The sequence below is a fragment of the Cupriavidus basilensis genome (genome assembly GCF_000876015.1).
GTDB lineage: Bacteria > Pseudomonadota > Gammaproteobacteria > Burkholderiales > Burkholderiaceae > Cupriavidus > Cupriavidus basilensis_B.
Map to the genome: position 1 here is coordinate 224731 of NZ_BBQM01000019.1, position 56303 is coordinate 281033.

Annotated in this window: 51 protein-coding genes (1 of these 51 running past the window's edge); 24 read left to right on the forward strand and 27 right to left on the reverse strand. The window is 71.7% G+C overall.

Annotation, left to right across the window (positions count from 1 at the left end):
• Positions 1-493 carry the final stretch of a L,D-transpeptidase family protein gene (locus tag KF708C_RS21315; RefSeq protein WP_082079665.1) on the forward strand. 1154 nt of this gene lie to the left of the window's left edge, so the window shows 493 of its 1647 coding nt (coding positions 1155-1647); its start codon lies beyond the left edge, outside the window; the stop codon is at positions 491-493.
• Positions 494-512: 19 nt separating this feature from the next.
• Positions 513-1088: a YcbK family protein gene (locus KF708C_RS21320; protein WP_231586549.1), complete on the forward strand. Its 576-nt coding sequence runs from the start codon at positions 513-515 to the stop codon at positions 1086-1088.
• 45 nt (positions 1089-1133) lie between these two features.
• On the opposite strand, the gene KF708C_RS21325 is transcribed toward KF708C_RS21320, so the two are convergent.
• The gene (locus tag KF708C_RS21325) at positions 1134-2159 is read right to left on the reverse strand and encodes an AraC family transcriptional regulator (RefSeq protein WP_059413164.1); all 1026 of its coding nucleotides are present in this window, start codon (positions 2157-2159) and stop codon (positions 1134-1136) included.
• A 233-nt stretch (positions 2160-2392) separates the two neighbouring features.
• Here KF708C_RS21325 and KF708C_RS21330 point away from each other — a divergent pair, with 233 nt between their 5' ends.
• Together KF708C_RS21330 and KF708C_RS21335 are read left to right on the forward strand one after the other, a co-directional pair.
• Positions 2393-3517 (forward strand): NAD(P)-dependent alcohol dehydrogenase, encoded by a 1125-nt coding sequence (locus tag KF708C_RS21330; protein WP_059413165.1) that lies wholly within the window; start codon positions 2393-2395, stop codon positions 3515-3517.
• Positions 3518-3570: 53 nt separating this feature from the next.
• On the forward strand, positions 3571-5049 hold the full coding sequence (locus tag KF708C_RS21335) for an aldehyde dehydrogenase family protein (protein WP_059413166.1): 1479 nt from the start codon (positions 3571-3573) through the stop codon (positions 5047-5049).
• A 95-nt stretch (positions 5050-5144) separates the two neighbouring features.
• On the opposite strand, the gene KF708C_RS21340 is transcribed toward KF708C_RS21335, so the two are convergent.
• The 11 genes from KF708C_RS21340 to KF708C_RS21390 form a co-directional block, all read right to left on the reverse strand.
• Positions 5145-5729, reverse strand: coding sequence for a ProQ/FinO family protein (locus tag KF708C_RS21340; protein ID WP_063923042.1), 585 nt, complete (start codon positions 5727-5729; stop codon positions 5145-5147).
• A 500-nt stretch (positions 5730-6229) separates the two neighbouring features.
• A complete protein-coding gene (groL, locus tag KF708C_RS21345; RefSeq protein ID WP_059413168.1) occupies positions 6230-7861 on the reverse strand; it encodes a chaperonin GroEL in 1632 nt (543 codons plus the stop codon).
• Positions 7862-7914: 53 nt separating this feature from the next.
• On the reverse strand, positions 7915-8205 hold the full coding sequence (gene groES, locus KF708C_RS21350; RefSeq protein WP_059413169.1) for a co-chaperone GroES: 291 nt from the start codon (positions 8203-8205) through the stop codon (positions 7915-7917).
• Positions 8206-8425: 220 nt separating this feature from the next.
• Positions 8426-9391 (reverse strand): ABC transporter ATP-binding protein, encoded by a 966-nt coding sequence (locus tag KF708C_RS21355; protein ID WP_059413170.1) that lies wholly within the window; start codon positions 9389-9391, stop codon positions 8426-8428.
• Positions 9388-10479 (reverse strand): ABC transporter ATP-binding protein, encoded by a 1092-nt coding sequence (locus KF708C_RS21360; protein ID WP_063923043.1) that lies wholly within the window; start codon positions 10477-10479, stop codon positions 9388-9390. Before KF708C_RS21360 ends, KF708C_RS21355 begins: the two co-directional genes overlap by 4 nt.
• Complete coding sequence (locus KF708C_RS21365) at positions 10476-11411, reverse strand: ABC transporter permease (protein WP_231586550.1); 936 nt, start codon at positions 11409-11411, stop codon at positions 10476-10478. The genes KF708C_RS21360 and KF708C_RS21365 overlap by 4 nt, the downstream gene beginning before the upstream one ends.
• On the reverse strand, positions 11404-12321 hold the full coding sequence (locus KF708C_RS21370) for an ABC transporter permease (protein WP_059413172.1): 918 nt from the start codon (positions 12319-12321) through the stop codon (positions 11404-11406). The genes KF708C_RS21365 and KF708C_RS21370 overlap by 8 nt, the downstream gene beginning before the upstream one ends.
• A gap of 13 nt (positions 12322-12334) precedes the next feature.
• Positions 12335-13897: an ABC transporter substrate-binding protein gene (locus KF708C_RS21375; RefSeq protein WP_059413173.1), complete on the reverse strand. Its 1563-nt coding sequence runs from the start codon at positions 13895-13897 to the stop codon at positions 12335-12337.
• An 8-nt stretch (positions 13898-13905) separates the two neighbouring features.
• Complete coding sequence (locus KF708C_RS21380; RefSeq protein WP_231586551.1) at positions 13906-15444, reverse strand: ABC transporter substrate-binding protein; 1539 nt, start codon at positions 15442-15444, stop codon at positions 13906-13908.
• Between the two features lie 35 nt (positions 15445-15479).
• The gene (locus KF708C_RS21385; RefSeq protein WP_059413175.1) at positions 15480-17015 is read right to left on the reverse strand and encodes an FAD-dependent oxidoreductase; all 1536 of its coding nucleotides are present in this window, start codon (positions 17013-17015) and stop codon (positions 15480-15482) included.
• Entirely contained in the window at positions 17012-18235 is a 1224-nt protein-coding gene (locus KF708C_RS21390) for an acyl-CoA dehydrogenase family protein (RefSeq protein ID WP_059413176.1), read from the reverse strand. The genes KF708C_RS21385 and KF708C_RS21390 overlap by 4 nt, the downstream gene beginning before the upstream one ends.
• 406 nt (positions 18236-18641) lie before the next feature.
• Here KF708C_RS21390 and KF708C_RS21395 point away from each other — a divergent pair, with 406 nt between their 5' ends.
• From KF708C_RS21395 to fumC, 4 genes are all read left to right on the forward strand, one after another.
• Entirely contained in the window at positions 18642-20072 is a 1431-nt protein-coding gene (locus tag KF708C_RS21395; RefSeq protein ID WP_059413177.1) for an LLM class flavin-dependent oxidoreductase, read from the forward strand.
• On the forward strand, positions 20069-21505 hold the full coding sequence (locus KF708C_RS21400) for an LLM class flavin-dependent oxidoreductase (RefSeq protein WP_231586552.1): 1437 nt from the start codon (positions 20069-20071) through the stop codon (positions 21503-21505). Before KF708C_RS21395 ends, KF708C_RS21400 begins: the two co-directional genes overlap by 4 nt.
• Before the next feature lie 64 nt (positions 21506-21569).
• Entirely contained in the window at positions 21570-22835 is a 1266-nt protein-coding gene (locus KF708C_RS21405; protein WP_082079668.1) for an acyl-CoA dehydrogenase family protein, read from the forward strand.
• Positions 22836-23178: 343 nt separating this feature from the next.
• Positions 23179-24579: a class II fumarate hydratase gene (gene fumC, locus KF708C_RS21410; RefSeq protein ID WP_059413178.1), complete on the forward strand. Its 1401-nt coding sequence runs from the start codon at positions 23179-23181 to the stop codon at positions 24577-24579.
• A gap of 51 nt (positions 24580-24630) precedes the next feature.
• Here the strand turns inward: fumC and KF708C_RS21415 are convergent, their stop codons facing one another.
• Both KF708C_RS21415 and KF708C_RS21420 read right to left on the reverse strand, forming a co-directional pair.
• The gene (locus KF708C_RS21415; RefSeq protein WP_059413179.1) at positions 24631-25113 is read right to left on the reverse strand and encodes a MarR family winged helix-turn-helix transcriptional regulator; all 483 of its coding nucleotides are present in this window, start codon (positions 25111-25113) and stop codon (positions 24631-24633) included.
• A 29-nt stretch (positions 25114-25142) separates the two neighbouring features.
• The gene (locus KF708C_RS21420; protein ID WP_059413180.1) at positions 25143-26576 is read right to left on the reverse strand and encodes an MFS transporter; all 1434 of its coding nucleotides are present in this window, start codon (positions 26574-26576) and stop codon (positions 25143-25145) included.
• Positions 26577-26799: 223 nt separating this feature from the next.
• On the opposite strand from KF708C_RS21420, the gene KF708C_RS21425 reads away from it, so the two are divergent.
• Genes KF708C_RS21425 through KF708C_RS21445 form a run of 5 tightly spaced genes read left to right on the forward strand, consistent with a single transcriptional unit; the run spans position 26800 to position 31188 of the window.
• Positions 26800-27630 carry a sulfurtransferase gene (locus tag KF708C_RS21425; RefSeq protein ID WP_059413181.1) on the forward strand — a complete coding sequence of 277 codons (831 nt, stop codon included), beginning with the start codon at positions 26800-26802 and terminating at the stop codon, positions 27628-27630.
• Positions 27631-27681: 51 nt separating this feature from the next.
• Entirely contained in the window at positions 27682-28596 is a 915-nt protein-coding gene (locus tag KF708C_RS21430) for a TauD/TfdA dioxygenase family protein (protein WP_059413182.1), read from the forward strand.
• Positions 28597-28646: 50 nt separating this feature from the next.
• Entirely contained in the window at positions 28647-29603 is a 957-nt protein-coding gene (locus KF708C_RS21435) for an ABC transporter substrate-binding protein (protein ID WP_059413183.1), read from the forward strand.
• Entirely contained in the window at positions 29603-30439 is an 837-nt protein-coding gene (locus KF708C_RS21440; RefSeq protein ID WP_059413184.1) for an ABC transporter permease, read from the forward strand. Before KF708C_RS21435 ends, KF708C_RS21440 begins: the two co-directional genes overlap by 1 nt.
• Positions 30436-31188, forward strand: a complete 753-nt coding sequence (locus tag KF708C_RS21445; protein WP_059413185.1) for an ABC transporter ATP-binding protein — start codon at positions 30436-30438, stop codon at positions 31186-31188. The genes KF708C_RS21440 and KF708C_RS21445 overlap by 4 nt, the downstream gene beginning before the upstream one ends.
• Positions 31189-31252: 64 nt before the next feature.
• Here KF708C_RS21445 and KF708C_RS21450 read toward each other — a convergent pair whose 3' ends face one another.
• On the reverse strand, positions 31253-31630 hold the full coding sequence (locus tag KF708C_RS21450) for a TraR/DksA family transcriptional regulator (RefSeq protein WP_059413186.1): 378 nt from the start codon (positions 31628-31630) through the stop codon (positions 31253-31255).
• Positions 31631-31836: 206 nt separating this feature from the next.
• On the opposite strand from KF708C_RS21450, the gene ftsH reads away from it, so the two are divergent.
• On the forward strand, positions 31837-33759 hold the full coding sequence (gene ftsH / locus KF708C_RS21455) for an ATP-dependent zinc metalloprotease FtsH (RefSeq protein WP_059413187.1): 1923 nt from the start codon (positions 31837-31839) through the stop codon (positions 33757-33759).
• Between the two features lie 76 nt (positions 33760-33835).
• Here the strand turns inward: ftsH and KF708C_RS35815 are convergent, their stop codons facing one another.
• The 4 genes from KF708C_RS35815 to KF708C_RS21470 all read right to left on the reverse strand — a co-directional run bounded on the left by KF708C_RS35815 (position 33836) and on the right by KF708C_RS21470 (position 38715).
• On the reverse strand, positions 33836-34075 hold the full coding sequence (locus KF708C_RS35815) for a hypothetical protein (RefSeq protein ID WP_156173899.1): 240 nt from the start codon (positions 34073-34075) through the stop codon (positions 33836-33838).
• A 61-nt stretch (positions 34076-34136) separates the two neighbouring features.
• Entirely contained in the window at positions 34137-36506 is a 2370-nt protein-coding gene (locus KF708C_RS21460; RefSeq protein WP_082079670.1) for an exo-beta-N-acetylmuramidase NamZ domain-containing protein, read from the reverse strand.
• Positions 36503-37834 (reverse strand): putative glycoside hydrolase, encoded by a 1332-nt coding sequence (locus KF708C_RS21465; RefSeq protein WP_059413188.1) that lies wholly within the window; start codon positions 37832-37834, stop codon positions 36503-36505. The genes KF708C_RS21460 and KF708C_RS21465 overlap by 4 nt, the downstream gene beginning before the upstream one ends.
• The gene (locus tag KF708C_RS21470) at positions 37831-38715 is read right to left on the reverse strand and encodes a polysaccharide deacetylase family protein (protein WP_059413189.1); all 885 of its coding nucleotides are present in this window, start codon (positions 38713-38715) and stop codon (positions 37831-37833) included. Before KF708C_RS21470 ends, KF708C_RS21465 begins: the two co-directional genes overlap by 4 nt.
• Positions 38716-38984: 269 nt before the next feature.
• On the opposite strand from KF708C_RS21470, the gene KF708C_RS21475 reads away from it, so the two are divergent.
• The 8 genes from KF708C_RS21475 to KF708C_RS21510 all read left to right on the forward strand — a co-directional run bounded on the left by KF708C_RS21475 (position 38985) and on the right by KF708C_RS21510 (position 46164).
• Entirely contained in the window at positions 38985-39500 is a 516-nt protein-coding gene (locus KF708C_RS21475) for a hypothetical protein (RefSeq protein WP_059413190.1), read from the forward strand.
• 159 nt (positions 39501-39659) lie between these two features.
• On the forward strand, positions 39660-40115 hold the full coding sequence (locus KF708C_RS21480) for a universal stress protein (protein ID WP_059413191.1): 456 nt from the start codon (positions 39660-39662) through the stop codon (positions 40113-40115).
• A 483-nt stretch (positions 40116-40598) separates the two neighbouring features.
• Positions 40599-41078, forward strand: a complete 480-nt coding sequence (locus tag KF708C_RS21485; protein WP_059413192.1) for a VOC family protein — start codon at positions 40599-40601, stop codon at positions 41076-41078.
• A complete protein-coding gene (locus KF708C_RS21490; RefSeq protein WP_059413193.1) occupies positions 41075-42295 on the forward strand; it encodes an FAD binding domain-containing protein in 1221 nt (406 codons plus the stop codon). The genes KF708C_RS21485 and KF708C_RS21490 overlap by 4 nt, the downstream gene beginning before the upstream one ends.
• A gap of 36 nt (positions 42296-42331) precedes the next feature.
• Complete coding sequence (locus KF708C_RS21495) at positions 42332-42691, forward strand: DUF485 domain-containing protein (RefSeq protein WP_059413194.1); 360 nt, start codon at positions 42332-42334, stop codon at positions 42689-42691.
• A gap of 5 nt (positions 42692-42696) precedes the next feature.
• Complete coding sequence (gene actP / locus KF708C_RS21500) at positions 42697-44325, forward strand: cation/acetate symporter ActP (protein WP_370552849.1); 1629 nt, start codon at positions 42697-42699, stop codon at positions 44323-44325.
• 133 nt (positions 44326-44458) lie between these two features.
• Positions 44459-45127 carry a TetR/AcrR family transcriptional regulator gene (locus KF708C_RS21505; RefSeq protein WP_082079671.1) on the forward strand — a complete coding sequence of 223 codons (669 nt, stop codon included), beginning with the start codon at positions 44459-44461 and terminating at the stop codon, positions 45125-45127.
• A gap of 383 nt (positions 45128-45510) precedes the next feature.
• The gene (locus tag KF708C_RS21510) at positions 45511-46164 is read left to right on the forward strand and encodes a hypothetical protein (RefSeq protein ID WP_156173900.1); all 654 of its coding nucleotides are present in this window, start codon (positions 45511-45513) and stop codon (positions 46162-46164) included.
• Positions 46165-46170: 6 nt separating this feature from the next.
• On the opposite strand, the gene KF708C_RS21515 is transcribed toward KF708C_RS21510, so the two are convergent.
• From KF708C_RS21515 to KF708C_RS21550, 8 genes are all read right to left on the reverse strand, one after another.
• Positions 46171-46614 carry a YbjN domain-containing protein gene (locus KF708C_RS21515; protein ID WP_059413197.1) on the reverse strand — a complete coding sequence of 148 codons (444 nt, stop codon included), beginning with the start codon at positions 46612-46614 and terminating at the stop codon, positions 46171-46173.
• A gap of 13 nt (positions 46615-46627) precedes the next feature.
• Entirely contained in the window at positions 46628-47368 is a 741-nt protein-coding gene (locus KF708C_RS21520) for a DNA repair protein (RefSeq protein WP_156173901.1), read from the reverse strand.
• 8 nt (positions 47369-47376) lie between these two features.
• Entirely contained in the window at positions 47377-49170 is a 1794-nt protein-coding gene (locus tag KF708C_RS21525; RefSeq protein WP_059413199.1) for a putative porin, read from the reverse strand.
• 52 nt (positions 49171-49222) lie between these two features.
• Positions 49223-49918 (reverse strand): TonB family protein, encoded by a 696-nt coding sequence (locus KF708C_RS21530; RefSeq protein WP_059413200.1) that lies wholly within the window; start codon positions 49916-49918, stop codon positions 49223-49225.
• A gap of 8 nt (positions 49919-49926) precedes the next feature.
• Positions 49927-50334 carry an ExbD/TolR family protein gene (locus KF708C_RS21535; RefSeq protein ID WP_059413201.1) on the reverse strand — a complete coding sequence of 136 codons (408 nt, stop codon included), beginning with the start codon at positions 50332-50334 and terminating at the stop codon, positions 49927-49929.
• A gap of 12 nt (positions 50335-50346) precedes the next feature.
• Complete coding sequence (locus KF708C_RS21540) at positions 50347-52260, reverse strand: DUF2341 domain-containing protein (protein WP_059413202.1); 1914 nt, start codon at positions 52258-52260, stop codon at positions 50347-50349.
• A gap of 32 nt (positions 52261-52292) precedes the next feature.
• Positions 52293-53888: a ShlB/FhaC/HecB family hemolysin secretion/activation protein gene (locus KF708C_RS21545; protein WP_231586553.1), complete on the reverse strand. Its 1596-nt coding sequence runs from the start codon at positions 53886-53888 to the stop codon at positions 52293-52295.
• A 149-nt stretch (positions 53889-54037) separates the two neighbouring features.
• Positions 54038-54949 (reverse strand): peptidylprolyl isomerase, encoded by a 912-nt coding sequence (locus tag KF708C_RS21550; protein WP_059413204.1) that lies wholly within the window; start codon positions 54947-54949, stop codon positions 54038-54040.
• A gap of 102 nt (positions 54950-55051) precedes the next feature.
• On the opposite strand from KF708C_RS21550, the gene KF708C_RS21555 reads away from it, so the two are divergent.
• Positions 55052-55444: a hypothetical protein gene (locus KF708C_RS21555; RefSeq protein ID WP_156173903.1), complete on the forward strand. Its 393-nt coding sequence runs from the start codon at positions 55052-55054 to the stop codon at positions 55442-55444.
• A 454-nt stretch (positions 55445-55898) separates the two neighbouring features.
• Entirely contained in the window at positions 55899-56132 is a 234-nt protein-coding gene (locus tag KF708C_RS21560) for a type II toxin-antitoxin system prevent-host-death family antitoxin (protein WP_059413206.1), read from the forward strand.
• Positions 56133-56303 lie beyond the last annotated feature (171 nt).

Consider the following 56303-nt stretch of genomic DNA (forward strand, 5'->3'; position numbering starts at 1 on the left):
GGTCTCGGCGGTGCTGTCGGCGGCGAACCTCGACGCCGCGCAGCGCGGGCAGATGCGCATACGGCAGCGCCCCGGGCCGCTCAACGCGCTCGGCGACATCAAGTTCATCTTCCCCAACAACGACAACATCTACCTGCACCACACGCCGGCGCCGCAACTGTTCACGCGCGACCGCCGCGACTTCAGCCACGGCTGCATCCGCGTGGAAGACCCGGTGGCGCTGGCCGGCTTCGTCCTGCGCGACATGCCCGGCTGGAACGAGGCGCGCATCCGCCAGGCGATGGACAAGGGCCAGTCGAGCACGCTGCGGCTGCAGGAACCGCTGCCCGTGGTGCTCGCCTACGGCACCGCCATCGTCAAGGCCGACGGGCGTGTATATTTCTTCAACGACATCTACGGGCTCGACGGCCTGCTGGACCGGGCCCTGCGGCAACATTCGGCCAGCCGGCGCGCGGGCAGCGCTGCCGGCGCGCCCGCCCAGGCCGCGCCCTGACGCCAGGAGGAAACACCCGATGCCCAAGCCGATGCCCAAGCCCTTCCCCCGCCGCGCCTTCCTGTCGCGCTCGGCGCAACTGGCGCTGGCCGGCGCCGCGCTGCCGCTGGCGGCGCGCCCCGCCTTCGCCTCGCTGGCGGCCTTGCCGGACGCGCGCAGCCTGTCGTTCGACCACACCCACACCGGCGAGCGCATCGCGCTGGTGTTCGCCGTGGGCGACCAGTTCGTGCCCGAGTCGCTGGCCGCGCTCAACCACTTCCTGCGCGACCACTACAGCGGACAGGCCGGCGTCATCGACCCGCAGCTGTTCACGCTGCTCTACCGCCTGCGCCGCACGCTCGACAGCGACAGCCCGTTCCAGGTGATCTCCGGCTACCGCAGCCCGGCCACCAACGCGCGGCTGCGCAAGACGCGCGGCGGCGGCGTGGCCAGCCACAGCCTGCACATGGACGGCAAGGCCATCGACATCCGCCTGGCCGGCGTGCCGCTGGCCGACCTGCGCGACGCGGCGCTGTCCCTGCGCGGCGGCGGCGTGGGCTTCTATCCGCACGAGCAGTTCGTGCACGCCGACACCGGGCGCGTGCGCGACTGGTAGCGGCCCGGAGGATAGGCATTCCGGGCGGGATAACGGCGGGCGGCCTCAGCCGCGCCGCCGCAGCGTCTCGGACGGCTTCTCGCCGAACGCCTTGCGGTAGTCCACGGCGAACTGTCCCAGGTGCGCAAAGCCCCAGCGCAGCGCGGCCCCGGTCACGGTCTCGCCGCCATCCGCGTCGAGCAGGACGCGCCTGACGCGCTGCAATCGCACCGCCTTCAGGAACTGCATCACGCCGATGCCGCGCCAGTCGTGGAAGACCCGCTGCAAGGTGCGCACGCTGCACTGCGCCGCGCCGGCCACCGCCAGCAAGGTCAGCGGCTGGTCCGCGTGCGCCTCGATGAACGCGACCGCGCGGCGCAGGCAGGCCGGGCTGACGCCGCCCGCGGGCGATGCTTCCGTGCCGCGCAGCGCGTCCTGCTCGAACAGCAGGTCCAGGATCAGCAGCTCCTCCGCCCGCGGCAGCAGCATGGCCCGCAGCGGCGGCGGCGCGTCCGGGTGCAGCGCCTGCTTGAGCCCCTGCAGCAGCGCCAGCCAGCGCGCCACCTGCGCGCGCCGCACCAGCGCCTGCGGGCGCAGGGCGAACCGCGCGCCGCCGCGGCCGGACAGCGCCCGGCCGACCGCGGCCACGCGCCCGATGTCGATGCGCGCGACCAGCTGCACGTTGTCCGCGCTGTACCGGTAGCGCGAAGCGACCCCGGGCGGCACCACCACCACGCCCGCCGCGCCACTGTGGCGAAACCCGCCGGCCTCGATGTCCGCGTGCCCCGCGACGGTGGCCAGGACCAGCGCGAAATCGGGGAACACCTCCGGCTCGATCGCGATCTCCCGGCCATAGGCAAAGCGCGACAGGCCGACCTGCGCGCCCGGCAGGTTGTGCATGCTGGCGGGATGCCGGCTGGCGCCGCCGGCGCGGTAGCGGTACGGGCAGTAGACCCGCCCGATCTCGTCGCGCGCCAGGCCGAGATCGCCGGACTCGAACAGCCTGGCCGACTCGGGCATCTCGGCGGCATGCCAGTCCGGCGCGGAGGCCGCCGCGTCGAAGGCGGTGCCGGGTACGGTAGCGGGTTCCATCCGATGTCTTCCTCCTCGATCGCGCGCCATGCCCGCGGGATAACCCTCGGGCAAGGGTGCCGCGCCACAGTAACGGCGCTGCGCCGATAGCCGTGGCGCCGGATCGATAGCGCCGCGGCCCGCCCCGCGCCGATGATCTGCCCACGCGGTGCGCCGCGGCCGCGCCGGCCAGCCGGCCAGCCAGAGCCGGGGCCAATGGCCGCAGTATCGCACCGCCGCCACCAGGAGACATCATGAGCACCCCCGCTTTCTACGAAGCCACCGCCGCCGTCACCCGCGCCCGAGGCGCCCCCTTCGTGCTGGAACCGGTCCGCCTGCGCGCGCCGCGCGGCAACGAAGTGCTGGTGCGCATCGTCGCCACCGGCATGTGCCACACCGACATGATCGTGCGCGACCAGTTCTACCCGGTGCCGCTGCCGGCCGTGCTCGGCCACGAAGGCGCGGGCGTGGTCGCCGCCGTGGGGCCGCGGGTCGAGCGCCTCGCCATCGGCGACCACGTGGTGCTGACCTATGGCGCCTGCGGGCACTGCCCGTCCTGCGGCGGCGGCCACGCGGCCTATTGCGATGCGTTCTACGCGCGCAACTTCGGCGGCGCCGGCCCGCACGGCGACTGCGCCATCGAAGACGCGCACGGCCAGCCCGTCCACGACCACTTCTTCGCCCAGTCGTCGTTCGCCACCTACGCCCTGAGCCGCGAAGGCAGCGCCATCAAGGTGCCGCGGGAAGCGCCGCTGGAACTGCTGGGGCCGCTCGGCTGCGGCATCCAGACCGGCGCCGGCGCCGTCATCAACGCGCTCGCGGTGCGCCCCGGCAGCAGCTTCGCCGCGCTCGGCGCCGGCGCGGTCGGGCTCTCGGCCGTGCTCGCGGCGCGCGCCGCGGGCGCCGCCACCATCGTCGCCGTCGACGTGGTGCCCGCCCGGCTGGCGCTGGCCCGCGCGCTGGGCGCCACCCACACCGTCGACAGCCGCGCGGGCGACCTCGCCGAGGCCGTGCGGCAGGCCACCGGCGGCGGCGCCGACTACGCGCTGGAATCCACCGGCCGCCCGGAAGTGCTGCGCCAGGGCGTGGCCGCGCTGGGCCGCCTCGGCACGCTCGGCGTGGTGGGCGCCTCGCCGCTGGGCACCGCGGCGGACTTCGACGTCAACGACCTGCTGATCGCCGGCAAGCGCATCCAGGGCATCTGCGAAGGCGACAGCGTGCCGCAGCGGTTCATTCCCGACCTCGTGAGGCTCTACCTGCAGGGCCGCTTCCCGTTCGACAAGCTGGTGAAGTTCTACCCGTTCGAGCAGATCAACCAGGCCGCCGCGGACAGCGAGAAGGGCCTGACGCTGAAGCCGGTCCTGCGCATCGGCCGCTGACCCCTCCCCGTCCCGACCGGACTCAGACCGAAATCAGATTGCACTCCGACACCATGAACACCTATCACGCCCACATCGGCGGCCGCCCGTTCGCGGCCGAGGCCGGCGCCATCATGACCACCTTCGCCGCCACCAATGCCGCCACCGGCGCGCACCTGGCCGACATCGCGCGCTGCGGCGCCGCCGAGATCGACGCCGCCGTCGCGGCCGCGCGGCGCGCGCTGCCGGCCTGGAAGGCCACCACCTACGAAACGCGCTCGGCGCTGCTCAACCGCCTGGCCGACGCGCTCGAGGCGCAGGCACCGCGCCTGGCGCGCATCGACGCGCAGGACATCGGCCGCCGCCTCGCCGAGACGCTGATCGACTACCAGATCGCCGTGGCCCAGTACCGCTATTTCGCCGGCGCCATCCTCACCCACGAAGGCCACGGCCGGCCGATCCCCGACGGCTACCTGATCGCCAAGCGCGAGCCCATCGGCGTGGTCGGCCAGATCATTCCGTGGAACGTGCCCGCCATCATGGTGGCGCTCAAGGTGGCGCCGGCGCTCGCCGCCGGCAACACCATCGTGCTCAAGCCGGACGAGAACGCCTCGCTCTCCACGCTGGAATTCGCCGCGATCGCCGCGCGCATCTTCCCGCCCGGCGTGGTCAACGTGGTTCCCGGCTTCGGCGAGGAAGCCGGCGCCGCGCTGACGCGCCACCCCGGCGTCGCCAAGCTGGCCTTCACCGGCAGCGCCGAGGTCGGGCGCATCATCGGCCATGCCGGCGCCGAGCGGCTGGTGCCGGTCTCGCTGGAACTCGGCGGCAAGAGCCCGAACATCGTGTTCCCCGACATCGAGGACATCGGCGCGGTGGTCGACAACGCGCTGTTCGCCGCCATGTACTGCAACGGGCAGTCCTGCCTGGCCGGCACGCGGCTGTTCGTTCACGACGACATCTACCGGCCCTTCACCGAAGCGCTGGCCGGCGCGGCCGCGCGCATCCGGGTCGGCGACCCGCTGGCGGCGGACACGCGGCTAAGCTGCCTGGTCTCGGAACGGCAGGGAGCGCGGGTGCTGGACTACATCGGCCTGGGCAAGGCCGAAGGCGCGCGGCTGCTGGCCGGCGGCGAACGCGTGCGGGTGCCCGGGTGCGAGGCCGGCTGCTTCGTCCGGCCGACCATATTCGAGGCGCGCAACGACATGCGCATCGCCCAGGAAGAGATTTTCGGGCCGGTCCTCAGCGTGATCCGCTGGCGCGACCACGACGCGATGCTGCGCGAAGCCAACGACGTGCGCTACGGACTGGCTGCCGGCATCTACACCGCCGGCCTCGAGAACGCCATGCGCACCGCCGACGCGCTCGAAGCCGGCTCGGTGTGGATCAACCACTATTTCAACCTCAACAGCGGCTCGCCCTTCGGCGGCGTGAAGGAAAGCGGGATCGGCCGCGAGCATTGCCACGAGACGCTGAACCTGTACTCGCACGTCAAGTCGATCACCGTGCAGAACAGGGTGTCGGCGCCGCAGTTCGTGCCGCCGGGGCAGGTGTGAGTCGGGCGCGATGCGTCAGGCGTGAGCCGCGCATGAACAGCGCATGAGCCGCGCGGGCCCGCAAAGGCCCGCGCGGCTGCGCGCCCGCGCCGCGCTCAGGCGCCGTCGGCGGGCGGCGGCGTGTCCGCCGCCGCGTTGTCGTTCTGCGCGGGCGCCGGCGCGACCGCGGCGGCGGCGACTTCCTTGCCGCCATCCTTGCCGCTGTCCTTGCCACCGCCCTTGCGGCCGCCGCGCCCGGGCGCGCGCCGCGCCCCCTGGCGCCGCGCCCGCGCGGCCTGGTCCGCGCTCACGCTGCCGACCGGGTTGCCCTGCAGGTCGACACGCGCCGCGCCCTCCACCAGGCACGCCCAATAGCGGCTGCCCTGGCACCACGCGGCAATCGCCTGCTGCAACTGCTCGCGGGTCAGGCCCAGCGTGTCGAGCTGCAGCGCGGCATCGTCGAGAATGCCCTGCTTGAGCGGCAGCTTGGGCGCGGGATTCTTGGGAAACGCCCGCGGGAAGTGCCTTTGCAGGCGCCAGATCGATTCGACCACCGGGTCGACCGGCTCCTTCTTCTCCGGCCGCCGGGGCGAGGCCTTCCGCTTGTCCGCCTTGTCCGCCCTGGCCTCTTTGCCCTGCCGGGCCTCTTTAGCCTGCGCCGCCAGTTGCTGCTTCAACGCGGCAAGTTGTTCAAAACCCATAGTGCATCCGCTTCAAGAAAGTTATTCGTGCCGGGTGGCAACCATCCCGCCAGCCATCTCCCCGGCGCTGGCCCGGAAGATGGCGGAAAGACCCGCCATCCAGGCCATCGGGGCCGGACCGGGGCAGCGGCAACCCCACAGTCTAGCAATCCTGGCGGCTGCCGGCTTGAATCATGTTGCTTCGGGGATGGGTGAAGGGTAGTCGGGCGGCGCGGAACATGCCAATTGCCGATGCCCTCCGGCGCCGGTTCGGGCCGGCATTTGCGCGAGGATTCGAGCGAAGGAGAAGGTTTGCTCCCCTCTCCCGCAGCGTGTGAGAGGGGCCGGGGGAAAGGGCCAGCGCCCGCGCGCGGCACAGGCGGTCACTGTCGCTTCGTGGCGGCGCCGCCCCTCTCCCCCTGCCTCGCTCCCGCACGCGGGAGCGAGGCGACAACACGCATCAGGCTGATTTCCGCCGGCAGGCCACGTCACCCGCCACGGCCATCAACCGGCCGTCAGGCTCAGAAATCCAGCCCACCCGGCGCGCCGCCCGGCAGCGCGGGCGCGGCGTCGGCCTTGGGCAGTTCGATCACCGCCGCGTCCGTGGTCAGGATCAGGCCGGCCACCGAGGCGGCGTTCTGCAGCGCGGTGCGCGTGACCTTGGTCGGGTCGACCACGCCGCCTTCCACGAGGTCGCCGTATTCGCCGGTGGCCGCGTTGTAGCCGAAGTTGCCCGAGCCCTCCTCCACGCGCGCCACGATCACGCTGGCTTCCTCGCCGGCGTTGGTGACGATCTGGCGCAGCGGCTCTTCCAGCGCGCGCAGCACGATCTTGATGCCGGCCTGCTGGTCCGGGTTGGCGCCGGTCACGCCCTTGACGGCCTGGCGCGCGCGGATCAGCGCCACGCCGCCGCCGGCCACGATGCCTTCTTCCACCGCGGCGCGGGTGGCGTGCAGCGCGTCTTCGACGCGCGCCTTCTTTTCCTTGACCTCGACCTCGGTGGCGCCGCCGACCTTGAGCACGGCCACGCCGCCGGCCAGCTTGGCCACGCGCTCCTGCAGCTTCTCGCGGTCGTAGTCGGAGGTGGCCTCGTCGATCTGGGTGCGGATGCGCTTGACGCGCGCCTGGATCTGCGCGGCGTCGCCGGCGCCGTCGATGATGGTGGTGTTTTCCTTGCCGATCTCCACGCGCGCGGCCTGGCCCAGTTCTTCCAGCGTGGCCTTCTCCAGCGACAGGCCGACTTCCTCTGCCACCACCTGGCCGCGGGTGAGGATGGCGATGTCCTCCAGCAGCGCCTTGCGGCGGTCGCCGAAGCCCGGCGCCTTGACGGCGGCGGCCTTCAGGATGCCGCGGATGTTGTTGACCACCAGCGTGGCCAGCGCCTCGCCGTCGACGTCCTCGGCAATGATCAGCAGCGGGCGGCCGGACTTGGCCACCTGCTCCAGCACCGGCAGCAGGTCGCGGATGCTGGAGATCTTCTTGTCCACCAGCAGCAGGAACGGCTGCTCCAGCACCACCACCTGCTTGTCGGGGTTGTTGATGAAGTACGGCGACAGGTAGCCGCGGTCGAACTGCATGCCTTCCACCACTTCGAGCTCGTCGCCGAGCGACTTGCCGTCTTCCACGGTGATCACGCCTTCCTTGCCGACGCGGTCGATGGCCTCGGCGATGCGCTCGCCGATGGCGCTCTCGCCGTTGGCCGAGATGGTGCCCACCTGCGCGATCTCGCGGCTGGTGGTGGTCGGCTTGCTGATGCGGCGCAGCTCCTCGATGGCCACCGCCACGGCCTTGTCGATGCCGCGCTTCAGGTCCTGCGGATTCAGGCCCGCCGCCACGTACTTGACGCCCTCGCGCACGATGGCCTGGGCCAGCACGGTGGCGGTGGTGGTGCCGTCGCCGGCGTTGTCGCTGGTGCGCGAGGCCACTTCCTTGACCAGTTGCGCGCCGACGTTCTGCAGCTTGTCCTGCAGCTCGATCTCCTTGGCCACGGACACGCCGTCCTTGGTCACGGTGGGGCTGCCGAAGCTGCGCTCCAGCACCACGTTGCGGCCCTTGGGACCGAGCGTGACCTTGACTGCGTTGGCGAGGATGTTGACGCCTTCCACCACCTTCGCGCGCGCCACGTCGCTGAACACTACGTCTTTCGCTGCCATTGCTGTTGTTCCTGTGTCGTTGTCTGTTGGTCGGATTACGGTGCGGCGGCGCGTCAGCGCTCGACCACGGCGACGATGTCTTCCTCGCGCAGCACCAGCAGTTCCTCGCCGTCCACCTTGACGCCCTGCCCGGCGTACTTGCCGAACAGCACGCGGTCGCCCACGCGCAGGTCGGGCGCGATGCGCTCGCCGGCCTCGTTGCGGCGGCCCGGGCCGACCGCGATCACTTCGCCCTGGTCGGGCTTCTCGGCGGCGCTGTCGGGAATCACGATGCCGGACGCGGTGCGGGTTTCGTTGTCGGACCGCTTGACGAGAACGCGGTCATGCAGGGGACGAAGGCTCATGCTGGCTCCTGGATGGGAAAGGGATTCGGGCCGGGGCGGCGCTGCGCCGTCGATGCGATTCAGCGCGTTTCAGCGCGCGTCAGCACGGTCGATCAGCACTCGGCACCGGCGAGTGCCAAGTATAGAAACGCGCCCCCGCGCCCTCCAACTGCTTGTTTCGCATTTCCTTATCAGGGGCGCCAAGGAGGCACCAAGGGAGCGCAAGGAAGCGCGCCCGCGCTCAGAGATCGAAATGGCAGGCCACGCGGTGCGCGGCGCCGGCCGGCCGCAGCGCCGGCTGCTGCTCGCGGCAGCGCGGCGCGGCATGCGGGCAGCGCGCCTGGAAACGGCAGCCTTGCGGCAGCGCGATCGGCGACGGGATCTCCGCCATCGCGTCGCCCTGCGTGCCGCTTTCCACGCGGCTTTCGCTGGACGCCATCAGCGCCCGCGTATAGGGATGCCGGGGATGGCGGATGATGTCGTCGCGGCTGCCCAGCTCCACGAACTCGCCCAGGTACAGCACGCCGATCCGGCTGCTCATGTAGGCCACCACGGCGAGGTCGTGCGAGATCAGCACATAGGTCAGCCCCTGCTGCTGCTGGATGTCCTTGAGCAGGTTGAGGATCTGCGCCTGGATGGAGACGTCGAGCGCCGACACCGGCTCGTCCAGCACCAGCGCGCGCGGCGCCAGGCCCAGCGCCCGCGCGATCGCCACGCGCTGGCGCTGGCCGCCGCTGAGCTCGTTGGGAAAGCGCTGCGCCAGCGTCGGCGCCAGGCCGACGGACTGCAGCAGCGCGGCCACGCGCGCGGCCAGCGCCGGCCCCTTCGCCAGGCCGTGGATGCGCATGGGCTCGGACACGATGTCGCCGATCCGCATCAGCGGGTTGAGCGATGCATAGGGGTCCTGCAGCACCGGCTGCACCAGCCGGTGGAAGGCCTTGCGCTCGCGCGCCGTGCGCGTGGACAGCGGCTTGCCGTCCACGTGCAGCCGGCCGCCGCTGGGCGGCTCGGCCGCCAGCAGCAGGCGCGCCAGCGTGCTCTTGCCCGAGCCGGACTCGCCCACCAGCCCGAAGGTGCTGCCGGCGGCCACCTCGAAATCGACGCCGGCCACGGCATGCAGGGTCTTGCCCTTGCCGAACAGGCCCTTGCGTACCTGGTACTGCTTGCGCAGGTCTTCCGCGCGGATGAATGCGGTGGCTGCGCTCATGCGACCTTCTGCCTGGCGGGAGGAACGGAAACGGGCTGCGCCACGGCGTCGGCGCCCGCGCGGGCGGACTCCACGCGCTGCGCGGTGTGCCAGCAGGCCACGCGGCGCCGGCCGCCGCCGTCGCCACCGTCATCATCGTCGCCACCCCACTCGAACCAGTTCGGGTAGGCGGCGTGGCAGCGCGCCGCGGCCTCGGGGCAGCGCGCCGCGAAGCGGCAGCCGGGGGCCCAGTCGCGCGGCAGCGGCGGCGTGCCCGGGATGGTCCGCAGCGGCGCGTCGCAGTCGGACAGCGACGGGATCGCGCGCAGCAGGCCTTCGGTGTACGGATGCACGGGATGCGCGAACACCTCGGCGATGGGACCCTGCTCGACGATGCGGCCCGCGTACATGATGGCCACGTCGTCGCAGAACTGCGCGGCCAGCTGCAGGTCGTGCGTGATGAACACGATGGTCATGTCGCGCGTGGCCTGCAGCTCCTTGAGCAGGCCCAGGATCTGCATCTGCACGGTCACGTCGAGCGCCGTGGTGGGCTCGTCGCAGATCAGCAGGTCCGGCGAGCAGGCGATGTTGATGGCGATGGACACGCGCTGGCGCATGCCGCCGCTGAACTGGAACGGATAGCTGTCGAGCCGCTCGGCGGCGGCGGGAATCCGCACCGCCTCCAGCGCCTGGATGCTCAGGCGGCGCAGCTCGCGGCGGTCGGTGACGCCGTGGTGCCAGCGGAACACCTCGCCGACCTGCTCGCCGATGGTCAGCAGCGGGTTGAGCGAGGTCATGGCGTCCTGCAGCACCATGCCGATCTGCCGGCCGCGCACCTTGCGCAATTCGCGCGCGGGCAGGCGCAGCAGGTCGCGGCCCTTGAACAGCACCTCGCCGCCGACCACCTTGCCGTTGGCCGGCAGCAGGCCGAGCATGGAGGCGCAGGTCATGCTCTTGCCCGAGCCGGACTCGCCCACCAGCGCCAGCACCCTGCCCTTGCGCACCGCCAGGCTGACCTGGTCGACCGCGGTGATGGTGCCGTTGCGGGTAATCAGTTGCGTGGCCAGGCCACGCGCTTCGAGCAGGATGTCCATGCGTTCCCCGTTCACCAGGTCTGCGGAATGACGGGGTTGAGCTTGCCGCGCAGCGCATCCCCCAGCAGATTGACGGCCAGCACGGTGACGATCAGCACCGCGCCCGGCATCACGCAGACCCACCACGCGGTGCTCAGCTGGCCGCGGCCTTCGGCGATCATCGAGCCCCACGAGGCCGCGGGCGGCTGCACGCCCAGCCCCAGGAAGCTCATGGTGGCCTCGAGAATGATCACGCTGCCGATGTCCAGCGTGGCCAGCACCACGAAGATGCCGGCGATGCCGGGCACGATGTGCCGCAGCATCACCCACGCCGGGCCGGCGCCGGCCAGCCGCACCAGCAGCACGTACTCGCGCGACTTCAGCGACAGCACCTCGCCGCGCGTGATGCGGGCGAAGCGCGCCCAGTTGGCCAGCGTCAGCACCACCACCAGGTTGCTCATGTTGACGCCGATCACGCCGGCCAGCACCAGCGCCAGGATCACCGCCGGGAACGCCAGCTGCATGTCGGTCAGACGCATGATGAAGGCATCGGCCACGCCGCCCAGGTAGCCGGCGACCACGCCGAGCAGCGTGCCGAGCACGCCCGCCAGCGTGACCACGATCAGCGCGATCGCCAGCGACACGCGCGCACCGTGGATCACGCGCGAGAGGATGTCGCGGCCGAGCTGGTCGGTGCCCATCCAGTGCGCCAGCGACGGCGGCTGGAAGGTGTCGGCAAGCGCGATGGCCACCGGGTCGAACGGCGACAGCCACTCGGCCAGCACGGCGCAGGCGCACACCGCCAGCACCACGGCGAGCGCGGCCCAGCGCTGCGCGCGCGCCAGCCGCCGGCGGGAGCGCGCCTGCGTGGCGGCGGGCAGCGCGGGCTCGGCCGGTATTTCGCGGACGGTTTTTCCGGCGGTCTGGCCAATGACAGGCCGCATGGCGGCGCGGACGGTATCAGGCATAGCGGATGCGGGGATCGATCACGGCGTAGAGCAGGTCCACCGCGAGGTTGACCGCGGCGAACACCAGCGCGGCCACCGTCACGGCAGCCTGCACGACCGTGTAGTCGAGATTGTTGATGGAATCGAGCAGCAGTTGCCCCACGCCGGGCCAGGCGAACACCACCTCCACGGAGACGGCGCCGCCGAGCAGCACGCCGAACTGCAGCGAGACGAAGGTGATCACCGGCAGGATGGCGTTGCGCAGCGCGTGGCGCAGCACGATCACGTGCTCGGGCACGCCCTTGATGCGGGCGAACTTCACGTACTCCGAATGCAGCACCGTGGTCATGCTCGACAGCGTCAGCCGCGCCACGCCGGCCGCCGCGTACCAGCCCAGCGCCAGCATCGGCAGGACCAAGTGCGAGACGGTGCCGTAGCCGCCGGTCGGGAACCAGCCGAACTGCAGCGAGAACACCTTGACGAACACCAGGCTGAAGAAGAACGGCGGCGCCGCCTGCCCGAGCACGGTGAAGATGCGCGCGCACTGGTCCGCCACGCCGTCCGGCCACAGCGCCGACGCCACCCCCAGCGGCAGGCCGATCAGCACCGCCACGGCCAGCGCCGCCACCGCCAGCAGCAGCGTGGGCAGCAGCGCCTGCGCCACCACGCCCAGCGCCGGGCGCGAGAAGCGGTACGAGGTGCCGAAATCGCCGTGCGCCAGGTCCGCCACGAAGCTGGCGAACTGCACCGGCAGCGGGAGGTCCAGCCCCATCTGCTCGCGCAGCACCTGGCGGTCGGCCTCGGTGGCTTCCGGCGGCAGCATCAGGTGGGTCGGGTCGCCGATGGCGCGCACCACCGTGAAGATCACGGCGATGACCAGGAAGACCGTCAGCGCCGACTGGCCGATGCGCCTGAGAAGGTAGTTCAGCATCGCAGCTCCCGGCCTATTTCCAGGCCACCTCGCGGAAGTTCAGGCTCCAGCCCGCGACCTGCGGCTTCCAGCCGAGCTGCGGGTCCTGCACGTAGAGCACCTTGGGCTCGGCCAGCAGCACGGCCTGCCCGTCGTCGCGCGCGATCTGCAGCACCTGCCGGAAGATCGCGTCGCGCCGGGCGCGCTCGGACTCGCCGTCCACCTGCGCCACCAGCTTCTCCACTTCCGGGTTGGTGTAGTCCGACCACGTGCCGTCCTTGATGGCGGCGCCGCCGATCACGTGGATCGGGTCGTAGATGGCGTTGCCGAAGCCCATCACCACCAGCGGCCCGCTCTGGTGCGTGTTGTTGAGCCGGTTGTAGGCGATCGAGTCGATCACCTTGATCTGCGTGCGCACGCCGACCTGGCCCCAGTAGGCGGCCAGCGTCTCGCAGATCGCGCGCGGCTGGTTGCTCGGGCAGGTCAGGCTGGTGTCGAAGCCCTTGGCGTAGCCGGCCTGCGCCAGCAGCTGGCGGGCGCGGGCGGCGTCGAACTCGAACGGCTTGAGCGCCGGGTTGCTGCCATACGGGTAGCTCGACGGAATCAGCGCGTTGAGCTCGGCCGCCTGCCCGCGCAGCACGCTGGCGATCAGGGCCTTCTTGTCGACAGCGTAGTTCAGCGCCAGCCGCACCTCGCGCTTCGACAGCGGCGAGGCCGGGTCGCTGGCGTAGATGCGGATGTGCAGCGGGCTGCCGCCGTCCACCACCTCGGCCGCCAGGCCCTTGTTGGCCGCGAGGCGCTCCAGGTCGGTGGGCGCGACCTCGGTGGCCAGGTCGATCTCGCCGGCCAGCAGCGCGCTGGCGCGGCTGCTGGGCTCGGGGATGACCTTGTAGACCAGCCGCGCCACGCCGGGCTTCTTGCCCCAGAAGCCGTCGAAGCGCTCGAACACCAGCTCGCGCCCGACCTGGTTCTGCACGATCTTCCACGGCCCGGTGCCCACCGGCGCCTGGCCGAAGGCCTCGGCGTTCGGCAGGCCCTGCACGTACTTGCGCGGCACCACGTAGAGATAGCCGGCCAGCTTGTTGAGGAAGGCGCCGTCCTTTTTCTTGAGCCGGAACACCACGGTGTGCGCGTCCTTGACCGTGGTGGATTCCACCACCGGCGCGAAGAACGGCCGGCGCGTGCTCTTGCTCTCGGGCTGCAGCACGCGGTCCATCGAGAACTTCACGTCGTCGGCGGTAAACGCGTCGCCGTTGTGGAACTTCACGCCGGTGCGCAGGCGGAAGGTCCACACCAGGCCGTCGGCGCTGATCTCGTAGCCGGTGGCCAGGCGCGGCTCCAGGTTGCCCTGGCGGTCGAAGCCGTACAGCGAATCGAAGGCGTTCCACGCGTACTTGGCCGACTCGATGCTGGGCGGGATCAGCGGGTCGAGGTTGGCCGGCAGCGCCGTGATGGCCACCACCACGGTCTGCCGGTCGACGGCGGGCTTGCCGTTGATGGCTGATGCGGGCGTGGCGAAGCCCCACGCCAGCGCGGCGGCCACGCTGGCGGCCAGGGCCGCCTTGCGGCGGCGGATGTTGCGAGTGTCTTGGGTCATGGCGGATTTCATTTCCACGTCACCTGCCGGAAGTTGAAGCTCCAGCCGGCGACCTGCGGCGACCACTGCAAGGCAGAGTCGGCCACGTAGTTGAGTTGCGGCTCGGCGATCAGCACGGCCTGGCCGTCGTCGCGCGCGAGCTTGAGCAGGCGGTTGAAGATCTCGGTGCGGCGCGCCGGATCGTTGACGCCCTCCACCTCGTCGACCAGCGCCTGCACGGCCGGGTTGTCGTAGTCGGCCCAGGTGCCGTCCCTGGCGATCGAGCCGCCCACCACGTGGATGGGGTCGTAGATGGCATTGCCGAAGTGCGACAGGAACAGCGGGCCGCTCTGGTGCGTGTTGTTGAGGCGGTTGGACGCGGTGGACTCGATCAGCCGGATCTGCGCCTTCACGCCGACCTGCGCCCAGTAGGCGGCGATGGCCTCGCAGAAGGCCCGCTCGAAGGTCGGCGTGGTGCACATCAGGCTGGTGGAAAAGCCCTGCGGATAACCCGCCTCGGCCAGCAACCTGCGCGCCAGCGCCGGGTCGTAGGCGAACGGCTTGAGGCCCTTGTTGGGATCGGTCGGGTAGCTGTCCGGGATGTGCGAGCGCAGCGGCGCGGCGCGCCCGCGGAACACGTTCTTGATCAGCGCGTCCTTGTCGATGGCGTAGTTCAGCGCCAGCCGCACCTGCGGCTTGGACAGCGGCGTCTTCGGATCGTTGGCGTACACGCGCACGAACACCGGGCTGCCGCCCGGCACGGACAGGCTGCGCAGGCCCGGGTTGGCCTGCAGGCGCTCCACCTCGGTCGGCGCGATGTCGGTGGCGAGGTCGATCTCGCCGGCCAGCAGCGCGTTGACGCGGCTGCTGGCCTCGGGCACGAAGCGGTAGACGATGCGGTTGACCTTGGGCGCCTCGCCCCAGAACTGCGCGAAGCGCTGCAGCTCCAGCGACTGGCCGATCTGGTATGACACCACGCGGTACGGGCCGGTGCCGACCGGCTGCCGCGCGAACGCCTCGGGCGAGCCCAGGCCGCGCGTGTAGGCCTCGGGCACCACGTACAGGTAGCCGGCCACCTTGTTGAGAAAGGCGCCGTCCTTCCGGCGCAGGCGGATCACCACGGTGCCGTCGTCGGGCGCCTGCACGCTCTCCACCGCGTTGACGAAGAACGGCCGGCGCGTGCTCTTGGTGGCCGGGTCGAGGATGCGCTCCAGCGAATACTTCACGTCGCGCGCGCTCAGGCTGTCGCCGTTGTGGAACCTGACGCCCTTGCGGATGGTGAAGGTAAACACCAGTCCGTCCTCGCTGATCTTGTACGCGGTGGCCAGGCGCGGCTCCAGGTTGCCCTTGACGTCGAAGCCGTAGGGCGTGTCGAACACGTTCCAGGCGTACTTGGCCGAGTCCACGCTGGGCGCGACCTGCGGGTCCAGGTTGCCGGGGCCGGAGGCGAGCGCCACCACCAGCGTCTGCCGGTCGACGGCGGGCTTGCCGCCCACCGCGTGGGCCGGGCCGGCCGACAGCATCAGGCAGGCGGCGGCCGCGCCGGTCATTCGCAAAACAGCCTTCATGAAACAGGTCCCTCTCTCTGGGTTGGATGATGGATTCACGCCGCCGCGCGCCGCGCGCCGCGCGACACCGCGTGCCGCGCGGCGGCGCGGCCGCCGACGAGACATTCGGCAAGATTGCCGCCGGCCATGTAGAGATGGCCGAAGGCGCTGCCCAGCTCGCCGGCCGCGTACAGGCCCTCGATGGCGCGGCCGCGCACGTCCAGCACGCGCTGGCAGGCGTCGTGCACGGGGCCGCCCTGGGTGTTGATCACCAGCGGCCACACCGGCGCCGCGTAGAACGGCGCGCGCGCCAGCGCCCGCATGGTGGCCGGCGGGCGGCCGAACGCCGCGTCGTGGCCGTCCGCGCAGGCCGCGTTCCACGCCTGCACTGTGTCCGCCAGCGCCGGCGCGGGCACGCCGGTCAGCGCCGCGAGCGCGGCCAGCGAGCCGGCCTCGCGGAAGATGCCCAGCGCCAGCTCGCGGCGGTTGTCCGCGCTCCATGCGAACGACTGCTGCGTGTCATGCGCGACGAAGCGGCCGAGCGGATACATGCCGAAACCGTCCGCGTCGAGCACCATCCACGCCGGCAGGCGCGTGTTGCCGCCGTGGTTGCCGTCGAGATGGGAGAAATGGCGCACCCCGGTGTCGCCGGGATAGGGCTCGTATTCGTTGGCGAAGCGCCGGCCGCGCTGATCCACCAGGATCCACGGCATCACCGGCAGGTGCGCGGTCGGCAGGCCCGGCGTCCACATCGGGAAGTTCTTGACGTAGAGGCCGTAGGGAAACCCGGGGTCGGGGTGGCGAAAGCCATACGGCCCGTGGAAATGCCACATGTGCCAGAGGTCCGCGCCCAGCTCCTGCGCCATGCGGATGCCGTCGCCGGTATTGCCGAGGAAGCTGCCGTTGAGCACCGTGGCCGGCTCCAGCCAGTCGCTCTGCATGCGCGCGTTGGCCTCGAAGCCGCCGCAGGCCAGGATCACGCCCTGGCGCGCCTGCACCGGCAGGCTGCCGTGCGCGTCCTCCAGCTCCGCGCCGCATACCGCGCCGGCGGCGTCGCGCACGAGCCGCGCCACGCGCGTGGCGGTCAGCACCGACACCGGGCGGCGCTCCACGTGCGCCTGCAGCAGCCCGAAGAAGCGCGCCCCGGCGGGCGAGACCTCGCGCACGCGTGGCGGCACCGGATGGCGGAACGCCAGCCCGGCGGGCAGCGCCTGCACTTCGGCGTAGCCGAGCGCCTCGAAGCCCTCGAACGGATAGTTGCCGGGCGCCGGGCGCACCGCCAGCTCGGCGCCGATGTCGCGGGCCAGCGCCGCCAGCCACGCGGGAAAGTCGCGCATGCCGTCGGCCAGCACGCGCAGCACGTCGTCGGGCGTGCGCCCGCCGCAGGTGCGGCGCAGGTAGGCCAGCGCCGCGTCCGCGTCGAAGGCCATGCGCGCGCCGCCCGCCGACACCACCGACAGGCCGCCCGGCGACGGCATCTTCTCCACCAGCAGCACCGCCGCGCCGGCATCCGCGGCCTCGATGGCCGCCGCCGCGCCGGCCGCGCCATAACCGACCACCAGCACGTCGCACGCCAGGCCGCGCGTGCTCATCGCTGGCGCGTGGAGTCGAACGCCTGGCCCAGCGCGGCGGCGCCGATGGTCTGGTGCGTGCGGTCGTGGCCCACGTGCAGGATGTGGGTCTTGAGGTCGCGGATCAGCCGGCCCAGCGGATGGTCGTCGAACAGCGCGGTGGAGCCGGTCAGGCGCCCCAGCGTGTCGGCCGCCAGCACGGCGGCCTGCGCGCAGGTCGACTTGGCCGCCATCGAGAGCAGCTCGGCCTGCGGCACGTCCGGCTGCCGCCACGCGGCGATGGCATGGTCCAGCGCCGCGGCGGCGGCCTGCAGCGCCGCCGTCACCTCGCCCACGTGGGCCTGCACGAACGGATCGGCCACGCGCTCCGGGAACTGCCGCAGCCACGCCAGCGACCAGTGCAGGATGCCTTCGCCCATGCCCAGGTAATTGGCGGTGAAGCCGAGGTGGAAGCGGCCCTGCCAGCGCCCGCGCAGGTACTCGCCGGGCTGGCCCAGCACGTGGCTGGCCGGCACCTCGACCTGATCGAGCCGGATCTGCGGGCTGGCCGCCACGCGCATGCCGCTGGGCGCGTACCAGTTGTCGTCCTGCGCGACGCCAGGCATGCCGGGCTCGACGATCACCATCTGGTGGTTGGCCGCCATGCCCTCGACGCCGTCGAGCGAGGTGAAGACGATGCCGTAGCCGCGCGCCACGCCGTTGGTGGCGTACTGCTTGCGGCCATGCACGCGCAGCCCGCCCGCGTGCGGCGTGGCGGTGGTCTGGAAGCGCGCGGCGCCGGGCGCCAGGCCCGGCTCGCTGCCGATGAACGAGAACAGCGACAGCCCGTGCCGCAGCGGCGCGAGAAAGCGCGCGTGCTGCTCGGGCGTGCCGGCCTCGAGCACGGTCCACACCGCATGGTTGTGCACCTGCAGGCAATGCGCGGTGCCGGGCGACACGCGCGCCACCGTGCGGATCGCCTGCAGGTAGGTGGCGGCCTCGCCGGTGCCCAGGCGGCTGTCGGCGCCGCCGAGCGACTCGGGCAGGGTCAGGCGCAGCCAGCCGCCGTCATGCAGCTCGCGCAGGTTTTCCAGCGGCAGCGCGGCGGCTTCGTGCAGCGCGCGTTCGCGCGGCGCGAAGCGCGTCTGCGCCAGCTGCCGCAGCGCCGCCAGGTCCGGCTGCCGCGCATCGGCGACGACGGGCGCGGACACATCGGGCAGGCCGGCGGCGCGGGCGGGATCGGTTTCCAGAACGGCGGACATGGAGGGCGTCTTCTTCGATGCGGTTGCCGGGCGACAGGCTTGGCGCCCCGGGCAGGCTGGCAGGCCGCCGCCGCCGCGCCGCCGCTGCCGCGGACGGCGGCGCAACGGACCAAACGAGCGAAGCGGGGGGCGCGCCGCTGGCCTGTGTGCGGCCATGCGGCTCAGTCATGGACAGGCATTGTGCGAATTCCCGCCACGCGCGACAAAGACCGATTTCTCATATGCATGGAAATGCGCGCGGATAACCAAATGCGGAAATCGCGCTTCGGCCACGACCGCGGATTGATTAACCTGTCGGCTCCCGGCGCGCGCTGCCGTGGCCACCTCCGCGGCGGACGGCGTCGCCGCGTCCGTCCATGCCGCCCGCCGCGGCGGCCCTTCCATGCCTCGCCCATCCCGTTGCGCCATGAGCAAAGAAATCCGACTCAACGCCTTCGCGCTGGCCGCGCCGTCCCACCTGTCGATGGGCTTGTGGCGGCATCCGCGCGACCGCTCGCTGGCGTACAACACGCTGTCCTACTGGACCGACCTGGCCCGCATCGCCGAGGACGGCAAGTTCGACGCGGTGTTCCTCGCCGACGGCATCAGCCTGTACGACGTGTACAAGGGCAGCGCGGACACCGCCATCCGCCGCGCGGTGCAGTTCCCGCGGCTCGACCCGATCCTGCTGGTCTCGGCGATGGCGCACGTCACCACGCACCTGGGCTTCGGCATCACCAGCAGCGTCAGCTACGAGCCGCCCTACCTGTTCGCGCGCCGCATGAGCACGCTGGACCATGTCACCGGCGGCCGCGTGGGCTGGAACATCGTCACCAGCTTCGGCGACAGCGGCACCAGGGCCCTCAACGGGCAGGCCGCGCGCGCCCACGACGACCGCTACGACGTGGCCGACGAATACATGTCGCTGGTCTACCAGTACTGGGAAGGCAGCTGGGAGGACGGCGCGGTGCTGCGCGACCGCGAGCAGGGCATCTTCGCCGACCCGGCGCGCATCCACCAGGTGCGGCACGAGGGCGAGTTCTTCCGCAGCGAGGGCATCCACATCTGCGAGCCCTCGCCGCAGCGCACGCCGCTGCTGTTCCAGGCCGGCACCTCCACGCGCGGCAAGGCCTTCGCGGCCGCGCACGCCGAATGCGTGTTCATCAGCGCGCCCAGCAAGAAGGTGGTCAAGGACGCGGTGGACGACCTGCGCCGGCGCGCCGTGCAGGCCGGGCGCCACGCCAGCGACATCAAGGTGTTCCTGTCGCTGACCGCCATCCCCGCGGCCACCGACGAGCTGGCCCGCGCCAGATACCAGGACTACCTGCAATACGCCTGCCCCGAGGGCGCGGCGGCGCTGTTCTCGCGCTGGGCCGGCATCGACCTGTCGCGCTACGGCCTGGACGACCCCATCGAGTACATCGACTCCAACCACATGCAGTCGGTGGTGAACAACTACACGCGCGCCGACCCGGAGCGCGTCTGGACCTTCCGCGAGATCCTCGCGCGCGTGGCCATCGGCGGCGGCAGCGCGAGCCTGCTGGTGGGCGCGCCCGCCACCATCGCCGACCGCATGCAGGAGTGGGTCGACGACACCGGCGTGGACGGCTTCAACCTCGGCTACGCCGTCGCCCACGAAAGCTTCCGCGACTTCGTCGACCTGGTGGTGCCCGAGCTGCAGCGCCGCGGCGTCTACAAGCGCGACTACGCCCCCGGCACGCTGCGCGAGAAGCTCTACGGCCAGGGCCAGGCGCGCCTGCCCGACAGCCACCCGGCCAGCCGCCACCGCCACGGCGCGGCCGCCTCTCCAACCACCGCCGGCGCCGCCGCGCCCGCACCGCACGTCACCGCACCGTGAGCAAAGAAATCCGCATCAACGCCTTCGTCACCTTCGCCCCGAGCCACCTGTCGCCGGGCCTGTGGAAGCATCCGCGCGACCAGTCGCTGCAATACCACACCCTCGCCTACTGGACCGAGCTGGCCCGCATCGCCGAGCGCGGCCTCTACGACGCGCTGTTCTGGGCCGACGGCATCAGCACCTACAACGTCTACGGCGGCTCCCACGATCCCGCCATCCGCGGCGCGCTGCAGTTCCCGCGCCTCGATCCGCTGCTGCTGGTGTCGGCGCTGGCGCAAGTCACCACGCACCTGGGCTTCGCCGTCACCAGCAGCACCACCTACGAGCCGCCGTACCAGTTCGCGCGGCGCATGTCCACGCTGGACCACCTGACCAACGGCCGCGTGGGCTGGAACATCGTCACCAGCTTCGGCAACACCGGCACCCGCGCCGTGGGCCTGGGCGACGCGCGCGCGCACGACGAGCGCTACGACGTCGCCGACGAATACATGGCCCTGCTGTACAAGCTCTGGGAAGGCAGCTGGGAAGACGGCGCCGCGGTGCGCGACCGCGAGCGGCAGGTCTTCGCCGATCCGGCCCGGGTGCACGAGATCCGCCACGACGGCCGGTATTTCCACATCGAGGGCGTGCACTACAGCGAGCCCTCGCCGCAGCGCACGCCGCTGCTCTACCAGGCCGGCACCTCGGGCCGCGGCAAGGACTTCGCCGCCGCGCACGCCGAGTGCGTGTTCATCAGCGCGCCGTCGCGCAAGGTGATCCGCGACACCGTGCAGGACACGCGCCGCCGCGTGGCCGAACAGGGCCGCGACCCGGCCTCGGTGCTGTTCTTCATGCTGCTCACGGTCATCGTCGGGCGCACCGAGGAGGAAGCGCGCGCCAAGCTGGCCGACATCGAGCAGCACGTCAGCCTCGAAGGCGCGCTCGCGCTGTTCTCGCGCTGGACCGGCATCGACCTGGCCGGGCGCGACATCGACGCGCCGTTCACCTACGAGAGGAGCGAAGGCATGCAGTCCACCGTCGAGGGCTTCACCATCGCCGACCCCGACCGCGTCTGGACCATCGGCGAGCTCGCGCGCCACAACGCCATCGGCGGCAAGGGGCCGGTGCTGGTGGGCTCGCCCGCGCAGGTGGCCGACGCGATGCAGGCCTGGATGGAAGACACCGGCGTGGACGGCTTCAACCTCAGCTACACCATCATGCCCGACTCGCACCGCGACTTCGTCGACCTCGTGGTGCCCGAGCTGCAGCGCCGCGGCGTCTACAAGACCGCCTACCAGCCCGGCACCCTGCGCGAGAAGCTCTACGGCCCGGGCCACGCCCGGCTGGGCAGCGATCATGCCGCCGCGCGCTACCGCGTGCCGGAGGCCGGCACCGCTGCCGTCACCACGGCCGGCACAAGCGCCAGCACAACCGCCAGCACCGCCGCCGCCTGACGCACCGATTCCGCCTCGCGCAAGGCCGCCGCGCGCCGGGCACCACACCTCACGTATCTCCGCCATGACCCATACCGACTTCCCGTCCGCGCCCGCCGCCGGCGCCCTGCCTTCCGCCACCGCCGCCCATCCCGCCCCGCCGGGCCAGGCCCTGCCGCCGGCCGGCGACGTGGCCACGCTGTTGCGGCGCGCCCAGGCGCTGCTGCCCGAGATCGGCCACGAAGCCGCGCGGCGCGAGCAGCAGCGCGAGCTGCCCTATGCGCTGGCCCGCCGCATCGCCGACGCGGGCCTGCTGACCTTCCGCATTCCCAAGGCCTACGGCGGCCCCGGCGGCAGCATGCGCGACACCATCCGCTTCCTGATCGACCTCGCCGCCGTCGACTCCAACATCACCCAGGCCCTGCGCCCCAACTTCGGCCTGATCGAGGCGCTGCTGGCCGGGCAGGACAACGAGGCCGAGCGGCAACTGTGGTTCGGCCGGCTGCTGGCCGGCCAGATCGTCGGCAATGGCGGCGTGGAGCGCGGCGGCAAGCACGGCGAGATCCGCGCCACCATCGTGCGCCGCGACGGCCACTACGTGGTCAACGGCACCAAGTTCTACAGCACCGGCGCGCTCTACGCCGACTGGGTCAGCTCCATCGCCCTGAACGAGGACGGCAAGGAAACCCACTTCGTGGTGCCGCGCGGGCGCGCCGGCATGGAGCTGGTGGACGACTTCGACGCCATCGGCCAGCGCCTCACCGCCAGCGGCACCACCCGCTTCACCGACCTGCGCGTCGAGCCGGAGGAGCTGCGCACCAGCTACTTCCCGCGCGACCGCCGCAACCCCGTGACGCCGCTGTTCCAGCTGTTCCTGGCCGCCGCCGAGGCCGGCATCGCCCGCAACGCGCTCAACGACGCGGTCTGGTTCGCCCGCCACAAGGCGCGCCCGATCAAGCACAGCTCGGCCGAGCGCTCGGTGGACGACCCCTACATCCAGGAAACCATCGGCCAGATCGCGGCGCTGGCCTTCGCCGCCGAGGCCGCCACCCTGCGCGCCGCCGACGCCATCGACGCGGCCTGGGCCGACCGGCTCGGCGACGCCGCGCTGACCGAGGCCTCCATCGCCGTGGCGCAGGCGCAGTACTTCGCCGTCGACGCCGCGCTCAAGAGCGGGGAACTCGCCTTCGACGCGGGCGGCGCGTCGTCCTGCGACCGCCAGTACAACCTCGACCGGCACTGGCGCAACGCCCGCACCGTGGCCAACCACAACCCGCGCCAGTGGAAGGCGGCGGCGGTGGGCGCGTGGCTGCTCAAGGACCAGCCGCCGCCGACCACCGGCCTGTTCTGATTCGGTGTGCCGAAGCGCCGGGCGGCGCCGCGGCGAAGCCGCCCGCAAGCCACTCCGGCGCCGGAGTGCGGTGCCGGGGCACCTTGCCCGCGCCGCCGGCCCGCCGCGGGCGGACGGCCGCGGCGGCGCATCGTCCATCCGCCGGCCCGGCTCCCGCCGGAGTGGCCCCCGCGCCGCAGGCGTTCCTCCCGGCCTGCCCCCCGCTTACCCCTTTCGCCGGTCAGGCTACGCGTGCCGCCGGCGGCAACCTGCGCTATTGTTCCGGGCAGCGCAGACCGCGAGACGAAATCCCTCGTCCAGAACATGGGGCGCGCTGGATTAACCTTTTTGGGGAGCAACTCAGATGTCCGAATTCCGTTCCGAAACCGACTCGATGGGCGCCATCGACGTCCCCGCAGACCGGTACTGGGGCGCGCAGACGCAGCGTTCCATCATCAATTTCCCGATCGGGGTGAGTCGGTTCCGCTGGCAACGGCCGGTCATCCGCGCGCTGGGCATCCTCAAGCGGGCCGCCGCCGAGGCCAATGCCGAACTGGGCGAGCTGCCCAAGGACCTCGCCGCGCTGATCGTGCAGGCCGCCGACGAGGTCATCGCCGGCAAGCTGGACAGCCATTTCCCGCTGGTGGTGTTCCAGACCGGCTCGGGCACGCAGTCCAACATGAACGCCAACGAGGTGATCTCGAACCGCGCCATCGAGATCGCCGGCGGCGAGATCGGCAGCAAGAAGCCGGTGCACGCCAACGACCACGTCAACCGCGGCCAGAGCTCCAACGACACCTTCCCCACCGCCATGCACATCGCCGTGGTGGAGCAGATCTACACCAAGCTGCTGCCGGCGGTGGAAGCCCTGCGCGACACGCTCGCGGCCAAGGCCACGGCCTACAAGGACATCGTCAAGACCGGCCGCACCCACCTCCAGGACGCCACCCCGATCACGCTCGGCCAGGAGATCAGCGCCTGGGTCGCGCAGATCGACTTCGGCCTGAACGCGGTCAAGGCCGCGCTGCCGGGCCTGCTGGAACTGGCCATCGGCGGCACCGCCGTGGGCACCGGGTTGAACGCGCACCCGCGCTTCGGCGCGCGCGCGGCGGCCTACATCGCCACGCTGACCGGCCATCCGTTCGTCGACGCGCCCAACAAGTTCTTCGCGCTGTCCGCGCACGACGCGCTGGTGCAGGCCTCGGCCGCGCTGCGCACGCTCTCCGGCGGGCTGATGAAGATGGCCAACGACGTGCGCTGGCTGGCCTCGGGCCCGCGCTGCGGCATCGGCGAGCTCAACATCCCCGAGAACGAGCCGGGCTCGTCGATCATGCCCGGCAAGGTCAACCCGACCCAGTGCGAAGCCATGACGATGGTGTGCGCGCAGGTGTTCGGCAACGACGCCACGGTCGCCTTCGCCGGCAGCCAGGGCAACTTCCAGCTCAACGTGTACAAGCCGGTGATGGTGCACAACGTGCTGGAGAGCATCGAGCTGATCGCCGACGCCAGCGTGGCCTTCAACGACCACTGCGCGGTCGGCATCGAGCCGAACCTGCCGAAGATCGCCGAGAACCTCGACAAGAACCTGATGCTGGTGACGGCGCTGAACCGCCATATCGGCTACGACAAGGCCGCGGCCATCGCCAAGAAGGCGCACAAGGAAGGGCTCACGCTCAAGGCCGCGGCGCTGGCGCTGGGCTACCTGAGCGAGGAAGACTACGCGCGCTGGATCGTGCCGATCGAGATGACGCATCCGAGCGCCTGACACGCCTGCCGCCACGCCTGGCCGGTCCGGCGCACCGGGCCGGCCGCGCCGCTAGGCGCCGGCCGGCGCGAACGGCGTGCGCGCGCGCGGCTCCAGCGACGTCACCACGCGCTGCAGCAGCGCGATGAACTGGCGCCGCTCGGCCGCGTCGAACGGCGCCATCAGCGCGTCGTAGGCGGCGTCGGCCATTTCCATCGAGCGCGACAGCGCCTTGCGGCCCTTGGCCGAGAGCGCGAGCTGGCGCTGGCGGCGGTCGTCGGCCGAGGTCTCGCGCGTGACCCAGCCGCGCTCCTCCAGGCTCTGCGCCACCTGCGAGACACTGACCTTGTTCACGCCGAGCGCGCGCGCCACGTCGTTCTGGCTGGCGCGCTCGATGTTGTGGAGCGCGATCAGCACGGCGTATTGCGACGGTGTCAGCTCCAGCGCGGCGAAGCTGTCCTCGAAGATGGCGACGGAGATCTGGTGCGCGCGCCGCAGCAGGAAGCCGGGACGGGAATAGAGTTGGGACAGGCGCTCGACCTCGGTGGTGGACATAGGGATGCGAAAGTGGGTGGAATGGGGTGTCACGCGGCCTGGTGGCCGCTGAGCTCCTCGCCGGCGCGCCGGGGCAGCGCCCGGTAGCGCGGCAGCGCGGCGCAGGCGAACAGCGCCACCGCCACGAACGCGAGCGAGAAGTCGGCGCCGGCGGGCTCGGCGCGGCCGCCGAGCCGGGCCGACCACTGCACGGCCAGCGCCGACAGCGAAATACCCAGCATGATAGCGAGTTGCCAGCCCATCGTGTTCAGCGTGGTCGCCGCGGCCACCTTCGCCGGCGGCAGGTCGGCATAGGCGAGCGCGGTCAGCGCGTTGAACTGCACGGCGCGGAAGAAGCCCGCCAGCGACACCACCGCGCCGATTCCCAGCAGGTTCCAGCGCGGCAACGCGAACAGCGCGCAGGCCGCCAGCGCGAGCGCGCACATCAGCCCGTTCCACAGCAGCACGCGGCGAAAGCCCCAGCGCCGCAGCATGGCCGTGGTGCGGGTCTTGGTGAAGAACGCGACCACGCCGCTGGCCAGCAGCACCACCCCGCTGTGCAGCGCGCTGAAGCCGAGCCCGATCTGCAGCATCAGCGGCAGCAGGAACGGCAGCGCGCCATACCCCACGCGCACCAGCGCGCCGGCCCAGAAGCCGGTCGAGAAGGTGCCGACCGAAAGCAGGCGGAAGTCCAGCATGGGCCGCGCCAGCCGGCGGAACTGGCGCGCGTGCAGCCAGGCCAGCAGCGCCAGCAGCGCCGCCAGCGCGGCCAGCAGCGGCGCGTCGAACGCATGGCGCGCGCGCTCCAGCATGACCACCGCGAGCGTCAGCACGGCGGCGGCCAGCAGCCATTCGCGCGGGTGGAACACGGCGTCGGTGCGCTCGCGCAGTTGCGGCATCGCGCGCCGCGAGGCCAGCAGGCCCAGCAGCCCGACCGGCACGTTGATCAGGAACACCCAGTGCCACGACAGCCATGCGCACAACAGGCCGCCGAGCGGCGGCCCCAGCATCGGGCCGAGCATGGCCGGCGTGATCATCCACGCCAGTGCCTCCACCAGTTGCGCCTTGCCGACCAGGTGCACGATGGCGGTGCGCCCGACCGGCACCATCATCGCCGCGGCGCTGCCCTGCAGCGCGCGCGCCAGCGTCAGCGCCGGCAGGCTCGGCGCCAGCGCGCACGCGGCCGAGCTGGCCGCGAACAGCGCCACGGCGGCCTGGAACACGGTGCGCGTGCCGTGGCGCGCGGCCAGCAGCCCGCTGAGCGGGATGAAGATCAGCGAGCACAGCAGGTAGACCGTCATGGTCAGGTTGAGGCTGAGCGGATCGACGCCGAACGCGCGCGCGATGTCGGGAATCGCCGGGCTGACGATGGTGGCGTCGAGCTGCTCCATGAAGAAGGCCATGCCGACCAGGATGGACAGCGGGCGGAAGTCGGCCTGCGCGGCTTTGGCGGCTGTGGCGGTCGAAGCGTGCTGGGATGGCATGAGCGGGGAAACGGAAACCGGGGAGGAAAAGGCAACGGGCCGGACCAGGCCGGACCCCGATTCTCGGCGCTGCGCGGGCGCAATGGAAATGCGATTAGTAAATATGCTAACTATTAATCGGTCGTTGGTTGGCCGGCGCGCTGCCTATACGATGCGATCCATTCCTTGCAGCCGGCGCGCTCGCGCGCCGGCCCATCACCACAGAAGACACGGAGCGACACCGATGGCGGTATTCGAACTCGTCAGCGCCGACTGGCTGGCACAACACGCAGGCGCCGCGGGCGTGGCCGTCATCGACAGCCGCCCGCAGGCCGACTACTGGGAAGGGCACATCCCGCACGCGCGCCATCTCGATGGCGCGCTGCTGTCGCTGCCGCGCACCGACGCGCCCGCGCTGGCGCGCTTCCACACGCTGCTGGGCTGGACGCTGTCCGCGCTGGGCATCGCGGCGGACACGCACGTGGTGGTGGCCGGCGCGCAGAACGAGGTCAATGCCGCGCGCGTGGCCTGGGCGCTGGCCTATGCCGGCGTGGCGCGCATCGCGCTGCTCGACGGCGGGCTGAAGGCGTGGGGCGGCGCGCTCGACCGTGCCGCGCCGGCGGTGCGGGCCACGCGCTTCGTGCCGCAGCCGCGGGCCGCCTATCTCGCCACCGCCGAGGAAGTGCTGGCGGCCACGCAAGGCGGCGCGCGCGTGATCGACGCGCGCGAGCACGACGAATACGCGGGCCTGCGCAGCAACGCCCGCCGCAACGGCCGCGTGCCGGGCGCGCGCTTCTGGGACACGCGCCAGGAACTCGGCGCCGACGGCCGCTTCGCGCCGCGCGCGCAGCTTGCCGCGGCGCTGGCGCAGGTCGCCGCGCCCGGCGAGCGCGCCATCGTCTACTGCGGCGGCGGCGGGCGCGCCGCGCGCGCCTTCGTGGCACTGCAGCTTGCCGGCCACGCGGACGCGGCGGTCTATCCGGCCTCCTGGAACGAGTGGGGCAACCTCGACCAGTACCCGGTCGACGCAAGCGCCATCGCCATCCCCGCCGCCGCCACCGCGCCCGCGGCCTGAACCGGCACGCGGCCCGCCCTCCTCTCTCGCACCACCTTTCCCGATCACATCATGAACGGCATCTTCGTCGACGACGAAAAACTGGACCGGATCCAGTCCAGGGTCCTGGACATGCGCCGCTACCACGGCGCGCCCGCCACCTTCGAGGGCGTCACGCTGACGCCCTATTCCGCCACCGTGGGCGCGCGCGTCACCGGCCTGCGCATCGGCCCGCATGCCGAGCCCGGCGCGGCGCTGCGCCGCTTCCTCTACGACGGCATCCTGCGTCACGGCTTCCTGAGCTTCGCGCCGGGCACGGTGGCGCTGGAGAACTTCGAGCAACTGGTCGCGCTGTTCGGCACGGCCAGGCTGATGAACACGCCGTACACGCCGGAGACCGGCAAGGACGGCCAGCTCAACGCGATCGACTCGTCGATCAAGAAGACCCGCATGAACTACATCTGGCACATGGACCAGGTGTTCCAGCCGACACCGCCGCCCTTCACCGCGCTGTTCGCGCAGGCCGCGCCGCAGGTCGGCGGCGACACGCTGTTCGCCAACGCGACCGCCGCCTACGACCTGCTCGACCCGCTGTTCGCCGCCTACCTGGAGACGCTGAGCGCGGTGCATGACGTGGAGGCCCAGGGTTTCCTCACGCTGGCCTACCACGACCTCGCGCAGCGCGCGGCGCAGCGCGAGAAGCATCCGCCCATCGAGGTGCCGCTGGTGCGCACGCACCCGGAGACCGGCCGCAAGCAGATCTTCGCCAACGAGCTCTATACGCAGCGCATCCTCGGCGTCACGCGCCGCACCAGCCAGGCGCTGCTCGACGTGCTGTTCGACGCGCTGGGCGCGCCCGAGGTGCAGACGCGCCACCGCTGGGAAGACGGCACGGCGCTGATCTGGGACAACCGCACCGTGCAGCACCGCGGCGTGGCGGACTTCGGCCAGGGCCGGCGCGTGCTGCACCGCGCGCTGGTGGTGTGAGTGCGCTTGCGCCGCGCCAGCCTCACGCGCCTTTGACCAACAGGACATCCATGCAACGCAGGCAATTCCTCCTTACCCTCGGCGCCGGCCTGGCGCCGCTCGCGGCCTTCGCGCAGGCGTCCGGCGTGCGCATCACGCTGCCTTCGCCAGGCAGCGCGGGCTCGGTGTGGCGCCCGCTGATCGACCGCTACAAGCTCAACACGGACCCGGCCCTCAAGCTCGACTGGGTCACGGCCGATCCCGGCAAGATGCAGGTGCAGCTCAGCGCCGGCTCGCTCGACGTGGGCGTGTTCGGCGCGGTCGGGCTGGCCACGCTGGCCAACCGCGGCAGCGACATCGTGCTGTTCGGCCCCGCGCTGAACAACCACGGCCGCTGGCTGGTGCGCGGCGACAGCGGCCTGCGCGCGCCGAAGGAACTGGTGGGCAAGCGCATCGCCACCACCGCCGAGACCAGCGAGACCTACCAGCAGGCACGCATCGCCGCCTCGCTGATCGGCATCGACCTCAAGAAGGACGTCAAGGTCATCCACGGTTCCCCGACCGCCAACCTCGCGCTGTTCGAGCGCGGCGACGTCGACGCGATCATCACGCTGGAGCCGACCGCGACGCGGCTGGTGGCGCGCGGCGCGCGCGAGATCGCGCGCGTGGCCGACATCTGGAAGCAGGCCACCGGCCAGCAGGAAGACCCGATCCTGGTCGGGCTGGCCGCGAGCCGGAGCTGGTACGAGAGCAACACCGCCACCGCGGCCAAGCTCGGCGCGCTGTTCCAGCGCGTGAGCGGCTCGTTGCGGCAGAACCCGGCGCAGCTGCGCGAGATCGCGCCCGAGATCGGCTTCAAGGCCGACGAGGCGCGCGCCATCGAGCTGCTGCCGTCGCGGCTGGCGCCCGCCTACGCGACCCGGTGGGACGCCAGCGTGTTCGCCACCATCGACAAGCAGATCGAGGTGGCGGTCAAGCTCGGCGTGCTCGACCGCGCCCCGGCGCGCAAGATCTACGTGCAGGCCTGATGAATACCGATCACATCATTCTCGAGCGCCCCGCCGCGCCGCCCGGCCGGCGCGGCGCGCTGGCGCTGCGCCTGCGCGCGGCGGCCGCGCGCTTCGGCCCGCAGGCGCTGTTCTTCGTGCTGCTGGCGGCCGGCTGGGAAGGCATGGCGCGCGTGTTGCACTCGCCGCTGGTGCCGGGCACCGCGGCCATCGCGCGCGAGCTGGTGGCGATCAGCGTGAGCGGCTTCGCCTTCAGCGAGATCGGCGTGACCTTCCTGCGCATGTCGCTGGGCTTCCTGCTGGCGCTGGTGTTCGCGCTGCCGATCGGCATCGCGTCGGCGGTGTCGCGCTTCGCCGAGCGCTTCTTCGAGCCCGGCATCATCCTCGGCCTGACCGTGCCCGGCCTGGTGTGGGCGCTGCTGTGCGTGATCTGGTTCGGCGTCTCGCTGACCTCGCCGGTGGTGGCGGTGGCGCTGGGCGTGCTGCCCTCGCTGGTGATCTCGGTGCAGCAGGGCGTGCGCTCGCTCGACCACGAGATCGTGGAGATGGTCCGCGTGTTCCGCCTGCCGGGCGCCACGGTATTGCGCAAGGTGTGGCTGCCGCTGCTGTACAGCTTCATCGTGTCGGGCTGCCGCGTGGGCTTCTCGATCGCGTGGAAGGTCATCGTGCTGGTCGAGATCTTCGGCATGTCCAACGGCGTGGGCTACCAGCTCAACGCGCAGTTCAGCACGCAGAACGTCGAGGGCGTGATCGCCTGGACCATCGCCTTCTGGGCGGCGATGATCGTGGTCGAGCACGGCGTGTTCCGCACGCTCGAGGCGCATGCGAACCGCTGGAAACGGGGCGGCGCATCATGAGCAGCGACATCCGCATCGAAGGCGTGGCCAAGCGCTTCGCGCCGCGCGGCACCGACGCCGCGCGCACCATCCTCAGCCAGGTGGACCTGACCGTGCGCGCCGGCGAGCTGGTGGCGCTGGTGGGGCCGTCGGGCTGCGGCAAGTCGACGCTGCTGAACCTGATCGCGGGCCTCGACCGGCCCAGCCAGGGCCGCGTGGCCTTCGACCGCAGCCAGGACGCGATCAGCCTGAGCGTGGTGTTCCAGCAGCCGCGGCTGCTGGACTGGCTCAGCGTCGAGGAGAACATCGGCATCGTGTTCGAGGGACGCGCCGTCGACGCCGCCGAGCGGCCGCGCGTGGTGCGCGAACTGCTGCGCAAGGTCGAGCTCTCCGAGCACGGGCGGGCCTATCCGCAATTCCTCTCGGGCGGGCAGAAGCAGCGCGTGTCCATCGCCCGGGCATTTGCCGTGCAGCCGGACGTGCTGCTGCTCGACGAGCCGTTCAGCGCGCTGGACGAGCTGACCGCGCGCCGGCTGCGCAGCCTGCTGCAATCGTTGTGGCTGGACGAAAGCCGGCCGCGCCCCACGGGCGTGCTGGTCACGCACAACATGCTCGAAGCGGCCTTCCTCGCCGACCGCATCGCCGTGATGGGCGGCAGCCCGGCCGGCGTGCAGCAGGTGATCGAGGTGGACGTGCCGCGCCCGCGCCATCCCGACGACCCGGCGCTGTTCGAGGTCCACCGCAAAGTGATGGAAGCGCTCCAGGGCTGAAGCGCGCCGCGCGGACGACGAAACGGGGCCGGGCCTGGACGAACGGCCCGGGCGGCCCCGCCGATCAGGCGCCGCCGGCCGAACGCGCCTGCTCGTGCCCGCGCTGGCACGGCATGCAGCGCTTGGCGGTCGGGTAGGCCTGCAGGCGCTCGTACGGGATGGGCGCCCCGCACTCCACGCACACGCCATAGGTATGCCCGGCCAGCCGGACGCGCGCGGCGGCGATGTCGGCCAGCTCCACGCGGTGGCGCGCCACCATCGCCTGGTCCGCGTCGTCTTCCTCGGCGATGTCGGACGCATCGCCCGGCTCGGGCCGCGTGGCGACGACGCGGGCGGCCTGCGCCGCCTCGATCTGCCCGCGCAGTTGTTTTTCCCGGCCATCCAGCACCAGGGCCAGGCCGTTGCGTTGCTCGTCGGTCAGTGCAGTCAGTGCCGCCATCATGGGTCTCCGCTCGCGCCGATGCGCGTTCACTCCATTCTGCAACGTCGTCCGCCATCGGATTTGCGCTGCATCAAGCGCCGTGGCGGCACGTGGCCAATACTGCGGTTAGCGTCATCCACGGCGCCCGCCCGGCGGCGACGCCGCGTGCCGGGCGCGTCTCCGGGCACCCGCACGGGCACGGACCGGACTCATCTGGCAAGGACAGCATGGAACAACGGCACCGACAATTCTCCCTGGTCTACCTGCTGGCGGCCCTGCTGCTGATGGCGGCCATGCAGACCCTGCTGCGCACCGGCGCCGAGCAAAGCCTGGCGTACAGCGACTTCAAGGTCCTGCTCAAGGCCGGCAAGCTGCACGACCTGGTGGTCGGCGAGCGGGAAATCCGCGGCACGGTGGACACCCGCGACCTCGGCACCATCCTGGCCGGCCCGCAGGCCGACGCGCTGCGCGGCGCGGGCGGCGACGAGCGCCGCTTCACCACGGTCCGGGTCGGCGACCCGGCGCTGACGCAGGACCTGGAGGCGGCGAAGATCCGCTTCGTCGGCGACGTCGACAGCCAGTGGCTGGGCACCCTGCTCTCCTGGGTGCTGCCCGCGCTGATCTTCGTCGCCATCTGGGGCTATTTCCTGCGGCGCATGGGCTCCGCCACCGGCGGCCTGCTGGAGATCGGCAAGAGCCGGGCGCGCATCTACATGCAGACCGACACCGGGGTCACGTTCGCGGACGTGGCCGGCATCGACGAGGCCAAGGCCGAGCTGATGGAGATCGTGGAATACCTGAAGGCGCCGGAGCGCTTTCGCCGGCTCGGCGGCAAGCTGCCCAAGGGCGTGCTGCTGCTGGGCGCGCCGGGCACCGGCAAGACCCTGCTGGCGCGGGCCGTGGCGGGCGAGGCGGGCGTGCCGTTCTTCAGCATCAGCGGCGCCAGCTTCGTCGAGATGTTCGTCGGCGTGGGCGCGGCCCGCGTGCGCGACCTGTTCACGCAGGCCGAGGCCAAGGCGCCCTGCATCATCTTCATCGACGAGCTCGACGCGCTCGGCAAGGCGCGCGGCTTCGGCATGGCCGGCGGCAACGACGAGCGCGAGCAGACCCTGAACCAGCTGCTGGTGCAGATGGACGGCTTCGACACCAACAAGGGCGTCATCATCATGGCCGCCACCAACCGCCCGGAGATCCTCGACCCGGCCCTGCTGCGCGCCGGCCGCTTCGACCGGCACGTGCCGCTGGACCGGCCCGACCTGCGCGGGCGCGAGCAGATACTGCAGGTGCACGTGCGCGGCGTGCGGCTCGCGCCCGGCACGCAGATCGCGCAGATCGCCGCGCGCACGCCGGGCTTCGCCGGCGCCGACCTCGCCAACCTGGTCAACGAGGCGGCCTTGCTGGCCGCGCGCCGCGGCAAGGACGCGGTCGACATGGCCGATTTCGACGATGCGCTGGAGCGGATCGTGGGCGGCCTGGAGAAAAAGAACCGCGTGATGAATCCGCTCGAGAAGCGCATCATCGCCTACCACGAGGCCGGGCACGCGCTGGTCGCCGAGAACCGCCCGTATGCCGACAAGGTGTCGCGGATCTCGATCATTCCGCGCGGGATCGCGGCGCTGGGCTATACCCGGCAGACGCCGTCCGAGGACCGCTACGTGCTGCGCAAGAGCGAGCTGCTCGACCGCCTGGACGTGCTGCTGGGCGGGCGCCTCGCCGAGGAACTGGTGTTCGGCGATGCCTCCACCGGCGCCCAGGACGACCTGCAGCGCGCGACCGACATGGCGCGCCAGATGGTCACGCGCTACGGCATGGGCGAGAAGCTCGGCTTTGCCACCTACGAGCGCCTGGCCAGCCCGCTCGAGCCCGATCCCGCGGCGGCGCCGCGCGAGCCGCGCGACTACAGCGAGCGCACCGCCGAGGCGATCGACGACGAGGTGCGGCACCTGCTGGCCGACGCCGGCGAGCGCGTGCGGCAGACCTTGCAGACCCGGCGCGCCGAGCTGGCGGCGCTGGCGGACCTGCTGCTGGCCACCGAGGTGGTCGACCGCGCGGCCCTCGACGCCTTGCTGCATGCGCCGCCGGCGCAGACGCCAACGACGCCGCAGACGCTGCCGGCCGCGCAGCCCGGCGCGGTCGCGCACGCCTCCTGACGCCCGGCGCCCGGCGCCGCCGGCCCTCCGGCCGGGAAGCGCGGGCCTGCCGATTGCCAATTGCCGATCGCCGGTTCTAGGCCGCGTCCACCCGCCGGCAGACCGCCGGCCGCCCGTCTCCGGCGACGCGAAGATCGCCTCCCGCCCCGGCGCCGGCCGGCATCACCGCCGCCGCGCCGGCCTTGGGCCGCGGCGGGCGCCACCAGTCCGGCCCCGACGCGCATCCCGCGCAAAGCAGCGCGGCCAGTCCCGCGGCGCCGCACCAGGCGCGCGCGCGGGCGCCGCCGCCAATCCGGACCGCCGTTTTCGTCGTCATTCGCTGTTCCTCCGTCGATGCCCGTGCGGGCGTTGCCATCGCGGCCGGCGCGCCGGCCGCGTCAGTACATCAGGAAGCGCGCGCGCTGCGCGGCGAAGCCGGCGCCCTGCGCCGACACCGCCCGCTCGACCTCGGCCAGCGGCGCGTGCGCGTCGATCAGGCGCCAGGCCTCGGCCGAGCCCAGCGACGCGCGGATCGCGGGCAGGTCGAACTGCTTTGCGTGGAGCGCGTGCAGCGCGATCGCCAGCGCCAGCCCGAGCCGGCCCGGCGGCCTCGGCGCCGCGCCGGGCCGGATCGACACGCCCTGGCACAGGCGGCCGCGATAGCGGCCTTCGGTCGGCACGAAGCTGGTGGCCTCGAAGCGCGCGCCGGCATCCAGCGCGTTCAGGTAGGCGGCCAGTTCCCGCGCGGCGATCCACGGCGCGCCCACCAGCGCGAACGGCGTCGGCGTGCCGCGCCCCACGCTGACGTTCGCGCCCTCGATCAGGCCGACGTCGGCATACAGGTCCAGTTGCGCCGCGTCGCGCAGGTTCGGCGAGAGCGGCACCCAGCCCAGGCCGGTGTCGGCGAAGCGCATGCCGCGCGTGTAGCCCTGCATGGCGACGACGCGCAGGTCGGCGCCGATGCCCAGCTCGCCGTTGAACATCCGGGCCAGCTCGCCCACGGTCATGCCGTGCAGCAGCGGCAGCGGGAAGTAGCCGGTAAACGACGCCTGCCCGGGGTCCTGCGGCGGGCCGCCGAAGCGGTCGGCGCCGAGCGGATTGGGCCGGTCCAGCACGAAGGCCGGCACGCCGCGCGCGGCGGCGGCCTCCAGCATGTAGCCGAGCGTGGTGATGTAGGTGAAGAAGCGCACGCCGGCGTCCTGCACGTCGAATACCAGCGCGTCCACGCCCGCCAGCGTCGCCGGCGCGAAGCGCCGGTGCGCGCCGTACAGGCTGTGGACCGGCACGCCGGTGCCCGCGTCGACCGCATCGCCGAGCGGCGCGTCGACATCGCTGCCCAGGCCGTGCTCGGGCGCGAACAGCGCCGCCAGCGTGACGCCGGGCGCGCGCGCCAGCACGTCCGCGGTGCGCGCGCCGCTGCCGTCGAAGCCGCTGCGGTTGGTGACAAGCCCCACGCGCAGGCCCGCCAGCGGCGCGAACGCCTGTGCCTCCAGCACGTCGATGCCGCTGCGCACCGGCCCCGCGGCCGGCGGCAGGCGCATGCTCCACGCCAGCGCCGCGGCGGTGCCCGGCACGGCGGCGCCGATCGCCCGCGCGGCCAGCGGCGGCGTCTCGCTGGCCAGCAGCGCCAGCACCTGCTGCCGCAGCGGCGCGGCGTTGCCCTGGTCGCCGGGATGCAGGCGGCTGCTCAGGATCACGGCGAAACGCCCGCTCACCATGTCGATCCACACGCCGGTGCCGGTGTAGCCGGTCTGCTCCAGCATCCCCAGCGGCGGCAGGCGGTCGCGGTTGGCCGCGAGCGGCGCGGCCAGCGCCCAGCCCAGGCCGCGCCACGCGCCGGCGGCCAGCGGCGTGGCCGGCGCCGCCAGCAGCGCGACGCTCTCGGGCCGCAGCACGCGGGTGCCGCCGGCCTGCCCGCCGTTGAGGAGCATCTGCGCGAACCGCGCCAGGTCCGCCGCGGTGGAAAACAGGCCGGCATTGCCGGCCACGCCGCCCAGGCGCGCCGCGGTGGGGTCATGGACGAGGCCGCGCAGCATCCGGCCGCCGCGCGGCGCCGTCGGCGCGGTCCGGGCCACGGTCTGCGGGCCGGGCAGGAAGCCCGTGTCGCGCATGCCCAGGGGCGCGAAGACGTGGTCGCGGCACCATGCGTCCAGCGGCTGTCCGGCCACGCGCCGGACCAGTTCGCCGAGCACGACGAAATTGACGTCGCTGTAGATGACGCGCTCGCCGGGCGGCGCCACCGGCGCCAGGTTCATCGCCTCGCGCAAGGCGTCGCCGTCGCCCGCGCGCCGGCGCGGCGGCAACCCGGCGGGCAGGCCCGAGGTATGCGCGAGCAGTTCGCGCACGGTGATGGACTCCTTGCCGGCGGCGCCGAACGCCGGCAGGTAGCGGACCACCGGCGCGTCCAGCGAGACCGCGCCGCGCTCGCTCAGTTGCAGCACGGCGGTGGTGGTGGCGATCACCTTGGTGACGGAGGCGAGGTCGAACACGGTATCGGCGCTCATCGCCTCGCTCGCCGGCAGGACCGCGCGCCGGCCGGCGGCCAGCTGGTAGCGGATGTGCCCGGCGTCGCCGGCCAGCACGACCGCGCCGGGAATGTTGCCGGCGCCGATCTGGCCCTCGACGATGGCGCGCAGCTGTTCGCGCGCGGCGGCCGTCGCCGGCTCCGCGGGCTGGGCCGCGGCCGGTGCCGCGGTCTGCCCCCGCGCCAGCGCGCAGGCGAGCAGCAGCACGGCGGACAGCGCGCGGCGCGCGGCGCGATGGTTCATCTGGCCGGGGGCGCTGCCTGCGCCGGTTGCGCTGGCAGCCCCGCTTGCGGCAACTGCGGCAACTGCGCCGGATCGTAGCGGTTGCGCGGATTCCACAGCATCCACCCGTCGGTCTGCTCGGCGTCCGCGGCCTGCGTCTGCGCGCGGATCTCGTCGGCGTCGAACTCGCGGTGGTCGAAGGCGTAGTCGCGGAAGGCCTGCAGCCACGGGCGGAAGCGCACGCCCGGCAGGCCGGTGCGCTTCCTGGCCTCGGCCAGCGAGCGCGCCACGATTTCGCCGGCGTGCTCCACCGGCCGGGTGCAGCCCGGCAGGCCCCAGGTGAAGCCCGAGGGATAGAGCATGGGCGAGATATAGTCCAGCGCCGCGCCGAGCGATTCGAGCTGCTGGCCGATCGCCGTGTCGTCGAGGTTCCAGCACACGTAGCCGAAGATGTCCGCCGCGATGTACACGTTGTAGCGGGCCAGCCGCGCGCGCGCCGCGCGCAGGAAGCCGGTGATGGCGGCCACCCGGTTGTCCTGCGTGTTGGGCCGCGAAAAGCGCAGCCCGCCGGCATCCGGGAAACGCAGGTAGTCGAACTGGATCTCGTCGAAGCCCATGCGCGCCGCCTCCTCCGCCAGGTCGAGGTTGTGCTGCCAGGCTTCGGTCTCGAAGGGATCGATCCAGCGCAGGTCCTCGCGGTCGCGCCACACCGCGCCCTGGCCGTCGCGCACGGTCCAGTCCGGGTGCGCGGCGGCCAGCGGCTCGTCCTTGAAGACCACGATGCGCGCGATCAGGTACAGCCCGCGCGCATGCAGCCCGGCCAGCAAGGCCGGGAAATCCCGCACCAGCGGCGCCGGCGCCTTGACCTGCGCGCTGGCGCCGATGGCGTCGCGCGCCGCGCTCCGGTAAGGCGTCATGCCGCGGTCGCCCTTGACGTCGATCACCAGCGCGTTGATGGCGCTGGCCTGCGGCAGCGCCACGGCGGCGTCGCGCAGTGCCGCGCTGCCGATGCCGAACACCGAGAGGTAGACCGCGCGGGGCCGTACCGGCGTCAGCGCCAGCCGCACCGGCGCGCCGCCGGTGGCCGTGGCGAGCGCGCGGCCATAACCGGGAGCCCTAGCGCCGATGCCGATGCCCGCGCCCGGCGGCGGCGCGGCCAGCGCGAAGCCGCCGTCCGCGCCGGTCTGGGCGGACGCGGCGGCATCGTCCATCACCACCACCGTGGCCCCGGCCAGGGGCGCGCCGGTGTGCGCATCGACGACGGTGCCGGTGACGGTGTCCGCCGCCGCGCCATGCCACGCGGCCAGCGCCAGCGCGAAGCCGCACAGGCGGCGCGCGAGGGCGCTCATTGCGCGGCTCCGGCCCGCGGCCGGGATGCGTGCGGCGGGGATGTCTGCGACCGGGACACGGCGGGCGAGGCCGGCGCGGTTGCCTGCGCCAGCATCCGCGCCAGGCAGCCGTCGCCACAGGCGTCGGTCATCAGGAAGCGCGGCAGCGCCAGCCGCGGCGACGCCAGCGTGACCGCGCTGCCTTGCAGCGAGAAGGCCGCCTCCACGCCCTCGCTGGCGGCGATCGCCATCAGTTCCTCGTCATGGATGCCGAACGGCCACGCCAGCCACCGCACCGGGCCGCCCAGCTCCTGCTCCAGCCGCTCGCGCGCGCGGCGCAGCTGCATGTGCGCGAACGCGCGGAACGCCTCGGGCGCGAGGCGCCTGCGTTCCGTGTTGAAGTTCGGGTGCCAGTAGCTGTGCGACTGCACCGCGAACAGGCCGGTCTCCTTGAGCGCGCGCAACTGATCCCAGGTCAGCGCATAGGCGGCATTCGAAATCGCCGAGGGATAGATGAACAGCGTGACCGGGACATGCTCGCGCCGCGCGATCGGCAGCATCACGTCGAACACCGAGCGATGGCCGTCGTCCGCCGTGATCGCCACGGCCCGCTCCGGCAGCGCATCCGGCCCGCCCTGCTGCCACCGCACCACGTCGGCCAGCGGCACGACGTGGTAGCCCTGCGCGGCAAGCATGCGCAGGTGCGCCTCGAACGTGGCCGTGCGCACCGTCATGCTGTCCGCGGCCACCGGGCCGAAGCGGTGATAGACCAGCACGGGAACCCCGCGCTGCGCGCCAGGCGCCTGCGCGCCGGCCGACAGCGCGGCGAGCGCCAGCGCCGGCAGCAGCACGGCCCGGCACAGAAGACGGCACCACCTGCCCTGCTGCTGCTTCCGATGCATCGCATTCTCCGTGTGATTCCCGCGCCCTCTCCCGGGCCGCTCCGGCTGGCGGCATGGCGGCGCGCGCGTATCCATTCTGGATGCCGCGGCCCGGCGGGACATGACGCACGTCAAGCCCGGGCCTCTGACGGCGCATGTCCGCGCATTGCCGCGGCGGCTGACCGGGATCAATGCCGAAGCGCCGGCATTGCCTACGATGCAGGGACGGATCGCCGGCGGCGCCGGCGCGCTGGCGGCGCCCGCGCCTCATGGACACCAGGAGCCCGACCATGCCATGTCACCGCCCTTTTCCCGCGCCGTGGAAGCACGCGCTTGCCGCCCTGCTGGTCTGCCTGCACGCCGCGGCCGCGCCGGCGGCGACCGCGCCGCCGGCCACGCCGCTGGGCCCGAACCCGCCGCGGGTGGAGCAGCGCGACGGCATCGCCTACCTGTCCGGCGGGATCGGCGCGGACGAAGCCGCGCGGATGCGCTCGATGCGCGCCGCGTTCAACGTCCAGATGCAGTTCGCCGACGCCCGCACCGGCGAATGGCTGTCCGACGTGGCGGTGGCGCTCGCCGACGCGCGGGGCAAGCCGGTGTTCTCGCTGGTCACGTCCGGGCCGTTTCTCTACGTGAAGCTGCCGCCCGGCAGCTACCGCGCGCGCATCACTTACCAGGGCGTCTCGCAGACCCGGAAGTTCACCGCCGGCCGCAAGCCGGCGGCGCTGGACTTCCGCATCGCGGTCAACGACGCGGAGCGCTCCTGGCTCTACTGCGGCGGCGGCTGCAAGCCGGCCGGGCGATAGGCGGGCCAGGAGCCGACGATGAGCACGCGATGAGCACGCGGAAGCACCGGCGCCAACGCTTGATATGCGTCAAGCACCCGCCGCCGCCGTCACCTATGCTGCAAGAAGGACGCGCGCCCTCGCCGGGCGCGCCATGACAACGTTGAAAGGAGACCCGCCATGTACCAGAAAATCCTGCTTGCCGTGGATGGCAGCCATTCTTCCGACCTCGCCATCAGCCAGGCGATCATCATCGCCAAGGCGACCGGCAGCGAGGTGGAGGCGCTGTTCGTGGCGGACGACAGCGACGCCTTCTTCCCGGTCGGCGCCTACGACCCCAACAAGCTGGTGGAAAGCATCCTCACCCTGGGCCGCGAAGCGCTGGCCACGGCCGCCAGGCGGCTCGCGGAAGCCGGCATCCGCCACACCACCCAGCTGATCGAGAAACCCGTCTCTCCCGGGCAGATCTCCAGCACCATCGTGGCCGAAGCGGACCGCCAGAACGCGGACCTGATCGTGCTCGGCACGCATGGCCGGCGCGGCCTGCGGCGCCTGGTGATGGGCAGCGTGTCGGAAGGCGTGCTGCAGAAGAGCCACAAGCCGGTCCTGCTGGTGCGCAGCGAGACCGAGCGCTGACCGCGCCCGAGCGCGCTCGGAACGCTCGGAGCGCTCGGAACTTGTGCCGGATGCCGACGCCTGCCGTCATGCCGCTGCCCTGGTTGCCCAGCTTGTCGTACAGCGCGTTGGCGTGGAGATCCGTGCGCCTGGACATCGCGTACAGGTAGCCGATGCCCGCGTCGCGGCGGCGCACGTCGGGCTGGGCGTCGGCGCGGATACCCACACCCGCCCCTTCCGCGCCGGCCCCCGGTTGCGCTGCCCGGACCGGGGCGGAAGGCGGCTTGCCGAGCGCGCCGCCTGAAGCCGACGACCCGACGATCCGTCTTGCCCCCTCGCGCGCCGGCCGCCGGCGCCGCATCCCTTCCAGAATCCAGAAAGCGGAACACGGCGCGCCCGCGCGTCAGGGTAAATCCCACCCCCTGCTCTCTTGGTCCGGCCAGGCATCCTCCCTATAATTTATCAATCGATCACTGATCGAACGATAACTTGAAAGGAGCAGCGATGGCGCTGGGCAAGCTCGCACATTTTTCCATCCGCACGACCGACCTGGAGCGGTCGTGCGCGTTCTACGAACGTGTTCTCGGGTTCCGGCGCGGGTATCGCCCGCCGTTCGCGTTTCCCGGCGCGTGGCTCTACATGGGCGGCGACGAGGGTAGCTACGGCACCGTGCACATCATCGGCATCGACCCCGACGACCCGGCCGGCCTGACCGCCTATCTTGGGGACAAGCCGGTGTCCGAGCCCGGCACCGGCACGCTCGACCACATCGCCTTCCTGGCCACCGGCGTCGCGCAGATGTGGCAGACGCTGCGCGCGGAGGGCATCGCGTGGCGCGACCGCACGGTGCCGAGCCTCGGCCTGCACCAGGTCTTCATCGAGGATCCCTCGGGCGTGACGATCGAACTCAACTACCCGGCCGGGGAAGTGGCGGGCCTGGAACTGCCCGTAGAGGCGCAGGCACGGACTGGAGCACTGGCATGAATCCCGCGCAGCACACGCAACCCAGGGCGATCGTCGTCGGCGGCTCGCTGGGCGGACTGTTTGCCGCCAATCTGCTTGCGCGCAACGGCTGGGACGTCGAGGTCTTCGAGCGCACGCCGGAGGCATTGACCGGCCGCGGCGCGGGCATCGTCACGCATCCGGAGTTGTTCGAGGCGCTGGCGGCGGCCGGCGTGGCGGTCGACGACGGCATCGGCGTGCGCGTCGATACCCGCGTCACGCTGGCGCGCGACGGCACCACGGTGTCCGCGCGCGAGTTGCCGCAGACGCTGACGGCCTGGGGCAAGATGTACGACGTGCTGGGCCGCGCGTTCCCCGGCGTCTACCGCACCGGCGCCGCCGTGAGCGCGGTCGAGTCGCATGCGGACCACGCCACGGTCACGCTGCAGGACGGATCGACGCACCGCGCCGACCTCGTCGTCGCCGCCGACGGTTTCCGCTCGGGCCTGCGCGAGCAGTTGCTGCCTTCGGCGCGGCTCGAGTACGCGGGTTATATCGCCTGGCGCGGCCTGGTCGACGAGGCCCGGCTGTCGCCGGCCACGCACGCGGCCATCTTCGGCAAGTTTGCCTTCTGCCTGCCGCCCCGCGAGCAGATCCTCGGCTATCCGGTCGCCGGCGACGGCAACAGCATCGCGCCGGGCCAGCGCCGCTACAACTTCGTCTGGTATCGCGCCACACCCGACGACGCGCTGGCCGACCTGCTGACCGACGCCAGCGGCAAGTGCTGGCGCGCCGGCATCCCGCCGGGCCTGATCCGCGCCGACGTGCTCGCCGACATGGAGAGCGCCGCCGCCACGCTGCTGGCGCCGCAGTTCGCCGAGGTGGTGGCGCGCACCGCCCAGCCGCTGTTCCAGCCGATCTACGACCTGACCGTGCAGCGCATGGCCTTCGGCCGCATCGCGCTGCTCGGCGACGCCGCGTTCGTGGCGCGCCCGCATTGCGGCATGGGCGTCACCAAGGCGGCGGGCGACGCGGTGGCGCTGGCCCGCGCGCTGGCGGCGCACCGGCCCGTCGAGGCGGCGCTGCGGGCGTACAGCGCCGAGCGCGTCCAGGTCGGGCAGGCGGTCGTCGAGCACGCGCGCCATCTCGGCGCCTACATGCAGGCGCAGCTCAGGAGCGAGCAGGACCGCGCGATGGCGGAGCGCTACCGCACGCCCGAGGCGGTGATGCGGGAGACCGCCGTGTCGCGGCAATTCTGAACCATCACGGACAACATCCATTCGGAGACAACAACCATGCCCCAAGCCGCCCCCTATCCGGCGCATCTCGATCTCGCCGGGACCGATGCCCCGGTCATACCGCACGCCATGCTGGGCCAGCCGGCCTTCGAGCGCCTGCAGCGCGCGCGCCGGCGCTTCTCGTGGACGCTGACCGCGGCCATGCTGCTGGTCTATTTCGGCTTCATCCTCACGCTGGCGTTCCGCCCCGACCTGCTGGCCCGGCAACTGGTGGCGGGCCAGCCGATGAGCGTCGGCATCCCGGTCGGCTTCGGCATGTTCGCGTTCACGTTCGCGCTCGTGGCCATCTACGTGCATCGCACCAACACCGTCTACGACGGCATGATCGCGGACATCCGCAAGGGAGCGCAGTCATGAACCGCATGCTGACCGCACTCACTGCGCTGACCGCGGCCGGCCCCGCCCTGGCGGCGACGTCGCCGGTGGGCCAGGGCATGAGCATGATCGCCATCGCGATGTTCGTGGCGTTCGTCGCCGCCACGCTCGCCGTCACGCGCTGGGCCGCCAGGCGCAACCACAGCGTGGCCGATCACTACGCCGCCGGCGGCAGGATCACCGCCATGCAGAACGGCTGGGCGATCGCCGGCGACTACATGTCCGCCGCCTCGCTGCTGGGCATTTCCGCGCTGGTCTTCACCAGCGGCTACGATGGCCTGATCTATTCGATCGGGTTCCTGGCAAGCTGGCCGATCATCCTGTTCCTGATCGCCGAGCCGCTGCGCAACCTGGGGCGCTACACGCTCGCCGACGTGCTCTCCTATCGCCTCCGGCAGCGCCCGATCCGGGCGTTCTCGGCCTCGAGCTCGATGGTGATCGTGCTGCTGTATCTGGTGTCGCAGATGGTGGGCGCCGGCAAGCTGGTGGAACTGCTGTTCGGCTTCGACTACACCTCGGCGGTGGTGCTGGTCGGCGTGCTGATGGTGGTGTACGTGTTCTTCGGCGGCATGCTGGCCACCACGTGGATCCAGATCATCAAGGCGGCGATGCTGCTGGCCGGCTGCGCGTTCATGGCGTTCATGGTCATGAGCCGCTTCGGCTTCAGCCTGAACAGCCTGTTCGAGCACGCCATCGCGGCGCACGGCAGGCACGACGCCATCATGCGTCCCGGCGGCCTGGTCTCGGACCCGGTGTCGGCGGTCTCGCTCGGGCTGGCGCTGATCTTCGGCACGGCCGGCCTGCCGCACATCCTGATGCGCTTCTTCACGGTCGGCAACGTCAAGGCCGCGCGCAAGAGCGTGCTCTACGCCACCGGCATCGTCGGCACCGGCTACGCGCTGATCATCGTGATCGGCTTCGGCACCATCGCGCTGGTGGCCCGCGAGCCGCTGTACCACGACGGCGCCGGCGCCGTGATCGGCGGGGTCAACATGGTGGCGGTGCACCTGGCGCACGCGGTGGGCGGCAACGTGTTCCTGGGCTTCATCTGCGCGGTGGCGTTCTCGACCATCCTCGCCGTGGTGGCCGGGCTGACGCTGGCGGGCTCCTCCGCGATCTCGCACGACCTCTACGCCACGGTGCTGCGCCAGGGCAAGGCGACCGACCGGGAAGAGATGCGCGTGTCGCGCGTCACCACGCTGGTGCTGGGCGTGCTGTCGATCCTGCTCGCCATCCTGTTCGAGAAGCAGACCATCGCCTTCATCGTCAGCCTGACGTTCTCGATCGCCGCCAGCTCCAACTTCCCGGTGCTGCTGCTCTCGGTCTACTGGCGCGGCCTGACCACGCGCGGCGCCGTGGCCGGCGGCACGCTCGGGCTCGTCACCGCGGTCGTCCTCACGATCCTGAGCCCGACGGTGTGGGTGCAGGTGCTGGGGCACGCCGCGGCCATCTATCCGTACGAGTATCCGGCGCTGTTCTCGATGCTGGTGGCGTTCGCCGGCATCTATGCGTTCTCGGTGACGGACCGCTCCGCGCGCGGCGCCTGGGAGCGCGATGCCTACCAGAACCAGCGCGTGGACTGCGAACTCGGCATCGCCGGCAAACCCGGCGCCTGACCCGGGCGGCATGGCGCAAGGCGGGGGGCAAGGCGGGGGACAGACAGGCGAACACGCTCCCCGCCTTCTCGTTTATCGGGCGATTGGTAGAATCCGGACATCGTCCGCATGCCGGAAGCCGAGAGAGACAGTCATGGAGCCACCCGCCACCCCCACTCCGGACGAGACCGCCAGCAAGGGCACGCGGCGGTTGCTGCCCGAGGAACGGGAACAGCAGATCGTCGAGAAGGCCATCGAGCACTTCACGCGCAACGGCTTCGGCGGCAGCACGCGCGAGCTGGCCCGCCAGATCGGCGTCACCCAGCCGCTGCTCTATCGCTATTTCGAGAGCAAGGAAGCGCTCATCGACCGGGTCTACCACGAGGTGTTCCAGTGGCGCCCCGACTGGGACCGCCAGATCGCCGACCGCGCGAAGCCGCTGGCCGAGCGGCTCCAGGCGTTCTACCTCGACTATGCCTCGGTGATTCTGCGCGAGGAATGGATCCGCCTGTTCATCTTCGCCGGCCTGACCCACGAGGGCATCAACAACAAATACCTCAGCAAGCTGCGCAGCAAGGTGTTCCTGCCCGTGCTGGCCGAGGTCCGGGAAGCCTTCGGCATCGCCGCCCCGCGCAACGCGGCGGAAACCGAGGCCGAGATCGAGATGATCTGGAGCCTGCATGCGGCCATCTTCTATATCGGCGTGCGCAAGTGGGTCTACGGCCTGAAGGTGCCGGCCAACGTGGACGCGGTCATCCGCCAGCAGGTCGACATGTTCCTGCACGGCGCGCCGGCGGCGATCCGGGCGCTGCGGGCGGGCTGACCCGCGGGCCGGGCCCGCGCCGGCCGCCCTTTCATCACCTCGCGCAAATCCCGAACCCGCGGGCACGGCCCGCCCGGTGTTTCCACGCGCCTGCCGGCTTCGCTCCGCGCGGCCACCAGGCCGGCGCCCTTCCCCGCGCCGCCGCGCCGCACGGCACTGTCATGCGCACCGTCATGGCGCACCGCCGGCAAGCCGCGCGCGTTCCCGCCAGCCATGAGGTTGTAAATTAGTCACATACGCAAATCCGCTTCACGCCCTGTCAACCACGTGCTGTATCAAACGTGAACTACCTGTAGGCCGAGCGCGATTATTTCGCTTATTTCAGGTATAAATAACGTTTAATTCTGGCAATATTGGCGCGCCAGACGGTTATGGAAATCAATATGGAACAGGTCGTGCACGCGGTCATGCCGGAAGTCTTCAGGGGAACAAGCAACAGGATGCGGCATGCGGTGGCGGTGTTGCGCGGCACGTCCCACGTGGGCATCGTCGCGTTCGGGGAGCGGGCCGGGCAGCCCAGCGCGTTCGTCTACCTGGACGACGCCGGCGGCGCCACCGAGTACGTGCCGTTCGATGGCGTGACGCGGCCCGTGGAGATCTCGGTGGCATGCCTGTCCCCGGGCGACCTGCGACTGCGCATCAGCCGGGATGGCGCGGACGACGAATTGTTCGTGCTCAGCTCGGTCGACACGCCGGACCTCCCGCGCGAGACGCCGGCGGGCCAGTACGCGGGCCGCGTCGAGGCCTGCCAGGAGGCGGGGCCGCTGAAGGTGTCGATCACCGCCGGCGAGATGCCTGGCGCCGGCTGGCAGCTCTCGGCCCGGGTGCCCGGCAACTGCTCGGTGCAGGCCAGCGTCGATCCGTGCGACGCGCCCGGATGCCATGCCGTCGCGGTGCGGGTCGCCGGCCCGCGCGGCTGCTCGCTCAACGGGCGGACGCTGAACGGCGAGCTCGCGATGGTCGGCGGGCAGGTGCTGCTGACCGTGCGCAACGACACCGGCGGCCTGCTGTACATGGGAGCGCGCACTCCGGCCTGACGGCGCTCAGGACACGCCCGCGGGGTCGGCCTGCGCCGCCGTGTTGCGCAGGTGGATGAGGAATTCGCCGGTCATCATCACCCACAGCCGCAGCATGGCCTCTAGATGGGCCTGGGTCACGCCGCCGGCGAGCACCACATCCATCTCGAGCACGATCAGCTCGCCGTGCGTGGCCAGCCGCGCGAAGCGCTTGCCGCGCTGCCAGCCGTCCAGCAGCGCGCGCGGCACCTCGCCGCCGCTGACGCGCAGCGCGCAGCTCAGCGTGAAATCGACGTGGCCGCCGGTCTCCGCGGCATTGCCCCACAGCACCTGGAAGCCCACGCCCTGGCTGGCGCTGTGCAACTGGGTCTTGCCATCGCGCTCGGTCGTGGTCACGGCGCAGCCGGCCGCGCGGATGGCGGCGGCCAGTTCGTCCGCATCGACGGCGGACAGTATCCTGATATCGTTCATGACGTGTCCCGGATCAGTGGGCGGCGCCGGCAGCGGATGGCGCGGACGGCGCGGCGGGTGATGCGGCGGATGGCGCGGCGGATGGCGCGGACAGCGCCGCCACGCCGCGCGGATCGAACTTGTTCTCGTACAGCGCATCGCCGTAGGCCTGGGCCTGCGTCTCCAGCTTCACGCGCGCGCCCGCCGCGAAGGGATGGCGAAAGGCGACCGCGTCGGCCACGTCGAAATGCTCGTAGGCATCGAGGATTTCCTTGCCGATGGATTGCAGCCGCGCGTTCATCGCGCCGCAGCGCTCCAGTTGCGCGTCGCGTTCGCGCTGCGCGTCGAGCGCGCGGCCGCGCTCCTGCGTCATCGCCGCAAGCTGCTGCTGCAGCCCGCGCGCCGCCCGCTGCTGCTCGTCGCGCGCGGCATCGGCCTGGCGCGTCCGCTCGGCGGCGCTCTCCTCCACCTGGCGCTGCCTCGCCGCCAGCCCCTGCGCCCGGCCGCGGCTGGCTTCCAGCTCGGCCCGCGCTTCGGCCAGCTCCCTGGCCGCCGCCGCCTTGCCTTCCTCGGCCGCGCGCAGCGTCGCCTGCAGCGTGGCGCGCTCCGCCTGCATCTGCTGGTTCTGCGCGTTGAGCGCGCGCAGCTGCGTGCGCAGGCGGTCTTCCAGCGTGCCCTGCGGCTGCGCCTGGGCACCGGCCGGCGCGGGCACGGCAAGCAGCCATGCCGCGACGGCCACGCCCAGCGCCCCGTTCCTCATCCGTGATTGCAGCATGGTCTACCTCAGAACTTGGCGTTCAGTTCGAGCATCAGCACGTTGATGGACAACGGGTCGCCATAGACCTCGCGCCCGCTCAGCCAGCGCGCCTGCAGCCAGGCGTTCTTGTCGATGCCGTAGGCCGCCCCCAGGAAATAGCCGCGCGCGTTGGTGCCGCCCAGGCGGAAATCCGGGTCGGTGTAGCCGTCCGGCACCGCATCGGGCTCCAGGTACTTGTAGCCCATCATGAAATTCCACTGCCCGCGCGCCGACACCGCCTGGTTGCCGAAGATGGCCCGCACCAGGTAGCCGTTCGGGCCGCTGCGCCACTTGTCCTTGTACTCGCTCAGCGGCGTCGATCCGTCCACGCCTTCGTAGTGGTTGGCCGGGTAGGAGCGCGGGTCGGAGAACGGGCGGTCCTTGTTGTACGCCAGGTTGCGCACGTAGCTGGCCTGGAAGCTGAACGGCAGCCCGCCGAACACATGCGTGTCCCACTGCCCCGTTATGTTGAGCGGGCGGAAGTTCTGGGTCAGCCCGAAGAACTGCGGGTTCGAGGTGTCGTTCACGTCCACCGGCACGTTGTTGCGCAGCCCGAACAGCGTGTTGCCCTTCTGCATGAACGCCGGGCGCGAATTGTCGGTGTCGCAGGAAGGCGAGGACGTCAGGCACGGCTGCGAGAACTGGCCGCGCATGTCGGTGAAGTGGTAATACGCCACCGCGCCCTTGAAGCGGTCCCCGCCGGCCAGCTTCCATTCCGCGCCGGCCTGCAGCGCGAACAGCCACTGGTTGCGGCTGTCCGACTTTTCCTGCGCGTTCGAGGGGAAATTGTCGTCGCTGTAGTTGACCGGGAACGCGCCGCCGGTCACGAACGCCGTGACGCCGCGCGTGCCGACGGACTTGCGCCAGGCGCCGGCAATCCCGTCGAAGTTCAGGTCGTTGGAGAACACCAGGTCGTTGTTGTCCAGGCCATAGAACGGGTTGCCGAAGCGGCCGGCGGTGACGTGGAACGCATCGGTGAAACGGTAGTCCAGATAACCCTGGTCCAGCCAGATGCTCTTCTTGGCAAAACCGCCGCCGAGCGTCTGCGTGGTCGACACCGGCCCGTTGCTGCTGCCGGTGCCGATGCGGATGCCCGCGGTCAGGTCGTCGGAGACTGCGGCGGTGACGCCCAGCCGCGCGCGCAGGCGCAGCAGGTCGGTGCGGTTCTTGTCGGTGTTGAGCAGCGGCGGCAGCGAGTTGGCCGAGGGGCCGAAGTCAACCGGGCCGTTGGCGTTGACGGCCGCGTAGTCGACGGTCGGCGCATTGCCGCCGCCGTACAGGTTGGCCTGGTAGCGCACGCGCACGTCGCCGGACAGGGTGATGCGCGAGACCCAGTCGGGGAACGTGTTGGGCGTGGCCCAGTGTTCCTCCTTCGCCTGCGCGATGACCTCTTCCTTGACCTCGTCGCGGATCTGCTGGCGCACGCGCGGCGAGACATAGGGCACGCGCACGTCGCCCGGCTGCGCGCCGCCGGCCGCGGCGGCCACGGTCGCGGCCCCCGCTCCCGCCGCCACGCCCGCCGCCACACCTGCGGCCCCCGGCCCGGCCGCGGCCGGCGGCTGCGCCGCCGCGCGGGCCTGCGCCAGCAGCGTTTCGCCTTCCTCCCGGGTCAGCGTCCCGCGCATGACCAGGATGCGGATCAGGTTCTGCGTGACGTCCGCCGATGCCGGGGGCACGGTGCCCTGCGCATGGCCCTGCTGGCAGCACGCCGCAAGCGTCAGGGCGGCGGCCAGCGGCCGCAGCACCGGATGGCGAAGGCGCGATGCCTTGCACTGATTCATTGCTCTCTCCTCAAGGATCTCTCTCATGTCCGGCCCGGGTCCCGGCGGCGCGTCACGGGCGCCGCGCCTGCATCACCACGCGGGCCGGGAAGCTCAGGCCCGCCGGCGGCCGCTCGTCCACGCGGCCCAGCGCGCGCAGCGCCGCCAGCAGCGCTTCGTCGGTGGCCGCACTGCCCGTCGAGCGCACCAGCTCCACGCGCGTGATGCGCCCGCTCTCGTCCATCCACATGTTCACCATCACCTGCGGAAACGCGAGCCGCGCGGTGGCCGGGTTCTGCTGCACGGCGCGCTGCAGCGCGTAGGCCAGGTACTGGCCATACGTCGCGTTGCCCGCGCGGCCGGCGCCGCCGCTGCCCATGCCGTCGCCGCTGCCGACCTGGATGCCGCCCGCGCCGGCCTGCGCGTCGGCGTTCATGGTCACGCTCTGCGCCGCGTCGTTGGCCGGCCTGGGCGCTTCCGCGGGCCTGGGTGCCGGCTCCATCGGCTTGGGATCCGGCGTGCGGATGCGTTCTTGCTTGACCGGCTCCGGCGGCTTCTGCTCGGGCGGGGGCGGAGGCGGCGGGGGCGGCAGCGAGACCATCGGCGGCAGCCGCGGCGCCTCCTTTCTCGCGGACGCGGTATCGCCCGCCCATTTCCAGAGCGCCCAGCCGGCCAGCGCCAGCGCCAGCGCTGCCGCGGCGCCGGCCAGCGGTCCGCGCCAGCGCCGCCGTGGCGCGGCCTCGCGATCGTCGTACGGCTGCTGTTCCATGACGCGGCCTAGTTGGCTGGCTTGCCTGTCACCAGGCCCACCTGCTGCAGCTCCAGCCGCCGCAGCAGGTCCAGGACCTCGATGACCTTGCGGTACTGCACCGCGGCGTCACCCTTGACGATGACCGGGAAGTCCGGCGTCTGGGCGCGCTGCGCGCGCAGCCGGTCCTCCAGCTCCGCCAGCGTGACCGGAAACGCGTCCAGGTAGACCTGGCCCGAGTCGGTCACGGTGATGGCCTTGATCTTCTGCTCGGACAGGCTGGCGGAGGCGCTCGCCTTGGGCAGGTCCACCTTGATGCCCTGCACCGCGGCCGTGGTCATCAGGATGAAAATGATCAGCAGCACGAACGCCAGGTCCAGCAGCGGCGTGATGTTGATGTCGTCGTAGGGCTTGTCGTCGTCGTGCGTGGCGGCCATGATGGGTTCCCCTCAGAGCGCGCCGGCACCGGGGCCGCGCTCGCCGGCGCGGGCGGACGGGGCCATGCCCACGCCGCCCGCCCCCGCCTGCCGGGCCGGCACCAGGCCCGCTTCCGCGAAGCGGCGCATCAGCTCGCCCACGAGGCGGTCCATGTGGCCGCCGGCCTCGGCCTGCGCCACCTCGCTCTCGCTGCCCGCATGGAGCTCGGCCAGGCGCGTGACGAATTCGTCCACGAACACGTCCATGTCCGCGCTCACGTTCTTGTTGCGCGTGAGCAGGTAGTTGTACGAGAACAGCGCCGGAATGGCGACGAACAGGCCCACCACGGTAGCCACCAGCGCGGCCGCGATGCCGGGCGCGATGGCGTTGATGTTGACCTCGCCCGCCAGCGCCACCGCCGCGAACACCAGGATGATGCCGACCACCGTGCCCAGCAGGCCCAGGTACGGCCCGCCCGAGATCGAGATGGTCAGCAGCACCAGGCCGCGGTTCAGGCGCTGGTTCTCGCGCACGCGCGTGGCGTCCATCGACGCGCGGATGGCCTCGATGGTCTCGGCGGCCACGGCCTTGTTGCCGTCCTGCTCGCGCCGGCTGCGCAGCTCGCCCACGGCCACCTGGTACAGCCGGTACAGCGTGGAATCGGCCAGCCGCCGGGACAGGCCCGGGTTGGCCGGCACCGATTCCGCCAGCGCTTCGAGCCGGTGGCCGACCTTGCGGAACTGCGCCATGAATTCGTCATTGGCGCGCGACACGCGGCTCACGTAGGTGGCCTTGACGTAGGTGACCCACCACGACAGCACGGCCATGACGGCCAGCAGCCCGATCACGACCCATGCGTCCACCGGCACGTTGGTCAGGATGAAGCCGATCTCGCCGAAGCCGCTGCCGGCCTGCTTTTCGTCGGGGCCGTAGGCGAGCAGCTTCGAGTCGCTGCCCTGCATCGCGGCCTCCGCGGCCAGCAGCGCCGCGGGCCGCGCCACGCGCGAGATGCGCACCTCGTCGAGCTGGCCCGCGAAGCCCGGCAACTCGCCCGCGGGGTCGGCGCCGATCATGGCCGCGCCGGCAAACGCCGGCAGCGCGGCAGCCACCTTCGCCACCTCGCGGCCGTTGACCAGCAGCGCGACCTGCCCGCCGCCCGCGGTCATCGCCACGTGGGTCCACTGCTGCGCGCCCAGCGGCTCGCTGGCCGCGGCCTGCTGCTGGCCCACGCGCACATAGGGCACGCCGTTGGCCAGGCCCACCAGCAGCGCGTTGCCGGCCTCGCGGCGCGCGTACAGCACGCCGTTCGCGGCGGCGTCCGCGCGCACCCACGCGCCAAACGTCATGGCGCCGCCGGCGGCCACGCGCAGCGAATCGCTGGCGGGCAGGGCGATGCCCGCCTTGCCGTCCAGCTTCGCCGCCTGGCCGATCAGGCCCTCGCCCACCGGCACGCCGGCCTGCGCGTTGTTGTGGTACGCCGTGGCGTCGGCCGGCGCCGTGCCCGCTGCGCCGTCGAAGTGATAGACCGCCGTGTAGTCGGCGTCGAACGGCGACGCGCCGCCGGCCTGCGGGGCCTTGGCGTTGCCGTAGTACATCCAGATGTCCTGGCGCGCGCCGCCGGGCACCGCCGGCATATCCACCCAGACCAGCCCCATGCCCAGCAGGGAATCGAACTGCTCGACCTGGTGCGCGAGCGGGGTCTTGTCGTCGGCCGCGACGAAGCGCAGGTCGCCGCCCTTGTCCTGCACGGCGTCGAACTGGAAGTTGCCCGCGTGCAGGCGCACCAGCACCGGCATGCGTCCGAGCGGCTCCGCGATGTTGGCGCCCTTGGGCGTGGTATCGACCGAGACCGGCTTGCGGAAGGACCAGTCCTGTTGCCACCAGGCTTGTGCCACCTGCGGCAGACAGGCACCGAGCATGGCGAGGGATAGCAGCAATTTACGCATAACAGTGCTCCGTTGGGTGCGCGCCGGCCCCATCAAAAAGTAGTGCGAAGGTTGAAGTTGACGGTCGGGGAACCCGCCTCGGTACGCTGCGCGTCGCGCAACGGCCAGCCCACGTCGAGCTTGCCGGTGACGTTCCGGAAGAGCCGGATGCTGGAGCCGAAGCCCACGCCGAGCAGCGTGTAGCTGCGGCGCTGCTCCGGCAGCGGGTCGCGCAGCTTCAGCGTGGCGGCGTCGAAGAAGCCGTAGACGCGCCATTCGTCGACACCGGGCCACAGCCAGTCCGCGTACGACGGCGAGCGCACCTCCAGCGAGGCGAGCAGGCCATCGTCCGCGGTGGCCTCCGCCGAGTAATAGCCGCGCACGCTGGTCGCGCCGCCGGCGGCGAACTGCTCGCCCGAGACCAGCGCGCCGGATGCCACCTGGAAGGCGCCGCGCGCATAGAGCTCCACGCCGCCCTTGAGCGTCTGCGTGTGCGTGCCGTCGCCCTTGAGGTAGATGAAGTCCGGCGAGGCGCGGTAGCGCTTGGCGCCGTACTCGGCCCACCCGCTGCCCACGCCGAAGCCGTTGAAGCCGCCTGTCAGCGCAAGCGCGGCCGAGCTCTGCGAGCGCTCGCCGAAGCGGTACGCATTGAACGACAGCGTCAGCGGCAGGTAGCGCAGCGGCACGTTGGACGCGGCCCCGCCCAGCGACACCGCCTCGTCCATGTCCTTGAAGTCGATGCCGAGCCCGAGCGAGCCGGACCAGTCGCCCGCGGGCGGCAGCGCGTAGTTGCCCTGGATGCCGAACACCTTGCCCTTGCCCAGCACGCTGGTGCCGCCCGTGGTGGCCACGTTGCTGTCCGAGACATAGCCGGTGGCCTGCACGCTGTACGGCGTGCCCGCGAACGGCGCGAGATAGCTGAACGACCACACGCGCGCCTCGTTCAGGTCCTGCGGCGCGCCAAAGAACGTCACCGACGCCTGGTGCCCCATCTGCCAGAGGTTGTCATGGCCGATGGTGGCCGAGGCGCGCAGCGCATGCGTGTCGACGCTGTGGTCGTTGTTGAGCATCACGCTGCCGCTGAGCGGCCGGTGGTCCTCCACCTTCAGCTCCACGTCCACGGTCTGCGGCAGCGAGCCCGGGCGCACCATCGGCACGACCTGGCGGTTGGGCGAGGCGTTGAGCGCGGTCAGCTCTTTCTGCGCGGCATTGAAGTCAGGCACCTTGCCCTCGGCCAGCGACGGCACCGCGTCGCGCACCGCGGCCGGGGAATAGTGCTCGGCGCCGACCACGCGCAGGCGTCCCACGCGCGTCTCGCCGACCTGCAGCAGCACCACGCCGCCGGCCACGCGCTGCTCGGGCAGTTCCACCACCACGGACTGGTAGCCGCGCTTCTGGTAGCGCAATTCCAGCGCGGCGCGCGCGCCTTCGACATCGTCGGCGGTGCGCGACGGCCCCAGGAACGGCGCCACCGCGTCCTCGATGTCGCCCTCGTCGAGCATGGTGTTGCCGCGCACCACGTATTCGTTGACGTCGAACCGGCGCGGCTCGCTCGCGGCCGGTTGTGCGCCCGGTTGTGCGGCCGGTTGTGCGCCCGGCTGTGCCGCGGCCGCGGCCTGCGCGGCCGCCGCGGCGAGCGCCAGCAGCACCGCCCCCGCCCTGCGTCGGCGCGCGCGGGCCCCGATCCCGTGTGTCCGGGATGTCTTCATACCCCTACCCTTTTTTGTTGTCCGGCAACGCCGGCAGGCTGGCGGCTGGCCGCCCTGGCATGGCCGGCCCCCGCCGGCCCGTCCCGCGTTCAGCGCACCGCCGAGATGACGCTGTCCAGCGCGGACTGGTCCACGCTGGCGGCCGACGCCGCGGTCTGCTGCTTGAGGTAGGCCTGCGCGGCGTCGCTCTGGTATTGCTGGCGCAGCTTCGCGCGCAGCGGCTCCCTGACTTCGTCGAGCGGGCGCAGCCCGGCCTCGCGCACCGCGATCAGCTTCAGCACGTGCAGGCCGGTGGGCGAACGCACCGGCTCGGATACCGCGCCCGGCTTCAGCGCCACCACCGCGGCGCGGATCTCGGGCAGCATCTCCGTCTCCGGCAGCCAGCCGGTATCGCCGCCGTTCGCGGCCGAGCGCGGCTCCTGCGAGCGCGCCCTGGCCAGCGCCGCGAAATCGGCGCCGGCGCCGCGCGCCTGGCGCGCGATGCTCTCGGCCTCCTTGCGCGCGTTGGCGCGCGCCGCCTCGTCGCCCTCGGCCGCCACGTAGATCTGCGCCACGTGGTACAGCTTCGGCGCGGTGAAGGCGGCGGGACTGGCGTCGTACGCCGCCTTGATCTCGGTGTCCGACGGATACCCCTGCGGCGGCTGCGTCACCGATTCCAGATAGCTGCGCACGATGACCGACTGCTCCGCGTCGAGCACCATCGCGGCGACTTCCGGGCGCCTGGCCCAGCCCTTGGATTCGGCTTCGGCCAGCACGCTCTTCTGCGCCAGGCGGCTCTGCACCAGCCGCTCCAGCGTCGGCTTGTCCGCCGCGAGCCGGGCGCGCGACGGCGCGTCCAGCGCGCGCAGGAACGTCTCCAGCTCCGCCTGCGTGACACTGGCCTTGCCGCTCTGCGCGACGATCTTGTCGGCGGCCACGACGGTGCCGGGTGCCACGGCAAGTACCGAGAACAGCGCCGCGCCGGCAATGGCACGGGGAACAACGAAGATCAGCTTGCGCATCACGGTGGACCTCCTGTAGCGTTTCTCTCAACGACGGTCCACGGCGGCCGGCGGGTGCCGATACTCAGGCAATCCAGCCAGGAAATTTCTGGGAGCGCAGCGTTGAAACGACTTCATGCATTTGCGATTGCGGCGATTCTTACGGCGCACGGTGACGTGGTTGTTGCGGAATCTGGGCAGATTTCCGGCGCGCCGCGGCCGGCGGAAGACACCGTGCCATGCGTCAGCGTCGAGGTGAACGGCCAGCGCGCGCCCGCGCTGGCATGCCTGAACGACAGGCTCGAGCAGGCGGCAAGAGGCGGCGCCAGGGGCGGCAACAAGCCGGCCGCGGGCGCACTGAGCGAACAGCTCGCGGGCCTGCCATCGAACCAGGCAGGCATGTTCAATTACTCGGCCACCGCCAACCGGATGGGCAATACCTTCGGCTCGTCGGTCAATGCGCAGCGTCCGCCGCAACGGCCCGTCTACCTGCCCGCGCTCGGGCGCCGCCCCTGACGCTGCCGCTGGCGTTGCCCGCCACGCTGCCTATCGCGCTGCCCATCGCGCGACGCATCGCGCTACCCCCCTCCCATTGGGGGGAGACGCGCGGCCACGCCACGTGGCGACAACGCGCGCGCGCATTGGGAACGATATATGGCACCGTCTAAGAAGAATGTGTAACGATTCCGACATAGGGCTCGCATAGCATGATCCGTGATCTGTGCAATGCAGCAGCAATGCGCCGCCTCGATTCGCCGGGAGCCACTGGCAACGCATTATCGCTGTGCTTGCCGGGGGTCTTTCCCGCGAGTCGGCGCAAGCCCATATCCTCAGGCGCGAACACGTGAATCGGCAATGAGACGGGGCAATTCAGCATATCGCCGGTCATCGCCTTCCGTTTTCCGGACTCCATTCACCGCTGCCGCTACAAGCGGCCGCGGTTTCGTCTTGATAAAAATAGGGAAAAAGCATGACGGAAAATCAGTGGGTCATTAATGTCACCAAATTCAGCGCCAATCCATCGCGGGCCCTGCAGGCCGCGCAAGAGCAGCCGGTGCTGGTGGTCAAGCACCAGCGCCCGCATGCCTACCTGGTGTCCGCCTCGTGGTGGCGGGAAGTCATGACCCTGCTCGCGGAAAACCGCGCCCACGAAGCGGAGCGGCCCGCGCCATCGCCGTGCGGCAACGAGAACGGCAACGCCTGATGCCGTAGCGCGCGGCCCGCTTCCCGGCGCCACCGCGCGGGAAAAGATTTCCACATCGCACTCTCGCTTCAAACGCCGCGGCGGGCGGCGGCACGCGCGTCGTGATGACTTCATGACAGAACCTTCCCCGACGCCGCCACGGTTGTGCCGCAATGCGCCGATACCTTAGGC

Coding starts and splice junctions, on each gene's coding strand:
- KF708C_RS21320 (WP_231586549.1), top strand. CDS start 513: ATGCCCAAGCCGATGCCCAAGCCCTTCCCCCGCCGCGCCTTCCTGTCG.
- KF708C_RS21325 (WP_059413164.1), bottom strand. CDS start 2,159: ATGGAACCCGCTACCGTACCCGGCACCGCCTTCGACGCGGCGGCCTCC.
- KF708C_RS21330 (WP_059413165.1), top strand. CDS start 2,393: ATGAGCACCCCCGCTTTCTACGAAGCCACCGCCGCCGTCACCCGCGCC.
- KF708C_RS21335 (WP_059413166.1), top strand. CDS start 3,571: ATGAACACCTATCACGCCCACATCGGCGGCCGCCCGTTCGCGGCCGAG.
- KF708C_RS21340 (WP_063923042.1), bottom strand. CDS start 5,729: ATGGGTTTTGAACAACTTGCCGCGTTGAAGCAGCAACTGGCGGCGCAG.
- groL (WP_059413168.1), bottom strand. CDS start 7,861: ATGGCAGCGAAAGACGTAGTGTTCAGCGACGTGGCGCGCGCGAAGGTG.
- groES (WP_059413169.1), bottom strand. CDS start 8,205: ATGAGCCTTCGTCCCCTGCATGACCGCGTTCTCGTCAAGCGGTCCGAC.
- KF708C_RS21355 (WP_059413170.1), bottom strand. CDS start 9,391: ATGAGCGCAGCCACCGCATTCATCCGCGCGGAAGACCTGCGCAAGCAG.
- KF708C_RS21365 (WP_231586550.1), bottom strand. CDS start 11,411: ATGCCTGATACCGTCCGCGCCGCCATGCGGCCTGTCATTGGCCAGACC.
- KF708C_RS21370 (WP_059413172.1), bottom strand. CDS start 12,321: ATGCTGAACTACCTTCTCAGGCGCATCGGCCAGTCGGCGCTGACGGTC.
- KF708C_RS21375 (WP_059413173.1), bottom strand. CDS start 13,897: ATGACCCAAGACACTCGCAACATCCGCCGCCGCAAGGCGGCCCTGGCC.
- KF708C_RS21380 (WP_231586551.1), bottom strand. CDS start 15,444: ATGAAGGCTGTTTTGCGAATGACCGGCGCGGCCGCCGCCTGCCTGATG.
- KF708C_RS21385 (WP_059413175.1), bottom strand. CDS start 17,015: ATGAGCACGCGCGGCCTGGCGTGCGACGTGCTGGTGGTCGGTTATGGC.
- KF708C_RS21390 (WP_059413176.1), bottom strand. CDS start 18,235: ATGTCCGCCGTTCTGGAAACCGATCCCGCCCGCGCCGCCGGCCTGCCC.
- KF708C_RS21395 (WP_059413177.1), top strand. CDS start 18,642: ATGAGCAAAGAAATCCGACTCAACGCCTTCGCGCTGGCCGCGCCGTCC.
- KF708C_RS21405 (WP_082079668.1), top strand. CDS start 21,570: ATGACCCATACCGACTTCCCGTCCGCGCCCGCCGCCGGCGCCCTGCCT.
- fumC (WP_059413178.1), top strand. CDS start 23,179: ATGTCCGAATTCCGTTCCGAAACCGACTCGATGGGCGCCATCGACGTC.
- KF708C_RS21415 (WP_059413179.1), bottom strand. CDS start 25,113: ATGTCCACCACCGAGGTCGAGCGCCTGTCCCAACTCTATTCCCGTCCC.
- KF708C_RS21420 (WP_059413180.1), bottom strand. CDS start 26,576: ATGCCATCCCAGCACGCTTCGACCGCCACAGCCGCCAAAGCCGCGCAG.
- KF708C_RS21425 (WP_059413181.1), top strand. CDS start 26,800: ATGGCGGTATTCGAACTCGTCAGCGCCGACTGGCTGGCACAACACGCA.
- KF708C_RS21430 (WP_059413182.1), top strand. CDS start 27,682: ATGAACGGCATCTTCGTCGACGACGAAAAACTGGACCGGATCCAGTCC.
- KF708C_RS21435 (WP_059413183.1), top strand. CDS start 28,647: ATGCAACGCAGGCAATTCCTCCTTACCCTCGGCGCCGGCCTGGCGCCG.
- KF708C_RS21440 (WP_059413184.1), top strand. CDS start 29,603: ATGAATACCGATCACATCATTCTCGAGCGCCCCGCCGCGCCGCCCGGC.
- KF708C_RS21445 (WP_059413185.1), top strand. CDS start 30,436: ATGAGCAGCGACATCCGCATCGAAGGCGTGGCCAAGCGCTTCGCGCCG.
- KF708C_RS21450 (WP_059413186.1), bottom strand. CDS start 31,630: ATGATGGCGGCACTGACTGCACTGACCGACGAGCAACGCAACGGCCTG.
- ftsH (WP_059413187.1), top strand. CDS start 31,837: ATGGAACAACGGCACCGACAATTCTCCCTGGTCTACCTGCTGGCGGCC.
- KF708C_RS35815 (WP_156173899.1), bottom strand. CDS start 34,075: ATGACGACGAAAACGGCGGTCCGGATTGGCGGCGGCGCCCGCGCGCGC.
- KF708C_RS21460 (WP_082079670.1), bottom strand. CDS start 36,506: ATGAACCATCGCGCCGCGCGCCGCGCGCTGTCCGCCGTGCTGCTGCTC.
- KF708C_RS21465 (WP_059413188.1), bottom strand. CDS start 37,834: ATGAGCGCCCTCGCGCGCCGCCTGTGCGGCTTCGCGCTGGCGCTGGCC.
- KF708C_RS21470 (WP_059413189.1), bottom strand. CDS start 38,715: ATGCATCGGAAGCAGCAGCAGGGCAGGTGGTGCCGTCTTCTGTGCCGG.
- KF708C_RS21475 (WP_059413190.1), top strand. CDS start 38,985: ATGCCATGTCACCGCCCTTTTCCCGCGCCGTGGAAGCACGCGCTTGCC.
- KF708C_RS21480 (WP_059413191.1), top strand. CDS start 39,660: ATGTACCAGAAAATCCTGCTTGCCGTGGATGGCAGCCATTCTTCCGAC.
- KF708C_RS21485 (WP_059413192.1), top strand. CDS start 40,599: ATGGCGCTGGGCAAGCTCGCACATTTTTCCATCCGCACGACCGACCTG.
- KF708C_RS21490 (WP_059413193.1), top strand. CDS start 41,075: ATGAATCCCGCGCAGCACACGCAACCCAGGGCGATCGTCGTCGGCGGC.
- KF708C_RS21495 (WP_059413194.1), top strand. CDS start 42,332: ATGCCCCAAGCCGCCCCCTATCCGGCGCATCTCGATCTCGCCGGGACC.
- actP (WP_370552849.1), top strand. CDS start 42,697: ATGCTGACCGCACTCACTGCGCTGACCGCGGCCGGCCCCGCCCTGGCG.
- KF708C_RS21505 (WP_082079671.1), top strand. CDS start 44,459: ATGGAGCCACCCGCCACCCCCACTCCGGACGAGACCGCCAGCAAGGGC.
- KF708C_RS21510 (WP_156173900.1), top strand. CDS start 45,511: ATGGAACAGGTCGTGCACGCGGTCATGCCGGAAGTCTTCAGGGGAACA.
- KF708C_RS21515 (WP_059413197.1), bottom strand. CDS start 46,614: ATGAACGATATCAGGATACTGTCCGCCGTCGATGCGGACGAACTGGCC.
- KF708C_RS21520 (WP_156173901.1), bottom strand. CDS start 47,368: ATGCTGCAATCACGGATGAGGAACGGGGCGCTGGGCGTGGCCGTCGCG.
- KF708C_RS21525 (WP_059413199.1), bottom strand. CDS start 49,170: ATGAATCAGTGCAAGGCATCGCGCCTTCGCCATCCGGTGCTGCGGCCG.
- KF708C_RS21530 (WP_059413200.1), bottom strand. CDS start 49,918: ATGGAACAGCAGCCGTACGACGATCGCGAGGCCGCGCCACGGCGGCGC.
- KF708C_RS21535 (WP_059413201.1), bottom strand. CDS start 50,334: ATGGCCGCCACGCACGACGACGACAAGCCCTACGACGACATCAACATC.
- KF708C_RS21540 (WP_059413202.1), bottom strand. CDS start 52,260: ATGCGTAAATTGCTGCTATCCCTCGCCATGCTCGGTGCCTGTCTGCCG.
- KF708C_RS21550 (WP_059413204.1), bottom strand. CDS start 54,949: ATGCGCAAGCTGATCTTCGTTGTTCCCCGTGCCATTGCCGGCGCGGCG.
- KF708C_RS21560 (WP_059413206.1), top strand. CDS start 55,899: ATGACGGAAAATCAGTGGGTCATTAATGTCACCAAATTCAGCGCCAAT.